The organism is Kribbella sp. NPDC059898, from assembly GCF_042730855.1.
GTDB lineage: Bacteria > Actinomycetota > Actinomycetes > Propionibacteriales > Kribbellaceae > Kribbella.
The window spans coordinates 503,364-558,417 of the sequence record NZ_JBHWKR010000003.1; the positions used below are offsets into that span (position 1 = coordinate 503,364).

General features: G+C 69.0%; 56 protein-coding genes and 1 tRNA gene (1 of these 57 running past the window's edge). 28 read left to right on the top strand and 29 right to left on the bottom strand.

Annotated features, from left to right (window positions below):
- Positions 1–34 precede the first annotated feature (34 nt).
- Both ACFV9C_RS12590 and ACFV9C_RS12595 read left to right on the top strand, forming a co-directional pair.
- On the top strand, positions 35–532 hold the full coding sequence (locus ACFV9C_RS12590; protein ID WP_380193104.1) for a helix-turn-helix domain-containing protein: 498 nt from the start codon (positions 35–37) through the stop codon (positions 530–532).
- Between the two features lie 11 nt (positions 533–543).
- Positions 544–1,395 (top strand): IS3 family transposase, encoded by an 852-nt coding sequence (locus ACFV9C_RS12595; protein WP_380193105.1) that lies wholly within the window; start codon positions 544–546, stop codon positions 1,393–1,395.
- A gap of 141 nt (positions 1,396–1,536) precedes the next feature.
- On the opposite strand, the gene arc is transcribed toward ACFV9C_RS12595, so the two are convergent.
- From arc to ACFV9C_RS12610, 3 genes are all read right to left on the bottom strand, one after another.
- Positions 1,537–3,282, bottom strand: coding sequence for a proteasome ATPase (gene arc, locus ACFV9C_RS12600; RefSeq protein WP_380193108.1), 1,746 nt, complete (start codon positions 3,280–3,282; stop codon positions 1,537–1,539).
- Between the two features lie 99 nt (positions 3,283–3,381).
- Positions 3,382–4,332, bottom strand: a complete 951-nt coding sequence (locus ACFV9C_RS12605) for a tRNA (adenine-N1)-methyltransferase (protein WP_380193110.1) — start codon at positions 4,330–4,332, stop codon at positions 3,382–3,384.
- A 40-nt stretch (positions 4,333–4,372) separates the two neighbouring features.
- Positions 4,373–5,527: a M50 family metallopeptidase gene (locus ACFV9C_RS12610; RefSeq protein WP_380193111.1), complete on the bottom strand. Its 1,155-nt coding sequence runs from the start codon at positions 5,525–5,527 to the stop codon at positions 4,373–4,375.
- A 109-nt stretch (positions 5,528–5,636) separates the two neighbouring features.
- On the opposite strand from ACFV9C_RS12610, the gene ACFV9C_RS12615 reads away from it, so the two are divergent.
- The 5 genes from ACFV9C_RS12615 (at position 5,637) to glpK (ACFV9C_RS12635) (ending at position 12,695) form a co-directional block, all read left to right on the top strand.
- Positions 5,637–6,521, top strand: coding sequence for a RecB family exonuclease (locus tag ACFV9C_RS12615; RefSeq protein ID WP_380193113.1), 885 nt, complete (start codon positions 5,637–5,639; stop codon positions 6,519–6,521).
- A gap of 49 nt (positions 6,522–6,570) precedes the next feature.
- Entirely contained in the window at positions 6,571–7,323 is a 753-nt protein-coding gene (locus ACFV9C_RS12620) for an ABC transporter ATP-binding protein (protein ID WP_380193115.1), read from the top strand.
- Positions 7,323–9,845, top strand: coding sequence for an ABC transporter permease (locus ACFV9C_RS12625; protein WP_380193116.1), 2,523 nt, complete (start codon positions 7,323–7,325; stop codon positions 9,843–9,845). The genes ACFV9C_RS12620 and ACFV9C_RS12625 overlap by 1 nt, the downstream gene beginning before the upstream one ends.
- 51 nt (positions 9,846–9,896) lie before the next feature.
- The gene (locus tag ACFV9C_RS12630; RefSeq protein ID WP_380193118.1) at positions 9,897–10,655 is read left to right on the top strand and encodes an IclR family transcriptional regulator; all 759 of its coding nucleotides are present in this window, start codon (positions 9,897–9,899) and stop codon (positions 10,653–10,655) included.
- A gap of 531 nt (positions 10,656–11,186) precedes the next feature.
- On the top strand, positions 11,187–12,695 hold the full coding sequence (gene glpK / locus ACFV9C_RS12635; protein ID WP_380193120.1) for a glycerol kinase GlpK: 1,509 nt from the start codon (positions 11,187–11,189) through the stop codon (positions 12,693–12,695).
- 40 nt (positions 12,696–12,735) lie between these two features.
- Here the strand turns inward: glpK (ACFV9C_RS12635) and ACFV9C_RS12640 are convergent, their stop codons facing one another.
- The 3 genes from ACFV9C_RS12640 to ACFV9C_RS12650 are packed head-to-tail and all read right to left on the bottom strand — an operon-like array spanning position 12,736 to position 16,851.
- Positions 12,736–14,448: a glycerol-3-phosphate dehydrogenase/oxidase gene (locus ACFV9C_RS12640; RefSeq protein WP_380193121.1), complete on the bottom strand. Its 1,713-nt coding sequence runs from the start codon at positions 14,446–14,448 to the stop codon at positions 12,736–12,738.
- A gap of 15 nt (positions 14,449–14,463) precedes the next feature.
- Positions 14,464–15,981 (bottom strand): glycerol kinase GlpK, encoded by a 1,518-nt coding sequence (gene glpK, locus ACFV9C_RS12645; RefSeq protein WP_380193122.1) that lies wholly within the window; start codon positions 15,979–15,981, stop codon positions 14,464–14,466.
- Positions 15,982–16,017: 36 nt separating this feature from the next.
- The gene (locus ACFV9C_RS12650) at positions 16,018–16,851 is read right to left on the bottom strand and encodes an MIP/aquaporin family protein (RefSeq protein ID WP_380193123.1); all 834 of its coding nucleotides are present in this window, start codon (positions 16,849–16,851) and stop codon (positions 16,018–16,020) included.
- 254 nt (positions 16,852–17,105) lie between these two features.
- Between ACFV9C_RS12650 and ACFV9C_RS12655 the strand changes: the two genes are divergently transcribed.
- Genes ACFV9C_RS12655 through ACFV9C_RS12670 form a run of 4 tightly spaced genes read left to right on the top strand, consistent with a single transcriptional unit; the run spans position 17,106 to position 20,903 of the window.
- The gene (locus ACFV9C_RS12655; protein WP_380193124.1) at positions 17,106–18,440 is read left to right on the top strand and encodes an alpha/beta hydrolase; all 1,335 of its coding nucleotides are present in this window, start codon (positions 17,106–17,108) and stop codon (positions 18,438–18,440) included.
- Positions 18,437–19,240 (top strand): SGNH/GDSL hydrolase family protein, encoded by an 804-nt coding sequence (locus tag ACFV9C_RS12660; protein WP_380193126.1) that lies wholly within the window; start codon positions 18,437–18,439, stop codon positions 19,238–19,240. Before ACFV9C_RS12655 ends, ACFV9C_RS12660 begins: the two co-directional genes overlap by 4 nt.
- Positions 19,241–19,260: 20 nt before the next feature.
- The gene (locus ACFV9C_RS12665) at positions 19,261–19,767 is read left to right on the top strand and encodes a SigE family RNA polymerase sigma factor (protein ID WP_380193127.1); all 507 of its coding nucleotides are present in this window, start codon (positions 19,261–19,263) and stop codon (positions 19,765–19,767) included.
- Positions 19,764–20,903 carry a hypothetical protein gene (locus ACFV9C_RS12670; RefSeq protein ID WP_380193129.1) on the top strand — a complete coding sequence of 380 codons (1,140 nt, stop codon included), beginning with the start codon at positions 19,764–19,766 and terminating at the stop codon, positions 20,901–20,903. The genes ACFV9C_RS12665 and ACFV9C_RS12670 overlap by 4 nt, the downstream gene beginning before the upstream one ends.
- On the opposite strand, the gene ACFV9C_RS12675 is transcribed toward ACFV9C_RS12670, so the two are convergent.
- The 7 genes from ACFV9C_RS12675 to ACFV9C_RS12705 form a co-directional block, all read right to left on the bottom strand.
- Positions 20,897–21,946 (bottom strand): ABC transporter ATP-binding protein, encoded by a 1,050-nt coding sequence (locus tag ACFV9C_RS12675; protein WP_380193131.1) that lies wholly within the window; start codon positions 21,944–21,946, stop codon positions 20,897–20,899. The genes ACFV9C_RS12670 and ACFV9C_RS12675 overlap by 7 nt on opposite strands.
- Positions 21,947–21,957: 11 nt before the next feature.
- Positions 21,958–23,031: an ABC transporter ATP-binding protein gene (locus tag ACFV9C_RS12680; RefSeq protein WP_380193132.1), complete on the bottom strand. Its 1,074-nt coding sequence runs from the start codon at positions 23,029–23,031 to the stop codon at positions 21,958–21,960.
- Positions 23,028–24,041 carry an ABC transporter permease gene (locus tag ACFV9C_RS12685; protein ID WP_380193133.1) on the bottom strand — a complete coding sequence of 338 codons (1,014 nt, stop codon included), beginning with the start codon at positions 24,039–24,041 and terminating at the stop codon, positions 23,028–23,030. Before ACFV9C_RS12685 ends, ACFV9C_RS12680 begins: the two co-directional genes overlap by 4 nt.
- Before the next feature lie 94 nt (positions 24,042–24,135).
- Positions 24,136–25,914: an ABC transporter substrate-binding protein gene (locus ACFV9C_RS12690; RefSeq protein ID WP_380193135.1), complete on the bottom strand. Its 1,779-nt coding sequence runs from the start codon at positions 25,912–25,914 to the stop codon at positions 24,136–24,138.
- 56 nt (positions 25,915–25,970) lie between these two features.
- Complete coding sequence (locus ACFV9C_RS12695; protein WP_380193136.1) at positions 25,971–26,963, bottom strand: ABC transporter permease; 993 nt, start codon at positions 26,961–26,963, stop codon at positions 25,971–25,973.
- A 230-nt stretch (positions 26,964–27,193) separates the two neighbouring features.
- Positions 27,194–28,762, bottom strand: coding sequence for an ABC transporter substrate-binding protein (locus ACFV9C_RS12700; RefSeq protein WP_380193137.1), 1,569 nt, complete (start codon positions 28,760–28,762; stop codon positions 27,194–27,196).
- A gap of 67 nt (positions 28,763–28,829) precedes the next feature.
- Entirely contained in the window at positions 28,830–29,483 is a 654-nt protein-coding gene (locus ACFV9C_RS12705; RefSeq protein WP_380193138.1) for an HAD family hydrolase, read from the bottom strand.
- A gap of 177 nt (positions 29,484–29,660) precedes the next feature.
- Here ACFV9C_RS12705 and ACFV9C_RS12710 point away from each other — a divergent pair, with 177 nt between their 5' ends.
- The 3 genes from ACFV9C_RS12710 to ACFV9C_RS12720 all read left to right on the top strand — a co-directional run bounded on the left by ACFV9C_RS12710 (position 29,661) and on the right by ACFV9C_RS12720 (position 32,629).
- Entirely contained in the window at positions 29,661–30,509 is an 849-nt protein-coding gene (locus tag ACFV9C_RS12710) for a PAC2 family protein (protein ID WP_380193139.1), read from the top strand.
- Positions 30,510–30,942: 433 nt separating this feature from the next.
- Entirely contained in the window at positions 30,943–31,716 is a 774-nt protein-coding gene (locus ACFV9C_RS12715) for a L,D-transpeptidase (protein WP_380193140.1), read from the top strand.
- Positions 31,717–31,726: 10 nt separating this feature from the next.
- Positions 31,727–32,629, top strand: coding sequence for a hypothetical protein (locus ACFV9C_RS12720; RefSeq protein WP_380193141.1), 903 nt, complete (start codon positions 31,727–31,729; stop codon positions 32,627–32,629).
- Between the two features lie 119 nt (positions 32,630–32,748).
- Here ACFV9C_RS12720 and mshC read toward each other — a convergent pair whose 3' ends face one another.
- Positions 32,749–33,969 carry a cysteine--1-D-myo-inosityl 2-amino-2-deoxy-alpha-D-glucopyranoside ligase gene (gene mshC, locus ACFV9C_RS12725; RefSeq protein WP_380193142.1) on the bottom strand — a complete coding sequence of 407 codons (1,221 nt, stop codon included), beginning with the start codon at positions 33,967–33,969 and terminating at the stop codon, positions 32,749–32,751.
- A 102-nt stretch (positions 33,970–34,071) separates the two neighbouring features.
- Between mshC and ACFV9C_RS12730 the strand changes: the two genes are divergently transcribed.
- Complete coding sequence (locus ACFV9C_RS12730) at positions 34,072–34,764, top strand: DUF6882 domain-containing protein (protein WP_380193144.1); 693 nt, start codon at positions 34,072–34,074, stop codon at positions 34,762–34,764.
- Here ACFV9C_RS12730 and ACFV9C_RS12735 read toward each other — a convergent pair.
- From ACFV9C_RS12735 to ACFV9C_RS12745, 3 genes are read right to left on the bottom strand one after another with little or no spacing between them, the layout of a single operon-like run.
- Positions 34,761–35,555 carry an SCO1664 family protein gene (locus tag ACFV9C_RS12735; RefSeq protein ID WP_380193145.1) on the bottom strand — a complete coding sequence of 265 codons (795 nt, stop codon included), beginning with the start codon at positions 35,553–35,555 and terminating at the stop codon, positions 34,761–34,763. The genes ACFV9C_RS12730 and ACFV9C_RS12735 overlap by 4 nt on opposite strands.
- The gene (locus ACFV9C_RS12740; protein WP_380193147.1) at positions 35,552–36,133 is read right to left on the bottom strand and encodes a DUF3090 domain-containing protein; all 582 of its coding nucleotides are present in this window, start codon (positions 36,131–36,133) and stop codon (positions 35,552–35,554) included. The genes ACFV9C_RS12735 and ACFV9C_RS12740 overlap by 4 nt, the downstream gene beginning before the upstream one ends.
- 13 nt (positions 36,134–36,146) lie before the next feature.
- Positions 36,147–36,842 carry a histidine phosphatase family protein gene (locus ACFV9C_RS12745; protein WP_380193149.1) on the bottom strand — a complete coding sequence of 232 codons (696 nt, stop codon included), beginning with the start codon at positions 36,840–36,842 and terminating at the stop codon, positions 36,147–36,149.
- A gap of 48 nt (positions 36,843–36,890) precedes the next feature.
- Here ACFV9C_RS12745 and corA point away from each other — a divergent pair, with 48 nt between their 5' ends.
- Positions 36,891–37,862, top strand: a complete 972-nt coding sequence (gene corA / locus ACFV9C_RS12750) for a magnesium/cobalt transporter CorA (RefSeq protein WP_380193150.1) — start codon at positions 36,891–36,893, stop codon at positions 37,860–37,862.
- On the opposite strand, the gene ACFV9C_RS12755 is transcribed toward corA, so the two are convergent.
- Together ACFV9C_RS12755 and ACFV9C_RS12760 are read right to left on the bottom strand one after the other, a co-directional pair.
- Complete coding sequence (locus tag ACFV9C_RS12755; protein ID WP_380193152.1) at positions 37,859–38,686, bottom strand: undecaprenyl-diphosphate phosphatase; 828 nt, start codon at positions 38,684–38,686, stop codon at positions 37,859–37,861. The genes corA and ACFV9C_RS12755 overlap by 4 nt on opposite strands.
- Positions 38,686–39,738, bottom strand: a complete 1,053-nt coding sequence (locus tag ACFV9C_RS12760) for an LLM class F420-dependent oxidoreductase (protein WP_380193153.1) — start codon at positions 39,736–39,738, stop codon at positions 38,686–38,688. The genes ACFV9C_RS12755 and ACFV9C_RS12760 overlap by 1 nt, the downstream gene beginning before the upstream one ends.
- 51 nt (positions 39,739–39,789) lie before the next feature.
- Here ACFV9C_RS12760 and ACFV9C_RS12765 point away from each other — a divergent pair, with 51 nt between their 5' ends.
- The 5 genes from ACFV9C_RS12765 to ACFV9C_RS12785 all read left to right on the top strand — a co-directional run bounded on the left by ACFV9C_RS12765 (position 39,790) and on the right by ACFV9C_RS12785 (position 43,043).
- Positions 39,790–40,731, top strand: coding sequence for an aldo/keto reductase (locus ACFV9C_RS12765; protein ID WP_380193155.1), 942 nt, complete (start codon positions 39,790–39,792; stop codon positions 40,729–40,731).
- 21 nt (positions 40,732–40,752) lie between these two features.
- Positions 40,753–40,938, top strand: a complete 186-nt coding sequence (locus ACFV9C_RS12770) for a DUF5703 family protein (RefSeq protein WP_130385444.1) — start codon at positions 40,753–40,755, stop codon at positions 40,936–40,938.
- A 71-nt stretch (positions 40,939–41,009) separates the two neighbouring features.
- Positions 41,010–41,468 (top strand): MarR family winged helix-turn-helix transcriptional regulator, encoded by a 459-nt coding sequence (locus ACFV9C_RS12775; RefSeq protein ID WP_380193157.1) that lies wholly within the window; start codon positions 41,010–41,012, stop codon positions 41,466–41,468.
- Positions 41,465–42,274 carry an ABC transporter ATP-binding protein gene (locus ACFV9C_RS12780; protein ID WP_380193159.1) on the top strand — a complete coding sequence of 270 codons (810 nt, stop codon included), beginning with the start codon at positions 41,465–41,467 and terminating at the stop codon, positions 42,272–42,274. The genes ACFV9C_RS12775 and ACFV9C_RS12780 overlap by 4 nt, the downstream gene beginning before the upstream one ends.
- The gene (locus ACFV9C_RS12785; RefSeq protein ID WP_380193160.1) at positions 42,234–43,043 is read left to right on the top strand and encodes an ABC transporter permease; all 810 of its coding nucleotides are present in this window, start codon (positions 42,234–42,236) and stop codon (positions 43,041–43,043) included. Before ACFV9C_RS12780 ends, ACFV9C_RS12785 begins: the two co-directional genes overlap by 41 nt.
- Here ACFV9C_RS12785 and ACFV9C_RS12790 read toward each other — a convergent pair.
- Positions 43,040–44,224: an MFS transporter gene (locus tag ACFV9C_RS12790; protein ID WP_380193162.1), complete on the bottom strand. Its 1,185-nt coding sequence runs from the start codon at positions 44,222–44,224 to the stop codon at positions 43,040–43,042. The two genes, ACFV9C_RS12785 and ACFV9C_RS12790, sit on opposite strands and share 4 nt — an antisense overlap.
- A gap of 73 nt (positions 44,225–44,297) precedes the next feature.
- Between ACFV9C_RS12790 and ACFV9C_RS12795 the strand changes: the two genes are divergently transcribed.
- Positions 44,298–45,158, top strand: coding sequence for a LysR family transcriptional regulator (locus ACFV9C_RS12795; RefSeq protein WP_380193164.1), 861 nt, complete (start codon positions 44,298–44,300; stop codon positions 45,156–45,158).
- 19 nt (positions 45,159–45,177) lie between these two features.
- Here the strand turns inward: ACFV9C_RS12795 and ACFV9C_RS12800 are convergent, their stop codons facing one another.
- A complete protein-coding gene (locus ACFV9C_RS12800; RefSeq protein WP_380193166.1) occupies positions 45,178–45,582 on the bottom strand; it encodes a type II toxin-antitoxin system VapC family toxin in 405 nt (134 codons plus the stop codon).
- A 3-nt stretch (positions 45,583–45,585) separates the two neighbouring features.
- Entirely contained in the window at positions 45,586–45,783 is a 198-nt protein-coding gene (locus ACFV9C_RS12805) for a hypothetical protein (RefSeq protein ID WP_380193168.1), read from the bottom strand.
- Positions 45,784–45,938: 155 nt separating this feature from the next.
- Here ACFV9C_RS12805 and ACFV9C_RS12810 point away from each other — a divergent pair, with 155 nt between their 5' ends.
- Positions 45,939–46,547 carry a lysoplasmalogenase family protein gene (locus ACFV9C_RS12810; RefSeq protein ID WP_380193170.1) on the top strand — a complete coding sequence of 203 codons (609 nt, stop codon included), beginning with the start codon at positions 45,939–45,941 and terminating at the stop codon, positions 46,545–46,547.
- On the opposite strand, the gene ACFV9C_RS12815 is transcribed toward ACFV9C_RS12810, so the two are convergent.
- Positions 46,548–46,985 carry a hypothetical protein gene (locus ACFV9C_RS12815; RefSeq protein ID WP_380193171.1) on the bottom strand — a complete coding sequence of 146 codons (438 nt, stop codon included), beginning with the start codon at positions 46,983–46,985 and terminating at the stop codon, positions 46,548–46,550.
- Between the two features lie 105 nt (positions 46,986–47,090).
- Between ACFV9C_RS12815 and ACFV9C_RS12820 the strand changes: the two genes are divergently transcribed.
- Positions 47,091–49,586, top strand: a complete 2,496-nt coding sequence (locus tag ACFV9C_RS12820) for a glycosyl hydrolase (RefSeq protein ID WP_380193173.1) — start codon at positions 47,091–47,093, stop codon at positions 49,584–49,586.
- Here the strand turns inward: ACFV9C_RS12820 and ACFV9C_RS12825 are convergent.
- The gene (locus ACFV9C_RS12825) at positions 49,577–50,902 is read right to left on the bottom strand and encodes a M20/M25/M40 family metallo-hydrolase (protein WP_380193175.1); all 1,326 of its coding nucleotides are present in this window, start codon (positions 50,900–50,902) and stop codon (positions 49,577–49,579) included. The two genes, ACFV9C_RS12820 and ACFV9C_RS12825, sit on opposite strands and share 10 nt — an antisense overlap.
- The gene (locus ACFV9C_RS12830; RefSeq protein WP_380193177.1) at positions 50,899–51,432 is read right to left on the bottom strand and encodes an AAA family ATPase; all 534 of its coding nucleotides are present in this window, start codon (positions 51,430–51,432) and stop codon (positions 50,899–50,901) included. Before ACFV9C_RS12830 ends, ACFV9C_RS12825 begins: the two co-directional genes overlap by 4 nt.
- A gap of 138 nt (positions 51,433–51,570) precedes the next feature.
- Between ACFV9C_RS12830 and ACFV9C_RS12835 the strand changes: the two genes are divergently transcribed.
- Positions 51,571–51,975 carry a DUF1003 domain-containing protein gene (locus tag ACFV9C_RS12835; protein ID WP_380193179.1) on the top strand — a complete coding sequence of 135 codons (405 nt, stop codon included), beginning with the start codon at positions 51,571–51,573 and terminating at the stop codon, positions 51,973–51,975.
- A gap of 2 nt (positions 51,976–51,977) precedes the next feature.
- Here ACFV9C_RS12835 and ACFV9C_RS12840 read toward each other — a convergent pair whose 3' ends face one another.
- On the bottom strand, positions 51,978–52,466 hold the full coding sequence (locus tag ACFV9C_RS12840) for a VOC family protein (protein WP_380193181.1): 489 nt from the start codon (positions 52,464–52,466) through the stop codon (positions 51,978–51,980).
- 115 nt (positions 52,467–52,581) lie between these two features.
- On the opposite strand from ACFV9C_RS12840, the gene ACFV9C_RS12845 reads away from it, so the two are divergent.
- A tRNA-Leu gene (locus ACFV9C_RS12845) sits at positions 52,582–52,670 on the top strand.
- Positions 52,671–52,993: 323 nt separating this feature from the next.
- Positions 52,994–53,254 (top strand): hypothetical protein, encoded by a 261-nt coding sequence (locus ACFV9C_RS12850; RefSeq protein WP_380193182.1) that lies wholly within the window; start codon positions 52,994–52,996, stop codon positions 53,252–53,254.
- Positions 53,255–53,296: 42 nt separating this feature from the next.
- Here ACFV9C_RS12850 and ACFV9C_RS12855 read toward each other — a convergent pair whose 3' ends face one another.
- Genes ACFV9C_RS12855 through ACFV9C_RS12865 form a run of 3 tightly spaced genes read right to left on the bottom strand, consistent with a single transcriptional unit; the run spans position 53,297 to position 54,754 of the window.
- Complete coding sequence (locus tag ACFV9C_RS12855) at positions 53,297–53,506, bottom strand: hypothetical protein (protein WP_380193183.1); 210 nt, start codon at positions 53,504–53,506, stop codon at positions 53,297–53,299.
- Between the two features lie 28 nt (positions 53,507–53,534).
- Complete coding sequence (locus ACFV9C_RS12860; RefSeq protein ID WP_380193184.1) at positions 53,535–54,155, bottom strand: hypothetical protein; 621 nt, start codon at positions 54,153–54,155, stop codon at positions 53,535–53,537.
- Positions 54,155–54,754: an O-methyltransferase gene (locus ACFV9C_RS12865; protein WP_380193186.1), complete on the bottom strand. Its 600-nt coding sequence runs from the start codon at positions 54,752–54,754 to the stop codon at positions 54,155–54,157. Before ACFV9C_RS12865 ends, ACFV9C_RS12860 begins: the two co-directional genes overlap by 1 nt.
- Positions 54,755–54,923: 169 nt before the next feature.
- On the opposite strand from ACFV9C_RS12865, the gene ACFV9C_RS12870 reads away from it, so the two are divergent.
- A protein-coding gene (locus ACFV9C_RS12870; protein ID WP_380193188.1) for a hypothetical protein crosses the window boundary here: on the top strand, positions 54,924–55,054 show its 5' portion. 25 nt of this gene lie beyond the right edge of the window; only the first 131 of its 156 coding nucleotides appear in the window; it begins with the start codon at positions 54,924–54,926; its stop codon lies beyond the right edge, outside the window.

A 55,054-nucleotide genomic window follows, 5' to 3' on the forward strand; every position in this document is an offset into this window, starting at 1 on the left:
GAAATTCAGTTTCGACTTCTGGGGAGTGTTTTGTATGGATGGACGTAGTTCGTTGAGCGAGGCGCAGCGGGTGCTGGCGGTAGGTTTGTTCGAGCGGGGGCTGGGTCCGGGGGCTGCTGCGCGGCGGTTGGTGGTGGCTCGTGACCCGGTGAAGATGCTGTATCAGCGGTGGCGGATCTGGGGCAGAGGAGCGTTGGTGACCAGGCCGACGAAGCGGTCGTACTCGTTCGAGTTCAAGCTGGCTGTGGTGGAGCGGTTCCTGGCGGGAGAGCCGGTGACCGTGCTGGCGGCCGAGTACGAGTTGTCGTCGCCGCAGCTGGTGAAGGCGTGGGTGCGGGTGTATCGGCGCGACGGCGCGGATGGTTTGCGGCCGAAGCCGAAGGGCCGGCCGCGTAAAGACCCGGACGGTCCGGACGTGGCGGCAGAACCGGAGTCTGAACTGGTGCGGCTGCGCCGGGAGAACGAGCGTCTGCGGGCGGAGAACGCCTACCTGGGAAAATTGCGGGCCTTGAGGCAACAGCAACGGCGGTGAAGGCTGCCGCTGTGATCGCTCTCAAGGCCGACCACCGTCTCGACGTTCTGCTGGCGGTCGCGGGTCTTGCCCGGTCGACGTTCTTCTACCACCAGAACCGCCTGGCTCAACCGGATCCGTGGGCGGAGCTGAAGACCGCGATCCGGGACGTTTTCGAGACCAGCCACCGCCGGTACGGGCACCGGCGCGTCCACGCCGTACTGGTCGCGCGGGGCTGGCGGGTGGCGAAGAAGACAGTCCTGAAGCTGATGCGCCGCCTCGGACTCCACTGCCTGGTACGGCGCAAGAAGCGCTACAACTCCTACCTCGGCGAGCCCGGCCGGACCGCGCCGAACCTGCTGAACCGGGACTTCACCGCGACCGCCCCGAATCAGAAATGGGTCACCGACGTCACCGAGTTCCGCGTCGGGGACCGCAAGCTCTACCTGTCACCGGTCATGGACCTGTTCGACCACCAGATCATCGCCTACACGATCGGCAACTCCCCGAACCTGGACCTCACCAACGGCTCGCTGCGCGACGCCCTGGCCACCCTCGACCCCGGCCGCGAACCCGGCCAGGCGCCGCTGGTGCACTCCGACCAAGGATTCCAGTACCAGCACCCCACCTGGCAGCGGCTGCTCGCCGCCGCCGGAGCGACCCAGTCGATGTCCCGCAAAGCCAACTGCTACGACAACGCCGTGATCGAGAACTGGTTCGGGCACCTCAAAGAAGAACTCTTCAACCACACCCGATACGTGTCCGTCGACGCCCTCACTGAAGCGCTGCACGAGTACGTCGGCTGGTACAACAACCACCGCATCTCCACACAACTCGAGGGCCTGAGCCCGGTGAACTACCGGACCCAGACCCTCGCAGCCTAGAACCCTCTATAACCTCTTACTTAACCAGTCCAACATTCCGGGACCAGTTCAATCGTACCGGGGGTTATCTCCACCCCCACCGACTCACGGAACGTCAACCGCCCCCGCGACCAGACGGTCGCGGGGGCGGTTGTGTGGTCCTTACAGGTACTGCCCGGTGTTGGTCGCGGTGTCGATCGACCGACCCGGCTCGGTGCCCTGCTTGCCGGAGATGAGCGTACGGATGTAGACGATCCGCTCGCCCTTCTTGCCGGAGATCCGGGCCCAGTCGTCCGGGTTCGTGGTGTTCGGCAGGTCCTCGTTCTCCTTGAACTCGTCCACGCAGGCCTGCAGCAGGTGCTGCACCCGCAGGCCCTTCTGGTTCTCGTCCAGGAACGCCTTGATCGCCATCTTCTTCGCCCGGTCGACGATGTTCTGGATCATCGCGCCCGAGTTGAAGTCCTTGAAGTACAGGACCTCCTTGTCACCGTTCGCGTACGTCACCTCGAGGAACCGGTTCTCGTCGGCCTCGGTGTACATCCGCTCGACGGTGCGCTGGATCATCCCGTCCACGCAGGCCTGCCGGTCGCCGCCGAACTCGCTCAGGTCGTCGGTGTGCAGCGGCAGTCCGGCGGTCAGGTACTTCGAGAAGATGTCCCGGGCCGCCTCGGCGTCCGGGCGCTCGATCTTGATCTTCACGTCCAGCCGGCCGGGCCGCAGGATCGCCGGGTCGATCATGTCCTCACGGTTCGAGGCACCGATCACGAGGACGTTCTCCAGGCCCTCGACGCCGTCGATCTCGCTGAGCAACTGCGGGACGATGGTGTTCTCGACGTCGGAGGAGACGCCGGAGCCGCGGGTGCGGAACAGCGAGTCCATCTCGTCGAAGAACACGATCACCGGCATCCCCTCGGACGCCTTCTCGCGGGCCCGCTGGAAGACCAGGCGGATGTGCCGCTCGGTCTCACCGACGTACTTGTTCAGCAGCTCGGGGCCCTTGATGTTCAGGAAGAACGACTTCTGCTCGGCGATCCCGGTGCGCTCGGCGACCTTCTTGGCCAGCGAGTTCGCCACCGCCTTCGCGATCAGCGTCTTGCCACAGCCGGGCGGGCCGTACAGCAGCACGCCCTTCGGCGGCTTGAGCTCGTGCTCCAGGAACAGGTCCTTGTGCAGGTACGGCAGCTCGACCGCGTCCCGGATCTGCTCGATCTGGCCGGTCAGGCCGCCGATCTGGGTGTAGTCGATGTCCGGGACCTCTTCGAGCACCAGCTCCTCGACCTCGGACTTCGGGATCTTCTCGTAGACATACCCGGAGCGGGGCTCCAGCAGCAGCGAGTCGCCCGACCGCAGCGGTACGTCGAGCAGCGGCGACGCGAGCCGCACCACCCGTTCCTCGTCCGCCTGCGCGATCACCAGCGCCCGCTCGCCGTCGGCGAGCAGCTCCTTGAGCATCACCACGTCGCCGACGACCTCGTACGCACAGGCCTCGACCACGTTGAGGGCTTCGTTCAGCATCAGTTCCTGGCCGAGCCGGAGCTCGTCCAGGTCCACCGACGGGCTCGCCGCGACCCGGAGTTTCCGGCCGCCGGTGAACACGTCGAGCGTGTCGTCTTCGTTCCGTCCGAGGAAGGTGCCGAACCCGGAGGGCGGTTGCGCCAGCCGGTCGACTTCCTCCTTCAGGGCGATGATCTTCTCTCGCGCCTCCCGCAGCGTGTCGGCCAGCCGCTCGTTCTGAGCGGTGACACTCGCCAAGGAGGCCTGGGTTTCGGACAGCCTGCTCTCGAGCGACCGGCTGTCTGCCGGGTGCTCGAGCAGCCGACGTCGCAACGCCGCGACCTCGGCCTCCAGGTACCGGACCTGGTTACGCAGTTCTGCCGCGGTAGGACTCTCGTCTCCAGCCACGATCATCACCTCACCATGTGGGGCTCGACCCTATGGACCTTACCCAGAAAACCTCGCCGGGCAAGCTGAATCCCATCACGTGTCGGTTGCGGATGAGCAGGTTGCCTACGGCATGTCGCCGGAAGTTTCGGACGATGCCGCGTTGCCCGGCTCCGCGCGTCGCGGGCCGGCGTAGTCGTCGCCGTACGCGCCCGGTGCCGGACGGCGCTTCTTCCGCGGCGCCTGGACGCCGCGCGCCATCCTCCGGGCGGTCACGAGGAACGCCGTGTGCCCCTGCATCCGGTGGCCTGGACGGACGGCGAGACCCTCTACATGCCAGTCTCGCACGAGCGACTCCCACGCGCGCGGCTCGGTGAACTCGCCGTGCGCCCGGAGCGTCTCCACGACCCGGCTCAGCTGCGTCGTGGTGGCGACGTACGCGCAGAACACGCCGCCGGGCGAGAGTGCCTCGGCGACGACGTCCACGCACTCCCACGGGGCGAGCATGTCCAGTACGACGCGGTCCACGTCCTGCTCGTTCAGCTTCTCGACCAGGTCGCCGACCTCGAGCCGCCAGGCCGGGTGCTCACCGCCGAAGAAGCCGGTGACGTTCTTCCGCGCGACCTCGGCGAAGTCCTCGCGGCGCTCGAACGAGATCACCTGCCCGTGGATCCCGACCGCGCGCAGCAGCGCCGTGGTCAGCGCGCCGGAGCCGGCGCCCGCCTCGACCACCTTCGCGCCCGGGAAGATGTCGGCCATCGTGACGATCTGCGCGGTGTCCTTCGGATAGATCACCGCGGCGCCGCGCGGCATCGACACCGAGTAGTCGGCCATCAGCGGGCGCAGCGCCAGGTACTCGACGTTGCCCTTGGAGCGGATCGTGACCGCGTCCGGGCCGTCGATCAGGTCGTCGTGCTCGATCCCGCCCTTGGTGGTGTGGAAGACCTTGCCGCGCTCCAGCTTCACCGAGTGCCGGCGGCCCTTCGAGTCCTGCAGGGTGATCCACTCGCCCTCCTGCAGCGGTCCGTGATGGACGCCGGAGAACGCCTGGTCGGGAAAGTCGCGCAAGTCAGCCATAAGGCGCTCACCTTAACTTTCGGTCACCGGAACCCTGTAATCAGCGGCCCCGGAACGCCCTCTCCACGTCGGACGTCGCGAGTACGCCGTACACGCCGCCGGCCGCATCGAGGACCAGGTACTCCGACGCCGGGTGCTCACGCAGTGTGGCGAGGATCTCCTCACCGGTGTCGTTCACGCCGATGATGTGGCCCGCGCCGATCCGGGTGGAAACCTCGCTGACCGTGGTCCACGGGCGCTGGTTCGGGGCGACCGCCGAGACCGCCGACTCCGACACCAGTGCGTGCGGCTTGCCGTCGCCGTCGATCACCACGACCGCCCCGGCCTGGGCCTCCCCGGCCATCCGGACGGCCTCGGAGATCGGCGTACCGGAATGTACGGCGACGGCGCGCCGGGCCAGGGTCCGCACCTGCAAGGCGGGCAGCTTGCGCCGGAGCCGCGCCTGCATCAGCGAGGCGGTCGAGCCCGACCAGAGGAAGAACCCGATCAGCAGTGCGATCACGAAGTCGATGATCGAGGGCTGCCAGCCCCAGATCTGCTCGGCGATCACCGGCCCGGCCAGCACCAGGATCGCGAGCGCCCGGCCCGCCCAGGCCGCCGCCACGGTGCCGGTGTGCATGTTGCCGGTGAGCTTCCAGACGATGGCCCGCAGCACCCAGCCGCCGTCGAGCGGCAGGCCGGGCAGCAGGTTCGTGGCGCCGACGATCAGGTTCGCGATGCCGAGCTCCCAGAGCGCGACGTACCCGACACCCTCGTCGAACGCGCGCGACGCGAAGTACGCCAGCCCGCCGACGATCAGGGACGCGACCGGGCCGACGACCGAGACCGCGAACTCCGCGAGCGGCGACTTCCGCTCGCCCTCGATGTGCGTGCCGGCCGCGAAGAAGCCGAGGTTGATCTCGGTGACCCCGATCCCGAACCGCATCGCCATCAGCGCGTGCGCCAACTCGTGCACCAGGATCGAGAACGTGAACGCCACCACGAACGCGAACGCGGCGACGTACCGCCAGCCGCCGAGCGACGGGAACTGCTGGCCGATGATGGTCGCGAAGCCGAGCGCCAGCAGCATCGCCACCGGCAGCCAGGTGAACCGCATCGTGAGCCGGATCCCGCGGACACGACCGAGCACCCACGTTCCGGGCGGCGGTGCGCCGGCCGGCGGGGCGGGGTTGTCGGGGTCGCGCGAGTCAGCCATCAGGGCAACGCTACTTGGCGTCCGGTAACTGCGTGCGACAGCCCTGGTTTTCCACAGGCGGGGGTGGGGTGCGCGCGAAGTGTCGGTGGTTGTGCCTAGGGTTTGAGGCATGAGCGTTGCAGCAGCTGAAGCAGATCCGCATCCGCGCGGTGCCCTGTCGCCGTCCCGGGCCGCGGACTTCATGAGTTGCCCGCTCAAGTACCGGTTCCGGGTGGTCGACCGGTTGCCGGAGAAGCCGTCACCGGCGGCGGTCCGCGGGACCGTCGTGCACGCCGTGCTGGAGCGGTTGTTCGACCTGCCGCGCGGCCAACGGACGCTGGAGCAGGCCGCGACGATGCTCGAGCCGCAATGGCAGCGGCTGCTCGACGAGGAGCCCGAGGTCGGCGAGCTGTTCGCGGAGGACGCGAGCGGCGAGGAGCTGGCCAAGTGGCTCGCCGAGGCGCACCAACTGCTCGGCAAGTACTTCACCCTCGAGGACCCGAACGCCCTGGAGCCCGCCGAGCGGGAGCTGTACGTCGAGACCGCGCTGGACTCCGGCCTGGTGCTCCGCGGGTACGTCGACCGGCTGGACGTCGCGCCGACGGGTGAGATCCGTGTCGTCGACTACAAGACCGGCCGTTCGCCGTCGGAGTTCTTCGAGGCGAAGGCGCTCTTCCAGATGAAGTTCTATGCGCTGGTGCTGTGGAAGCTCCGCGGTGTGGTCCCCGCGATGCTGCAACTGGTGTATCTGGGCAACGGCGAGATCGTCCGCTACGTCCCCGACGAGGCCGACCTGCGCGCCTGCGAGCGGAAGGTCTCCGCGCTCTGGGTCGCGATCACCCGCGCGCTCGACTCCGGCGACTGGCGCCCGAGCCCCGGCCCGCTCTGCGACTGGTGCGACCACAAGGCCATCTGCCCCGCCTGGGGCGGCACCCCACCGCCGCTCCCGACCCGCTCTGTCGAGGAGGTCGCGGCCGAGTCCGCCGGCATCGATCTGATCACCGTCGACGGCTAGCACCGGGCTCGGGCCGGGTGCGGAACCCCGGGTGGATACGGTTCGTCGCATGACTGTGGACGATCTGGCAGTCCAGGCGATCGAGGTCTGGAAGCGGTACGGCGGCGGTTCGACGCAGGTGGACGCACTGGCCGGTGTCAGCGCGGAGTTCGGCAAAGGCCGGTTCACCGCGATCATGGGCCCGTCCGGCTCCGGTAAGTCCACGCTGCTGCACTGCCTCGCCGGCCTCGACAAACCGTCCGACGGCAAGGTCCTGCTCGGCGACGTCGACCTGACCACGCTCCCCGAGAAGCAGCTGACGCACTTGCGCCGGGACCGGATCGGGTTCGTGTTCCAGGCGTTCAACCTGGTCCCGACCCTGTCCGCGCTGGAGAACATCACGCTCCCGCTCGACCTGGCCGGCCGGAAACCCGACCAGGACTGGCTGGCCACGGTCGTCGACACGATCGGCCTCGGCGACCGCCTCAGCCACCGCCCGTCGGAGCTCTCCGGCGGCCAGCAGCAACGCGTCGCCTGCGCCCGCGCGCTGGTCTCCCGCCCCGACGTCGTGTTCGCCGACGAACCGACCGGCAACCTCGACTCCCGCTCCTCCGGCGACGTCCTCGCCTTCCTGCACCGCTCCGTCCGCGACTTCCACCAGACCGTCGTGATGGTCACCCACGACCCGACCGCCGCGTCGTACGCCGACCGCGTCCTGTTCCTCGCCGACGGCGCTCTGCAGTCCGAGCTCCTCGACCCGACCGCCGAATCCGTCCTGGACCGCATGAAACAACTCGACCCAGCCACGGAACCGGCCAGCTGATGTTCAAACTAGGCCTCCGCTCCGTCCTCGCCCACCGCCTCCGCTTCACCCTCTGCACCATCGCCGTAACCCTCGGGGTCGCGTTCGCCGGCGGCGCGATGGTCTTCACCGACACCCTCTCGACCGCGCTGAAGAAGAACTTCGCGGTCAGCACCGCGGACATCACCGTGACGCCGTCCTCGCCGATCACGAGCACGTCCGGCACGCCGCCGACGTTCCAGATCGATGTGGCGAACCAGATCAGTGCCGTGCCGGGTGTCGCGGCCGCCATCCCGCAGCTCCTGGTCGGTGACCTCCAGGTCCTCGACCCCAACGGCAAACAACTCGACGACTACGGACTGACCACGTTCGGCGCCGCGTGGCCGCGCACCAGTCAGGCCGCACCGTTCCTGGCCGTCACCGGTACGGCGCCGCTGGGCGACCGCCAGCTCGCCCTGGACCAGGGCACCGCCACTCTGGCCGGCTATTCGATCGGCGACCAGGTGCGGGTCGTCACGCCGACCCAAGCCGTCACAGCGACCTTGACCGCGATCACCTCCTCCCCCGCGTCCGGTGTCGCGGCGGGAGCGCCACTGGTCACTTTCGACGGCGCGACCGCGCAGCGGCTGCTGCTCGGCAAGGCCGGCTGGACATCCATGGCGGTCGTCGTCACGCCAGGCTCCGACCCGTCGGTCGTCAGCAAGGCGATCAGCTCGGCCCTCGGCGACGCGGTGAAGGTCCGGACCGCCAAGGAAGTCGCCGCGGACGGCAAGCACGACCTCGACACCACCTTCGGCGGCTTCAGCATCGTGATGGCGCTCTTCGCCGGCCTGGCGTTGTTCGTCGGTACGTTCCTGATCGTCAACACGTTCTCGATGGTCGTGGCCCAGCGCTCGAAGGAACTCGCGATGCTCCGGGCGATCGGCGCGTCCCGCGCGCAGGTCACCCGGACGATCCTGACCGAGAGTGTGATCATCGGCTTCCTCGGCGCATCCCTCGGACTCCTGATCGGTATTCTCTCCGCGGTCGGTATCCGGTTCGGCTATCAGACGCTGCACCTTCGCATCCCGACCGCGAGCCTCCAGGTCTCTCCGGCCACGATCATCGTCTGCTACCTCCTCGGCATCGGCGTCACGGTCGGCGCCGCCGCGCCGGCGGCGATCCGGGCGAGCAAGCTCCCGCCGATCGCCGCGATGCGCGACGACGTCCAGATCCCGGAGCGCCCGGCCCTGAAGCGCGCGGCGACCGGTGGCTTCATGCTGCTGATGAGCCTGATCCTGGCCGGCATCGGCCTGTCCAGCGCGGGCCTCGTCGGCGCCGTCCTGCTGGCGCTCGCCGCCGGGATCGCCACGCTGGCCGTTGTCATGGTCGGTCCCCTGATCAGCAGGTACGTCGTGCGCGGGCTGATGTACCCGTTCGGCCGGCGGACACCCGTGACGCTCGGCCGCCGCAACGCGGAACGGAACCCGCGCCGTACGTCGGCGACCGCGTCCGCGCTGATGATCTCGGTGTCGCTCATCTGCGGACTGCTGGTGATCTCCGCGACCGCGAAGGCCTCCATCCACCGGACCGTCCTGGACGCGCTCGGCACGTCGGGCATCCTGATCACGAACGACGGCAGCCAGAACTTCAGCAGCCAGGTCGCCGACCGGACCGCCAAGGTCGACGGAGTCACCGGCGTGCACCGGATCCGGCAGCAGGCCGGGCAGATCGGCGCGAACAGCATCCCGGTCATGGGTGTCGGCGACGGCACCCTCGCCGGCCCGATCGTGACCAAGTTCGACTCCGGTTCCGCGGCCGGACTCGCGGCAGGCAACGCGGTACTGCCGCGGAACCTCGCCAAGACGCTCGGGCTCACGGTCGGCAAGAGCCTCGAGCTGAAGACGACAGCCGGCACCACCCGGCTGACCGTCGGCGGGATCCTCGCACCGAACCGGCAGCTCAACGGGGTCGTCCTGTCGCTCGCGACGTACGAGCGGATCGGCGGGCCGTCGAGCGACAGCCTGCTGTACGTCGATGTTGCCCAGGGCAAGCAGGTCGCCGAGGTCCGGGCCGGGATCCTCGGCGAGCTGGCGAAGGACTACCCGTCGCTCGAGGTCCGCGACCAGCAGGCGTACGCCGCGAGCGCGCTAACGCCGGTGAACGGGATCCTGGCGGTCGTCGGGTTCCTGCTCGCGATGGCGATCCTGATCGCGCTGCTCGGGATCGTGAACACGCTGGCGCTCGGCGTGATCGAGCGTACCCGCGAGATCGGGCTGCTGCGGTCGATCGGGATGGACCGCCGGCAACTGCGCCGGATGCTGCAGGTCGAGTCGATCGCGATCACACTGCTGGGCGCACTGCTCGGGATGCTGATCGGGGTGGGGTTCGCGGTGGCGATCCAGGCCGCGATGGCGGACGACGGGCTCCCGGTGCGCGACGTACCGGTGCTGCAGTTGGTCGTTGCGGTGCTGGTTGCGGTGGGGTTCGGGGTGTTGGCGGCGGTGTGGCCGGCGAGACGGGCGGCTCGGTTGGATGTTCTGCGGGCGATCGCGTCCGAGTGAGACTGCCGCTGAGGTGGAGCCAGACCAGTGATTCACAGGTAGCCTGCCGGTGTGCCGGGCACCGTGCAGTCGATCGAGCGGGCCGCGGCGGTGCTGCGACTGCTCGCCGCCGCGCCTGAGGGGCTGGGGGTGGCCGATCTCGCGAACGCGCTCGGGCTGGCGAAGCCGACCGTGCACGGGATCCTGCGGACGCTGCATCAGGTCGGGTTCGTCGACCAGGACCGGAGCGGGGCGCACTACCACCTGAGTGACGCGTTCGGGCGGCTCGGCGAGAGTTACCTGGATCCGAACGAGCTGCGCAGCCGGGCGATCAACTGGGCGGACTCGCTGGCGTCGCGCAGCGGCGAGGTGGTTCGGGTCGGCCGGCTCGTCGAGGGGAAGGTGGTGGTCGTGCACCACGTCTTCCGGCCGGACGACAGCGACCAGGACCTGGACGTCGGTACGACGTTGCCGCCGCATGCGACCGCGCTGGGCAAGGCGGTGCTCGCGTACGACACGAGTGGGGCGGCGCGGCCGCGGGCGCTGGAGGCGTACACCACGCGGACGATCACCGATCCGGCCCGGCTGGGTGAGGAGCTGGCGGGTGTGCGGGCGCGCGGGTGGGCAACCGAGTTCGAGGAGCACACCGTCGAGCTGGCGAGTATCGCGGCCCCGATCCGCGGCCTCGGCGGGCTGGTCGTCGGCGCCGTCGGCCTCACCGGCCGGATCGAACGCATCTGCGACAGCCGCCTCCGCCACCGCGAAGACCTCGTCACCATGGTCCGAGCCACCGCCGAAGCCATCGCCCGCGACCTCCGAGACGACACATGACGCCCCGCCCGCCACACACCCCCACCACCACCCGACCACCCGACCACCACACCCCACCCCACGAAGCGCAGACCGCCCTACCTCCGCACCTCCCCGGAGTGCGGACCGCCTCGCCACCACGTCCCACCTCACCACCGCACCTCACCTCCCCGGGGTGCCTCGCTGGAGCGCGGAGCGCCTCACGACCGCAGGTCGCTGGACTGCGGACCGCCCCACCACCGGACCTCACCGGAGCGCGGAGCGTGGCGCGCCTCAAGATCACACGTCGGTGGGGTGCGGACCGCCTCACCACCGCACCTCGACGGAGTGCGGAGCTGATCACCGCCGCACCTCACCACCAACCACCGCACCTCACCATCGCACCTCACCGGAGTGCCGACCGGCTTACCACCGCACCTCACCGGGGCGCCGTCGGTGGAGGTCGGTGGAGGGTCGGGTCGTCGCGACGTGTTGGGGCGGCGGACGACGCGTGGGTGGGGTTCGTGGTTGGGTGGGGTGTGGTGGCCTGGGGGTCCGGGGTGAGGGGGACTGATGGCTGAGCAGTATGTGGCGGCGGTGGATCAGGGGACGAACTCGAGTCGGTGCATCCTGTTCGACCGGCGCGGGCGGCTGGTGTCGGTGGCGCAGCGGGAGCATCGGCAGTTGTTTCCGCGGCCGGGGTGGGTGGAGCACGACGCCGAGGAGATCTGGCGGAACGTGAGCCGGGTGGTGCCGGCGGCGATCCGGCAGATCGCGGCCGACCCGTCGCAGGTCGTTGCCATCGGCATCACCAATCAGCGGGAGACCAGCCTGCTCTGGGACCGTGTCACCGGTCGGCCGATCGGGCATGCGGTGGTGTGGCAGGACACCCGGACCGACCGGCTGGTCACCGAGCTCGCGGGCGACGCCGGGCCGGACCGGTTCGCGGACCGCTGCGGGCTGCCGCTGACGACGTACTTCTCGGCGCCGCGGATCCGCTGGATGCTCGACCACACGCCCGGTCTGCGGCAGCGGGCCGAGCGCGGCGAGGTCCTGTTCGGCACGATGGAGACCTGGCTGATCTGGAACTTCACCGGCGGCCGGACGCACGCCACCGACGTCACCAACGCCAGCCGGACGATGCTGATGAACATCGAGACGCTTGATTGGGACGACGAGCTGCTGGCGGCGTTCGACGTACCGCGGGCGATCCTGCCGGAGATCCGTCCGTCGTCGGGGGTGTTCGCGACCGCGACCGAGGTGCTCCCGGGGGTCCGGATCGGCGCCGCGCTCGGGGATCAGCAGGCGGCGCTGTTCGGGCAGACGTGTTTCAGCGCGGGTGAGGCGAAGTGCACGTACGGCACCGGGTCGTTCCTGTTGATGAACACCGGGCAGGAGATCGTCCGGTCCAAGCACGGGATGCTGACCACGGTCGCGTACCAGATCGGCGACCACGCCGCGTCGTACGCGCTCGAAGGGTCGATGGCGGTGACCGGGTCGCTGGTGCAGTGGTTCCGCGACGGGCTCGGGATGATCCACACCGCGGCCGAGATCGAGACGCTGGCGCGGACGGTCGACGACAACGGCGGCGCCTACATCGTGCCGGCGTTCTCCGGGTTGTTCGCGCCGCACTGGCGCAGCGAGGCCCGCGGGGTGATCGCCGGGCTGACCGGGTACATCACCAAGGGGCACCTGGCCCGGGCGGTCCTGGAGGCGACCGGGTTCCAGACGCTCGAGGTGGTGGACGCGATGAACGCGGACTCCGGCATCGCGCTGACCGCACTGAAGGTCGACGGCGGGATGACCGCCAACAACCTGCTGATGCAGTTCCTCGCGGACCTGCTCGACGTCCGCGTCGTACGGCCGATGGTGACCGAGACCGTGTCGCTGGGTGCCGCGTACGCCGCCGGTCTCGCGGTCGGGTATTGGCCGGACCTCGAAGGCCTTCGCAGCAACTGGCACCGGGCCGGCCAGTGGATGCCGCACATGGACCCGGCCCGCCGCGCCACCGAGTACGCGAACTGGCAGGCCGCCGTCCAGCGCACCTTCAACTGGATCCGTCCCGAGGACCGGGAGATCTAGGGGGAGGGCCGTGCCGCGCGGCCCTCCCCACCCCTCCGGGTCAGGCGGGCGAGACGATGTCCGGCGCCTCGAGGCGGACCTTGTCGGCGGACTCGTCATCGGGCTGGTCCTGGGAGTCACGTTCGGACTGGACGCGCTTCAGGTAGAACGCGACCTCGCGTTCGATGGTCTGCTCGTCCCAGCCGAGGACCGGGGCGATCAGCCGGGCGGCGGCCTCGGCCGCTGCGACACCGCGGTCCCAGGCCTCGATCGAGATCCGGGTACGGCGGGCCAGCACGTCGTCGAGGTGCCGGGCGCCTTCGGCCTTGGCGCCGTACACGATCTCGGCCTTCAGGTAGTCCTGCGTCCCGGGCAGCTGCTCGCCCAGCGACGGGTCCTCGGCGACCAGTTCGAGTACTTCGTCGACGAGTGCGCCGTACCGGTTGAGCAGGTGCTCGATCCGCGCCACGTGCAGCCCCGAGCGCTGCGCGATCAGCTGGCGCTGGTTCCAGAGCGCCTGGTACCCGTCGGCGCCGACCAGCGGGATGTTCTTCGTGACGCTCCGCGGCACCCGCCCGTCGAGCGCGTCCGCGACCGCGTCGATGGCGTCCTTCGCCATCACCCGGTACGTCGTGTACTTGCCACCGGCAACCACCACGAGACCGGGCGCGCTGTGGGCGACGACGTGCTCGCGGGACAGCTTCGACGTACTCTCGGACTCCCCCGCCAGCAGCGGACGCAGCCCGGCGTACACGCCCTCGACGTCCTCCCGGGTGAGCGGCGTCGTCAGTACGGCGTTCACGTGGTCGAGCAGGTACTCGATGTCCTTGCTCGTCGCCGCCGGATGCGCCTTGTCCAGCCGCCAGTCGGTGTCCGTCGTACCGATCAGCCAGTGCCGGCCCCACGGGATGATGAACAGCACGGACTTCTCGGTCCGCAGGATCATCCCGGTGCTGGACTGGATCCGGTCCTTCGGTACGACGAGGTGGATGCCCTTGGACGCGCGCACGTGGTACTGCCCGCGCTCCCCCACCATCGCCTGGGTGTCGTCGGTCCACACACCGGTCGCGTTCACGACCTGCTTCGCGCGGACCTCGAACTCGCGTCCGCTCTCCAGGTCCTTCGCCTGGACCCCAGTGACCCGCTCGCCCTGCCGGAGGAACCCGGTGACCTTCACCCGGTTCGCGACCAGCGCGCCGTACGACGCCGCCGTCCGGGCAAGCTCCATCGTGTGCCGCGCGTCGTCGACCTGCGCGTCGTAGTACTGCAGCGCGCCGATCAGCGCGGACTTCTTCAGCGACGGGACCAGCCGCATCGCCCCGCGCCGGGTCAGGTGCCGGTGGATCGGCAGCCCGGCGCCGAGGCCCGAGCTGACCGCCATCCCGTCGTACAGCGCGACGCCGGCGCCGGCGTAGAACCGCTCCCACCAGCGGTGCTGGAGCGGGTACAGGAACGGCACCGGCTTCACCAGGTGCGGTGCGATCCGCTGCAGGAGCAGGCCGCGCTCCTGCAGCGCCTCGTGCACGAGCCGGAAGTCGAGCATCTCCAGGTAGCGCAGGCCGCCGTGGATCAGCTTGCTGGACCTGCTGGAGGTGCCGCTCGCGAAGTCGCGGGCCTCCAGCAGTCCGGTGGTCAGCCCGCGGGTGGCGGCATCGAGCGCCGATCCGGTGCCGACCACCCCGCCACCGATCACCAGGACGTCCAGTTCGCGTCCGTCCGCCAGCGCGTCGATCGCGTCGGCCCTTGCTTGCGGTGACAGAGCCACTACAGCCACAGTTGTTCCTCCTGATCAGTCGACGTCGACCCAGTCAAGCGTGCGCTGGACGGCCTTCTGCCATCCGGCGTACCCCTGGGCGCGCTGCTCGTCGTTCCACTGCGGCTCCCACCGCTTGTCCTCGTTCCAGTTCTGGACCAGCTCTTCCTTGTTCTTCCAGAAGCCCACGGCGAGCCCGGCCGCGTACGCCGCCCCGAGCGCGGTGGTCTCCGCGACGACCGGCTTGCTCACCGGTACGCCGAGGATGTCGGCCTGCATCTGCATGGCCAGCTCGTTCGCCGTCACGCCGCCGTCCACCTTCAGCACGTCGAGCTGTACGCCGGAGTCCTTCTCCATCGCGTCCGACACGTCCTTGCTCTGGTAGCAGATCGCTTCCAGTGTCGCGCGCGCCAGGTGGGCGTTGGTGTTGAACCGGGACAGTCCGACGATCGCGCCGCGGGCGTCGGACCGCCAGTACGGCGCGAACAGGCCGGAGAACGCGGGGACGAAGTACACGCCGCCGTTGTCCGCGACCTGCTTGGCCAGCGTCTCGATCTCGGCGGCACCGGAGATGATGCCGAGCTGGTCGCGCAGCCACTGCACCGCGGAACCGGTGACCGCGATGGAGCCCTCCAGCGCGTACACCGGGGCCTCGTCGCCGAACTTGTAGCACATCGTGCTGAGCAGGCCGGCCTTCGACCGGACCAGCTCGGTACCGGTGTTCAGCAGCATGAAGTTGCCCGTGCCGTAGGTGTTCTTCGCTTCACCAGGGTTGAAGCACACCTGCCCGACGGTCGCCGCCTGCTGGTCGCCGAGGTCGCCGGTCAGCGGTACGACGCCGCCGAGCGGGCCGTTCGCCAGCGTCTCGCCGTACTTGTTCGGGTCCGACGACGGCCGGATCTCGGGCAGCATCGAGCGCGGGATGTTGAAGAAGCTGATCAGCTCGTCGTCCCAGTCGAGCGTCTCGAGGTTCATCAGCATGGTCCGGCTGGCGTTGGTGACGTCGGTGATGTGTGCGCCGCCCTCGGTACCGCCGGTCAGGTTCCACAGCAGCCACGTGTCGGTGTTGCCGAAGACCGCGTCCCCCGCCTCGGCGGCCTCCCGGACGCCGTCGACGTTCTCGAGGATCCACTGCACCTTGCCGGCCGAGAAGTACGTCGCCGGCGGCAGGCCGGCCTTCTGCCGGATCACATCACCCTTGCCCTCGCGCTCCAGCGCGGAGGCGATCCGGTCGGTCCGGGTGTCCTGCCAGACGATCGCGTTGTAGTACGGCCGGCCGGTCTTGCGGTTCCACACCACCGCGGTCTCGCGCTGGTTGGTGATGCCGAGCGCGGCGAGGTCGCTGGCGTGCAGGTTGTTCGCGTTCAGCGCGGTCTGGATGACCGAGCTGGTCCGCTCCCAGATCTCGGTCGGGTTGTGCTCCACCCAGCCGGCCTGCGGCAGGATCTGCTCGTGCTCGAGCTGGTGCTTGCCCACCTCGTTGCCGGAGTGGTCGAAGATCATGAAGCGGGTGCTCGTGGTGCCCTGGTCGACGGCACCGACGAAGTCAGCCATGGAAAGTCCTCTCCTCACACAAACACAGGGGATTCATCATGCGGTCGTGTCCTCCTCCGGAATGCGCCCCGGTTCCTCGTCCTCGTCCGCGATCGGCAGGAACCGGCCGACCAGCTGGTCGTAGATCAGCGCGCCGAGCAGCGCGCCGAGGATCGGCGCCACGATCGGTACCCAGAAATACACTTCGCCGAACTGGTCCTTGAACGCCCCGCCGTACCCGGTGATGAACGACGCCAGCCGCGGGCCGAAGTCACGGGCCGGGTTGATCGCGTAGCCGGCGTTCGTACCCCACGCCATGCCGATACCGACCACGACCAGACCGACGATGAACGGCGTCAGGTTCGCGGCCGGGGCCGTGTTGCGCAGGTCGGTGATGGCGAGGATCAGCAGCATCAGGATCGCCGTACCGATGATCTGGTCGCGGAAGCCGCCCCAGAGGTGCACGCCGATGTCCGCGCCGTTGCCGGGCAGCGTCGAGAACACGATCTGGCTCTTCCGGGTCAGGCCGGGGTCGAACTTGTTCAGAGCCTCGGTGTAGTTCCAGCGGACCACCAGCGCCGCCGCGAACGCCCCGAGGAACTGCGCCAGCGCGTACGGCGCCACCTTCCGCCAACTGAATCCGCGGAACGCCGCCAGCGCGATGGTCACCGCCGGGTTGAGGTGCGCGCCGGTCATCCGGCCCGCCACGTAGATGCCCAGGGTGACGCCCAGACCCCAGGCCCATGCGATCGAGTCGTGGTTCCCGATCCCGCCGGCCACCACCTGTGCCACCACACCGACCCCGAACAGGATCAGGATGAACGTGCCCAGGAACTCGGCGGAACACTCCCCCAGAAGGGTCTTCGCCTTGACCGTCTCGGTCGTAGCCATACCGAACCTCCCTTCCTCGCCGTGACGACCACGGCTGGCTGGAATGTAAGAGCGAAGTCCGCGCGGAACAACGCCCTCCGTTCGACATTGTCGAACGCCGACCACCACGGCACGGGTTGCGACACTCGGTGACTGACCGATCACTCAGTATCACGAAACTGAGGGGACGCTGAGTGGGCCCGGGAACGTCATGCCAACCATCTAGCGTTGTGTGACGTCAAGGGGTTGGGTCTACTCGGCTTCGGAGGGAATGGATGAACGTATCGCTGCTGGGGGGATGGTTTCCGGCGATGCTCGACGTGCTCGCTGCCGGTGCGCTGATCGCGGCCATCGGCTGGCGGGACTACAAGTGGCACTGGCGGATGGTCCCGCTGATCGCGGGCGTCACCGTGCTGCTCACGTTTCTGGCGGCGTACCCGGGAGCCACGGCGGTCGGGGTGACCGATCCGCTGCCGTTCTCGGTGTGGTTGTGGCTGGGTCTCGCCATCGCTGCCCTGCTCGTGCTGGCCGCCGGCTGGCGGACCGCGCGGTGGTGGCGACGGGGTATGGCGGTCGTGGCCGCGGCGCTCGCCGCGCTGGTCTGTGCGAACGGCGTGAACCAGTTCGTCGGGTACTACCCGACCATCGACTCCGCCGTCAGCGACTGGACCAACACCCCGCTGGCGGGGCAGGTGTCGATCGCGCGGCTCCGGCACGAGGCGAACGCCACCAAGCCTCCGGGCGTCGGAAAGCTCGTCCAGGTGGTCATTCCCGCGACGTACAGCCACTTCAAGCACCGGCCGGAACTGGTCTACCTGCCGCCGATCTGGTTCGTCCGCACCGCGCACCGGCACCCGCTCCCGGTCGTCGAGCTGATCGGCGGTGAGCGCGGCGGCCCCGGCGACTGGGTGCGGCTCGGCAACGCCGTCCAGGTGTCCGACGCGTACGCGCGTCTGCACCACGGCTACGCGCCCATCCTGGTGTTCGCCGACGCGACCGCGCGGTTCACGAACGACACGGAGTGCGTGAACGGCCCGCGCGGGAACTCGGCCGACCACCTCGACCAGGACATCCCGAAGTACATCGAGAAGACCTTCGGCGCCGCCACCAACCCGGCGCAGTGGGCGGTCGCCGGGTTCTCGATGGGCGGGACCTGCTCGCTGGACCTGGTCGTCGAACACCCGGACGTGTTCACGCACTTCATCGACATCTCCGGCGACCTCGCGCCGTACACGAGCACGCCGGCCGCCAGCCTGCACGACCTGTACGGCGGCGACGTGGCGCTCGAGCACCAGAACGAGGCGCTCCTGGTGATGAAGGCGCACGGCAGGTACCAGGGCGTGGACGGACTGTTCCTGACCAGCACCAAGGAGCGACGTCACCAGCACGAGGCGGAGGAGCTGTCCAAGGCCGCCGCCGCGGTCGGGATCTGGTCCCGGGTCCAGATCTCCCCCGGCACCCATGTGTGGCAGTTCGCAGCACCGGCCTTCGCGGCGGCCTATCCTTGGCTCGCGAACCAACTGGCCATTCCGGGGCTCACCCACCACGCTGGGACGAGTCAGCTCGCCCTTCCCGGACGTATCGAGACGAGGCACAAGAAACCCGCGTGATCCAGACAACTCGACGGCTCGCCGTCGGCCTCATCGTCCTCATCGTCGTCACCGTGATCAGCGGCGCCGACACGGTGAGTGGGGTCTTCAAGCCACTTCCGGCCGGTCAGATCCACGTCGTGGCCCTCGGCGACTCGGTCACCTCCGGCTCCAACTGCAACTGCTCGGCATTCCCGCAGATGTACGGCGACCAGCTCCAGGACCGCGACGTGGCCACTGTCGCGGTCACCAACCTGGGCGTCGGCGGACTGGACTCGTCCGGTCTGCTGCAGACGCTGAACCAGCCCGACTCCGCCACCCAGGTCGACACCGCCGCCGCGAACGTCGTCCTGCTGACGATCGGGGCGAACGACTTCGGCGATCACCACGACGACGTCACCAGCGGTCAGTGCACCGCCGACTGCGTGTCCGACGAGTTCGAGCAGCTGACCGTGAACCTGGGCAAGATCCTCGGCCGGATCCACGCGCTCCGGAACAACCAGCCGACGACGATCCTGGTGACCGGCTACTGGAACGTGTTCGAGGACGGCGACGTCGCCGCCCGCCAGTACCCCGCCAGCGGCCTGCAGGCCAGCGACCAGCTCACGCTCCGCACGAACGGCGCGATCGCCGCCGCCGCGGCCGCCGACGACGCGACGTACGTCGACATCTACACGCCGTTCAAGGACAGCTCGAACATCACCTCGCTGCTCGCCGCCGACGGCGACCACCCGAACGCCGCCGGGCACGCCCTGATCGCCAGCGTACTGCTGGCCGCAACACCCAACCCTTTGCCGACGTCCCCGCATCAGGGAGGGTAGACAGACCCGAGGGGGACGAGATGGCCGACTCGACGGCGTTCGCCGAGTTCGCGACCGGCCGGCACGCGGCGCTGTTCCGGTACGCGTACCTGCTGGCCGGCGAGCGCGGTCTGGCCGAGGACCTCGTCCAGGAGGGACTGGTGAAGACGTACGTCAGCTGGCACCGCCTCCGCGACCCGCGGAACGCCGAGGCGTACACGCGGCGGGCGATCACCAACACCGCGATCGCCTGGTGGCGCCGGAAGTCGTGGCACGCCGAGCGGCCCCATGACGACGTACCGGACCGTGCCGTGCACGCCGACGACTCGACCGCGCGGATCTGGTTGTGGCACGAGCTGCAGCAGCTGCCACCACGACAACGGGCGGCGCTGGTCCTGCGGTACTACGAGGACCTCACCGAGGTACAGACCGCCGACGTACTCGGCTGCAGCGTCGGGACCGTGAAGAGCCAGGTCTCGGACGCGCTGAAGAAACTCCGCGCCCGGCTGGGCGCCGACGTCGTACAGAAGGCGGGGCTGACCGAATGAACGACCTGCTCAAGGACACCCTCACCGAACGCGCCGCCGGCGTCGAACCCCCACCGCTCGACCTCGACGGAATCATTGCGGCCGGCAACCACCGGCTCTCCCGCCGCCGTGTCCTCACAATCTTCGGCGGCACCGCCGTGACCCTGGCCGGCGGAACCCTGGCCGTCGCCGCCGCCCGCAAGCGCCACGTGCCGCCACTCTTCAGCCAGCGCCGGGTGACGTACGCGGTGGGCTCCGAGCTCCACTACGGCGACGAAACCATTTCGGTCGCCCCGCACCGCGTGGTCACCTTCGTCCAGACCGACGCGGGTTTCGTCTTCCTCAACTCCGAGAACGCGATCCACGTCGTGGACCACGACGGCGTACGCTCCCTGAGCAAGTCCGCATGGCGCCTGACCGGCGGCGACAGCGGCAACCTGGTGGCCTGGGTGGAAGGCTTCAACGACCGCTACGAGTCGGTCGTGTACGACGTCGCCGCCCGCCGCGAGCTGGTCCGCACCGGGATCGGCAACAGGGTCTCACCCAACCTGAGCCTGGTCGCCGACCCTCGAGTCGTAGCCCTCGACGGCGACCACGCGTACTTCGGCACTCTCCAAGGGCTGTACCGCTGGGACCTGACCACCGACCGAGGCGAGTTGATCGCGAAGGTCGGACCCGAGATTGTCCGCACCGTCGGAGCCGGTCAGCTCGTCTTCCAGCAGCCGTTCGACAAGTACGCGGTCGTGAACCTCGCGATCGGCCCCACCATCAGCGCGACCGCCCCCGTGAAGTTCACCGGCCAGCAGGCGTTCCTGTCCCCCACGGCCGCGTACCTCGTCACCGAACCCGACGACGCCCGCCCGGTCATCCAGCCGGTCTGGTCGAACCTCCAGCTCTTCGACGCGACCACCGGCACGCACGTCGCACTGCCGTCGACGTACCTCAGCATGTTCTTCGGCCAGTGGCTCGACGACGTCACCTGCACGATCGCCGCCGAACGTCAGTCCGGCGAGCTCGACCTGCTGGTCGTCAACGCCCGGACCAGCAGCACCAAGATCGCGGTGCCCGCGTTCACCAAGCTCACCTTCAACAAGGTTCCGGCCCGGACCGCGTCCTTCGCGCTGCCGACCGGTACGCCGATCACCGACCTCTACTGATCGGTCTTCGCGGCCGGGGTCTCCAGGTTCTCCGGGAAATGGCAGGCGGTCTGGTGGCCTGGGGCCAGTTCGATCAGGGGTGGTTCCTGGGTCTTGCAGATCTCCTGCGCCTTCCAGCAGCGGGTGTGGAAGCGGCAGGCCGGCGGCGGGTTGATCGGCGACGGGACGTCACCCTGGAGGCGGATGCGTTCCTGCTTGGCCTTGCGCTTGGTGTCGGGGACCGGAACGGCGGACAGCAGGGCGACCGTGTACGGGTGCATCGGGCGCTCGTACAGGCTGACGCGGTCCGCGAGCTCGACGATCTTGCCGAGGTACATGACCGCGACCCGGTCGGACACGTGCCGTACGACGGACAGGTCGTGGGCGATCATCACGTACGTCAGGTCGAACTCGTCCTGCAGGTCCTCGAGCAGGTTCACGACCTGGGCCTGGATCGACACGTCCAGCGCCGACACCGGCTCGTCCGCGACGATCAGCTTCGGGCGGAGGGCGAGCGTACGGGCGATGCCGATGCGCTGCCGCTGGCCGCCGGAGAACTCGTGCGGGTAGCGGTTGTAGTGCTCCGGCGAGAGGCCGACCAGCTCGAGCAACTCCTGCACGGCCTTCTTCACGCCGTGCTCGGTCTTCACGTGCTGCAGGCGGTACGGCGCGCCGACGATCTTGCCGACCGTGTGCCGCGGGTTCAGCGAACCGTACGGATCCTGGAAGATCATCTGTACGTCGCGACGCAGCGGGCGCATCCGCCCCTCGCTGAGGTTGCTGATGTCGCGGCCCTCGAACACGATCTTGCCCGCGGTCGGCGTCTCCAGCCGGGTGAGCAGCCGGCCGGTCGTGGTCTTGCCACAACCGGACTCCCCCACCAGGGACAGCGTCTCGCCCTGCCGCACGCTGAACGTCAGGCCGTCGACAGCCTGAACGGCGCCGACCTGGCGCTGCAGCAGGCCCTTGCGGATCGGGAAGTGCTTGACGAGTCCGTCGACCGACAGGATCTCCTCGCCCAGCTTCGGTGCGGGAGGAGTGGATTCGGCGTCAGTAGTGGTCACAGTCGTCCCGTTCAGAGCTTCGGCTTGATGTCGGTCTCCCACGCCTCGCGGCGGTTCTGCGGGGAGAGGTGGCAGGCCACCATGTGGCCGTCGCCGGTGTCCAGGAGCTCCGGCCGCTCGGTCTCGCTGAGGCCGTTGTTCAGGTGCGCGTAGTTGCAGCGCGGGTTGAACGCGCAGCCCTTCGGCACGTTGATCAGGCTCGGCGGCGTGCCCTTGATCGGGATCAGCCGCTCGCTGCGCTCACGGTCGATCCGCGGCATCGAGCCGAGCAGCCCCCAGGTGTACGGGTGCTGCGGCCGGTCGAAGATGTCCTCGGCGGTGCTGTACTCGATCGCGCGGCCGGCGTACATCACCTGGATGTCGTCGGCCAGCTCGGCGACCACGCCGAGGTCGTGGGTGATGATGATGACCGCGGAGTTGAACTCGCGCTGCAGGTCCCGGATCAGGTCCAGGATCTGCGCCTGCACGGTGACGTCCAGCGCCGTGGTCGGCTCGTCCGCGATCAGCAGGTCGGGGTCGCAGGACAGCGCCATCGCGATCATCGCGCGCTGCCGCATGCCGCCGGAGAACTGGTGCGGGTACGCGTCCACCCGGCGGTCGGGCTGCGGGATGCCGACCCGGTCGAGCATCTCGATCGCGTGCTTGCGGGCGACCTGTTTGCTGACCTCGTTGTGCACCCGGTAGGCCTCGATGATCTGATGGCCGACCGTGTAGAACGGGTGCATCGCGGACAGCGGATCCTGGAAGATCATCGCCATCCGCTTGCCGCGGAGCAGCCGGACCTCTTCGCGCGTCGACGACACCAGGTCCTGGCCGTCGAGGTAGATCTCGCCGCTGATGTTCGCGACGCCGGGCTTGTGCAGGCCCATGATCGACAGGCTGGTGACACTCTTCCCGGAGCCGGACTCGCCGACGATGCCGAGCGTCTTGCCGCGCTCCAGCTTGAAGGAGATCCCATCGACGGACTTCACCAGACCGTCGTCGGTCGGGAAGTGGACCTTGAGGTCGCGGACGTCGAGGAACGCCTCGCCGCGCTCCACGCGCTGCGGCTTGGTGTCCTGCACTTCTTCGATCGGCTCGCTCACGAGATCCGCACCCTCGGGTCGACAACGGCGTACAGGAGATCAACGACCAGGTTCGCGAACACGATGAAGAACGCGGCCACCAGCGTCACGCCGAGCACCTTCGGCAGGTCGTTGGCCTGCAGTGCGATGACGGCGTACTGGCCGATGCCCGGCAGCGAGAACGTGGTCTCGGTGAGGATCGCGCCGCCCATCAGCAGGCCCAGGTCCAGGCCGAAGATCGTCAGGATCGGCGTCAGCGCGGATCTCAGTCCGTGCTTGATGACGACGTCCCGTTCGGTCAGGCCCTTGGCCCGCGCGGTTCGGACGAAGTCCTCGTTCATGGTCTCGAGCATCCCGGCCCGGGTGAGTCGCGCGTACGCCGCGGCGTACAGGAACGCGAGCGTCACCCACGGGAGGATCAGGTCGTACGCCCACCACAACGGGTTCGTCTCGTCGAGTGGGTTGGTACCGCCCTGCACCGTCCAGCCGAGTCCGTAACTGAAGATCGACAGCGACAGCAGGCCGGTGAAGAAGATCGGCAGCGAGACACCGGCCAGCGCCACCGACATGAGTGATCGGTCCAGCACCGACCCACGTCTCAGTGCGGAGATGATGCCGGTACCGACACCGGTGAGCAGCCAGATGAAGGCCGCACCACCCGCCAGCGAGGCAGTGACCGGTATTCGTGCGACCAGGTCCGGCCAGACCGGGGTCTGGGTCAGGTACGAGTACCCGAAGCAGGGCGCCGGGCAGTGCTCGGTGCCCGGGCCGTAGTTGTACTCCGTACCGGCGACCAGCCCTTTGACGAAGCGGCCGTACTGGACGTAGAGCGGGTCGGTGAAGCCGAGCTTGACCGCGGTCTCGTGGATCTGCTCCTTGCCGACGCTCCGGCCGACGTACCGCGAGGCCAGGTCGTCCGCCGTGGCACCGCCGAGCCGCGGGACCAGGAAGAAGATCGAGAACGTGACTGCCGTGACGATGAAGAGCAGGATCACTGCCCCGATCACCCGGCGGATCAGATATGCGAGCACCGTGCGCGGCGTGGTGGCCGGGGATCATCGCTGATCACCGGCCACCTCAGCCTTCACCTACCTCTGCTGGCGAAATGATGGTTGGTCAGGGCAACTACTTCTGGGCGACACCGATCGCCGCGTAGTCGTACATGTTCTGACCGTCGTTGGTGAAGACGTTCGACAGCGAGTCCGGACGGTACAGCAGGCCCTTGGCCCAGATGCCCGGCAGTGCCCCCGCCTGCTCCATGACCTTCTTGTCGATGTCCACCCAGATCTTGTTCCGGGCGGTCTCGTCGGTCGTCTTCAGCGCCTGGTCGATCATCGTGTCGACCTCGGGGATCCGGATACCGAGGTTGGTGTTACCGCCGGCGTCCCGGATCACCCGGCTGTCGACGATCTGGCTCAGGAAGCCGAAGCCGTCGTTCCAGTCCGCGCCCCAGCTGTAGACGATCAGGCCGAGACGGTTCGCCTTCGCGAAGTCCGGCTTGCCGGCGTACAGCTTGGTGTAGTCACCGGTCGGGTACGGCTTGGTGGTCAGGTTGATGCCGACCCGCTTCAGCGACTGCTGCAGCGTCTCGGCGACCGCCTTCTCCTTGGCCCGGTCGGTGCGGTAGGTGATGTTGATCGCGAAGCCGTTCGGCTGGCCGCACTGCTGCAGCTCCTGCTTGGCCTTGTCGACGTTGCCGTTCTTGTCGGTCTTGAAGCCGTAGTCGTCGAACTGCTCGGACCCGGTCACGCCCGGCGGCATCAGGTTGGTCGCGATGTCACCACCGATCGGACCACCGTACGCGCGCTGGTAGCCCTCGTGGTCGGCCGCGTACAGCACGGCCTTGCGGCAGTGGATGTTGTCCAGCGGCGGGACCTGGCTGTTCAGCACGGTCCAGTTCAGGCGCGGGGCCGGCACGTTGTCGGCGTGCGCCTTCAGCTTCGGGTCGGCCAGGATCTTCGCCTGGGTCTCCGGCTGCACACCGGTACCGGCGAGGTCGACGTCCAGGTCACCGGCGAGCAGCCGGTTGTCGATGTCGGTGCCCTCGACGTTGTAGGCGATGGTGATCTTGTCCGGCAGCGCCTTCCGGCCCGAGTCCGGGTCGGTCGCCGGGTCGTACTGGTCGTTGCGGACCAGGTCGAAGCCGCTGTTCGGGTTGTAGGTACCGAACTTGTACGGGCCCGTCGCGATCGGGTGCTCCTTGTACTTCGCACCCGTGTCCTTGGCCTGCGGCACCGGCGCCGTCGACGGCAGCTGGGCGAAGTAGTCGAAGCTGGCGAACGGCTTGTTCAGGTGGAAGACGATCGTGTTGTCGTCCGGCGTCTCGATCGCCTTCGCCACCCCGGCCAGCGTCTTGTCCTTGTAGACGCTGTAGCCCTTCGGGATGTCGAGCAGGAAGTCGTTGAAGTACGTCGGGCCGTTCGGCAGCGTGACCTTGTCCAGCGACCGCGCGACGGCGTACTTGACATCCTTGGAGGTGACTGGCGAACCGTCCTCGAACTTGATGCCCTTGCGGATCTTGTAGGTCCAGGTCGTCGCGTTGTCACTCGGCACACCAGGGGCCTCGGCGAGGTCCGGCACCGGCTTCGCACCCTCGGCACCCGGCTTCGCGGCGAACGTCATCAGCGGCCGGACGTAGTTGCGGACCAGGTTCCAGGACAGGCCGTAGTAGGTGTCACCCGGGTCAGTGGAGTCCCACTGCTGGGTGATCGCCATCCGCAGCGTGCCACCCTTCTTGTCGCTCGGGTTGAAGTCCTTGCCGACGGCCGCGTTGAACTCCGGCGTCGCCCCGCCTCCGGAGGAGGAGGAGCCGCCCGGCGTGGCCTTGGGTCCCCCACAAGCCACCAGGCTCAGGGCGACGGCCGCACTGACGGCGGTGGCCGTCGTGATGCGATTCCATCTCATCTCTTCTTGCACCCCTTTATTCGTGAGAGCCCAGGCTCCCTGGTTGGAGAGAAGTCCTACCGCGAACGCGGGTCGAGCGCGTCCCGCAGCCCGTCGCCGAACAGGTTGAACGCCAGCACGGTGATGAAGATCGAAAGACCGGGCCAGATCATGTACCACGGGTCGACCGAGTACCACTTCGCCGCGATCGACAGCATGTCGCCCCAGCTGGCGGTCGGGGGGCGGACACCGACACCCAGGTACGACAGACCGGCCTCGAACAGCACGTTGGTCGGGATCAGCAGGGTCGCGTAGACCAGGATCGGCGCGATCAGGTTCGGCAGCAGCTCGGTGAACAGGATGTACGGACGCCGCGCGCCGAGGCTCCGGGCGGCGTCGACGAACTCGCGTTCGCGCAGTGACAGCGTCTGGCCGCGGATGATCCGGCCGATGTACGGCCAGCTGAAGAAGCCGATGATGAACACGATCAGCGCGACCCGCAGCGGGTCACCGGTCAGGCCGAGGATCGAATCCGGGATCGCGCCGACCAGCGCGAGCGCGAACAGCACCAGCGGGAACGCCAGGAAGATGTCCATCAGCCGGCTGATCAGGGTGTCGACCCAGCCACCGAAGTAGCCGGCCACGATCCCCATCACGACACCGATGACCACCGACAGCAAGGTTGCCAGGAACGCGATCAGCAGCGAGATCCGGGCGCCGTACACGATCCGGGCGAAGATGTCGCGGCCGTTCACCGGTTCGACACCGAACGGGTGCGCCCCGCTGATCCCGCCGTACTTGCCGATCGGAGTCTGCAGCGACGCGTCCACAAGGTCCTGGTGGAAGTCGTTCGGCGTGACGCCGACGAGCTTGCACAGCAGCGGCGCGAAGATCCCGACCAGCATCAGGAAGACCACGAAGATGCCCCCGGCGATCGCGACCTTGTCGCGCTTCAGCCGCATCCACGAGATCTGCCACAGCGACCGGCCCTCGATCTTGCCGGCGCCTTCCAGCAGCGCCTCAGGCTGCGCTGACGCTGATCCGGGATCGACCTCGAGTGGCGCGCTCACGCGATCTGTACCCCTGCCTCGTTCGTCGAATGAACCGGAACCGAATCCGGTATGGCTGCCGCCTTAACCTGCCGCCATTACAGCCCGGAGTCAAACGCGGAAAGTGCTGCGTTGCCCGATCGTGATCGTCAGGAAATCGTCCCGTATCGTGGACATTCCGCAGTAAACCACGGTGTCGCACCGACGGTCGCCGGGACCTTGCGAACCGTTACTGCCATGGCATTTTTGTGTCAGTGCCGTAATGCGGACAGGTAGAGGAAATCCAGCGGGTCGAGCGCCGTTTTCACGTTCTCCAGCTCTTTGCCGGCCACTACGACGACCCGCGCCTGCCAGGTCGGGATCACCGGCACGTCCGTCGCGATCACTCCCTGTAGCTGACCGATCAGATCGTCGCGCTGCAGACCGTTCTGCTCACCGCGTTGCTGCTGCAGCAGCTTCGTGGCCGCCGCGGACCGGTACCCGTTCGACGCGAAAGCACCGTCGGTCGCGACGAACGGCCGCAGGTAGTCGTCGGCGTCCGGGTAGTCCGGCGTCCAGCCGGTCATGAACAGGTCGTACGCCCCGGCCGCCGTCGCCACCTGGTACTGCGGCCACTCCACGCTCCGCAGCGTCACCCGGAACAGTCCGGACGCCTCCAGTTGCCGCTTCAGCTCCAGCACTTCGGCCTTCGCGCCCACGCCGTACTGCGACGGCGTCCAGCCGACCGTCAACGGCACCGGTGCGGCGATGTTCGCGTTCTTCAGGATCGCCGCGGCCGCCGTCTTGTTCGGCTGCTTGTACTCGGTCCGGAACGCGTCCACCTGGCCGCCGAACCCCGGCGGTACGACGGAGTACAGCGGCGACACGTGGTCGGCGTACGCCGTCTTCGCGATCGCGGACCGGTCGACGACCTGGGCGACGGCGCGCCGGATCGCCGGGTTGCGGGACAGCAGCGACTTCATCTGGAACGCGTACAGCCGGATCTCCGCGCTGCCGGTGTCGACGACCTGCACGCCGTTCGCGGTGCGGAGCTTGTCGAGCAGCACCGGTCCGAGCCCGTGGAACGCGAGGTCGGCCTTCCCGGTCGAGATCTGCTGGTAGAGGTCCTGCGCGTTCGGCACCGTCGTGATCGTGACGCCGTCGTTCTGCGCCGCGCGCGGACCGTGGTAGTTCGCGAACTTCGTCAGCGTCACCTCGCCCGGCGTGAACCCGGCCAGCTGGTACGGCCCGCTGCCGACGGCCTTGTCCTTGAGCAGCGCGTCCGCCGGGTACGACTGCTCGTCGACGATCGACGCCGCGGTCGTGGTCAGCAGGTACGGCAGCCGCGCGTCCGGGCTCGTCAGGTTGAACACGGCCGTCAACGGGTCCGGCGTACTCACCGACTTCACCGACGCGAACAGCGGCGCCAGTCCCCCGGGCGTCTTCAGCCGCACCAGCCGGTCGAAGCTGAACTTCACGTCCGACGAGGTCAACTGGTGCCCGTTCGGGAAGGTCAGCTTCTCCTTCAGGCTGCAGGTGTACGTCGTCGGCGAGTCGAACTGGCAGTCCGCCGCGTCCGGCACCGGCGTCGGCTTGTCCGGGAGGATCGTCAGCAGCGTCTGGTACAGGTTCGCCTGGACGGTCCGCGAGGCCACGTCGTACGGGCCGGCCGGATCCAGGGAGGTCACGGTGTCGGTGGTCGCGAGCCGGAGCAGCATCTGCTTCGGCGTCTGCTCCCCCGGGTGCGGGGCGTTGTCGTCCGGTTCGCCGCAGGCAGCCAGGCAGATCCCCAGCGCACCGACTGCCACGGCCGCCGACACCCGGCGCACCCACTCACTCACCGTCTCACCTTTCCCCAGCCCGTTACCCCACACAACGCCCCCGAGGGCACCAAGTGACGGTAGCTCGTCAACGGAGCAGCGCGCGCAAGGAGTCCGGCGTCAACGGCTCCAGCGACTTCACCACGAGCCGCCGCGGGGCGTCCGGGATGCTGATCCACTGCGGTGCGGCGACGACGTACATGCCGGCCGCCGTACCGGCCTGGGTACCGGTCATCGAGTCCTCGATCACCACGCAGTACGCCGGGTCCACGCCGAGCCGCTCGGCCGCCGTCAGGTACGGCTCCGGGTTCGGCTTGCCGAGCGTCACCTCGTCGCCGGCCACGACCACGTCGAACGGATCCGGCGGCAGGTGCCCCAGCACCGCGTCGATCATCGTCCGGTACGACGCGGACACCAGCCCGCACGGGATCTCTTCCTTGCGCAGCGCCCGCAGCAGTTCCAGCGCACCGGGCTGGAACGTGACCTCGCGGCGGAGCGCCTCGACCACCTCGGAGAACATCCGCTCCGCGAGCTCGTCACCGGTGATCACGCCCTCGGGGATCCGCGCCATCCAGACCTGGACGGCGTCGCGCAGGTCGCTGCCGATCAGCGTCATGCAGTCCTCGAGCGTCCAGGTCGCGCCGAGCTCCGCGAGCAGCTCGAGCTGCACCTCCGCCCAGACCTTCTCGGAGTCGACCAACGTCCCGTCCATGTCCCACAGCACCGCTTGCAGGGCCGGCAACTACCGCTCCTCTACGTCGTCTCCCGAGCTCACCTTCACCCCATTCTCCCTGGTCCGTCGCGACACGTTCCGCCCGGGGTGAAACCGGCCACATGACCCGGTCGCAGCACGTAGGCTTGCAGTCCGGATTCCGGCAACCCGCCGGTGTTGGCTTGAGAGACGACAGGGGGCCTGCGAGTGGTTGACCTCGCGAACCTGAGGGACCCGGTCGTGATCGCCGCGTTCGAGGGCTGGAACGACGCGGCCGAGGCGGCCACCGGAGCGGTCGACCACCTGATCGACGAGTGGGACGCGGAGCTCGTCACGGCCATCGACCCCGAGGACTACTACGACTACCAGGTGAACCGGCCGCGGGTGTCGATCGACGACGACGGCGTCCGGCAGCTGACCTGGCCGACCACCCGGATCTACCTGGCCCGCCCGGGCGACACCGGCCGGGACGTGCTGCTGATCCGCGGCGTCGAGCCGAACATGCGCTGGCGGGCGTTCTCCCGGGAGCTGCTCGAGCTGGTCGACGAGTCGAACGCGCAGATCGTCGTCGTGCTCGGGGCGCTCCTCGCGGACGCGCCGCACACCCGGCCGATCCCGGTCTCCGCGACCTCGTCGGACGAGGAGCTGACCGCGGCCTGGAGCCTGGAGCCCTCGACGTACGAGGGTCCAACCGGGATCACCGGTGTCTTCGCCGACCTGTGCACGACGCTCGGCGTGCCGTCGGTGTCGATCTGGTCCGCGATCCCGCACTACATCGCCGGTACGCCGTGCCCGAAGGCGTCGCTGGCGCTGCTCGGCAAGGTCGAGGAGCTGCTCGACCTGACCATCCCCGAGGGCGAGCTGCCCGAGCTGGCCCGGGCCTGGCAGCGCGGCGCGGACGAGCTGAGCGAGGAGGACCCGGAGGTCGCGGAGTACGTGCAGTCGCTCGAGGAACAGCGTGACACCGCCGACCTGCCCGAGGCCACCGGCGAGGCGATCGCCGCCGAGTTCGAGCGCTACCTCAAACGCCGAAACAAGAACCACCCCGGCGAGTAACCGCACCCCACACACCACCCCACACCACCCCGCACACCCACACCACCCCGCACCACCCGCACCGCCCGCCAGCCACCCGCACCTCGCCACCGGGGCCGCCGCGCCGCCATCTCCGGGGTTGGCCCCTGAGATGGTGGGTTCGTGGAGATGTATGCCGGGCGCCAACCCGCCATCTCGCGGGTTGGCCCCTGAGATAGCGAGTTCGTGGAGATGTACGCCGGGCGCCAACCCGCCATCTCGGGGGTTGGCCCCTGAGATAGCGGGTTCGTGGACGTGTATGCCGGGGGCCAACCCGCCATCTCAGGGGTCAACCCCCGAGATGGGTGACCGTAACCAGGTCGGGGTCTGGTGCGTTGTTACCAGTGGGTTTATATTCGAGCGGACTACTGGGGGGTGACGGCGTGCCGTCACCGGGACCACGGGGAGCAACGGGATGCGCAACGAGCGGGGCGGTAGCTCGGTTCCTGCTCTGGCCGTGCTCGTGCTGCTCGGGGTGGTTGCCGCGATCGGGATCTTCGGCCACAAGGCGAGCAGTGCGAAGACGGTCGACCTCAGCACGCTGACCGCGTCGACGACCGCGACAACGATCCCCACCGCGCCGCTCGACACCTCGCCGTACTCCGGGACCGGCGGCGTCGTCGTGCACCCGCGCCACGAGGCCGCGCTGTTCACGTCGCCCGACGCGGACGCGTTCGGGAAAATCGCGCCGACCCAGTTCGGGCCGACCTGGCTGCCGGTGGTCGACCAGACCGACGGCTGGGTCCGGGTGCTGCTGCCGTCCAAGCCGAACCGGTCCACCGGCTGGCTCCAGGACACGGACCTCGACCGGGCCAGTTCGTCGTACCTGATCCGCGTGCACACCAGCTCGCGGACGCTGGAGCTGTTCCTGGACAACAAGAGCCTCGGGACCTGGAAGGCCGGGGTCGGCGCGAAGAAGACGCCGACGCCGCCCGGGCGGACGTTCCTGCTCGGCTCGATCATCGACCACAAACGCTCGGCGTCGCCGATCGTGCTCCCGTTGGGTGCGCACAGTCCCACCTTGGACACGTTCGGTGGCGGACCTGGTACCGTCGCGATCCACGGCTGGCCGAATCCGCACGTGTTCGGTGCGGCGATCAGCGCGGGCTGCGTCCGGGTGCCGAAGGCCGCGCTCGCCGATCTGCAGAAGGTTCCGCTCGGGACGCTCGTCCTGATCGACAGCAAATAAGGAGAATCCGATGCGACGACAGTTGACTCCGACGGTGCTCACGGCCGCGGCCGTGGCGGGCGTCGTGACGTTCAGCCTGGTCGCGAGTGCGCCCGCCGGCAACGCGGCGGCCCGCCCGTCCTCGGCGTACGCCGTGAGCGCCGAAGGGCAGGTGCCGGTCGCGAAGACGCCGTACGCCGAGTCGCTGGACGGCAAGCGGCAGACGACGTCCGCGCTCGAACTGCCGTCGAACCCGCTCATCTCGGTGCGGGCCGGCACGGCGACTGCGGGCAACGACTCGGCCTCGGTGGAGCTGTTCGACATCGTGATCGGGCCGGACATCCTGAGCCAGGTGAAGATCCCGCCGGAGCTGAAGCAGCAGTGCGCGAACCTGCCGAAGACCGGCGCCTCCGACCTGCCGCTGCCCGACATCGCGCTGCCCGACCTCGGTCTGCCCGGGCTGCCCGGTCTGCCGAAGCTGAGCACCGCGGACCTGCCGGTGAAGAACCTCCCGGACCTGTGCAACCTGCTGCTCAACCCGCCGAAGTCGCTGCTCGCGATCGACTCACTGAACGTGTGGTGCTCAGGTGACACCGGCGGCATCGATATCGGTTCGCTGACGCTGCTCGGCCAGACGATCAAGCTGCCGACCACCAAGCAGGGCGCGAGCCTGCCGTCGAACCCGCTGGCCTCGATCACGGTCAACAGCCAGGCGAAGCACTCGGACGGCGCGTTCACGGTCACCGGCCTGACCATCAACCTGGGCGGCGCCGAAACCATCAACCTGGCCTCGGCCACCTGCGCGACGCCGCCCGCGAAGGCCAAGCCCACCCCCAAGCTCCCGGTGGACCACCCGGCCCCGCCCCAGGTGAACACCCCACCCGCGGCCCCGGTGCCCACCCCGGTCAAGACCCACCAAGCCGTCACCGGCTGACCAGCCCCAACAGACACCCCTCGACCAAGCGGTCGAGGGGTGTCGTGCTGTCGCCACCGGCGCGAGCGCGGGCTCTGGCGTGTGAGCGCGTGCGAGCGCGTGCGAGGGTGGGCGATGGGTTAGAGCTTGATGCCTAGCAATGCATCACAGGCCTGGGTGATCAGGGTGGGAGCTTCGGCGTCGTTGCCTTCGGTCTCTGACCAGACGTCGACGGCTGCCAGCGCGGAGGCGGCATCGAGGTCGTTGGTGAGGGCCGCGCGTACGGCGTCCACGACAGCCGCACCGTCGGGACCTGAGGGACGGCTGACGGCCGCGCGCCACCGGGCGAGACGGGCTTCCGCCTCTGGCAGGTCGGACGGCATCCAGAACCAGTCAGTGCGGTAGTGGTGTGTGAGCAACGCGAGCCGGATCGCCATCGGGTCCGCGCCGGACTGCCGCTCCTTCGAGACGAGAACCAGGTTGCCCTTGGACTTGGACATCTTCTCGCCGTCGAGCCCGACCATCGCCTGGTGCACGTACGCCCGCGCGAACGGGTGCTCCCCCGTCGCGACCTGCGCACCGCTCGCGGACATCTCGTGGTGCGGGAAGATCAGGTCGGACCCGCCACCCTGCACGTCGAACGTCATCCCGAGGTACTTCAGCGCGATCGCCGAACACTCCACATGCCACCCCGGCCGGCCACGCCCGAGCGCCGAGTCCCACGCCGGCTCCCCCGGCCGCTCGTGCCGCCACAGCAGGCTGTCCAGCGGATCCTGCTTCCCCTCGCGCTCCGGGTCACCACCACGCTCGGCGAACAGCTCGGTCATCGTCGTCCGGTCGTACCCCGACACCCCACCGAAGGCAGGATCCGTCTTCACCGCGAAGTACAGGTCGCCGTCGACGGAGTACACCGCACCCGCCCGCCGCAGGTCGTCGACCGCGTCCGCGACCAGGCCGATCGACTCGACCACGCCGATGTAGTGCTGCGGCGGGATCACCCGCAGCGCGGTCATGTCGTCGCGGAACAGCTGGATCTCCTGCGCCGCGAGGTCGGTCCACTCGACGCCGGTCGCGGTCGCCCGCTCCAGCAGCGGGTCGTCGACGTCGGTGATGTTCTGCGTGTACACCACGTCGTACCCGGAGTCCCGCCACAACCGGTTGATCAGGTCGAACGTGACGTACGTCGCCGCGTGCCCCATGTGCGTCGCGTCGTACGGCGTGATGCCGCACACGTACATCCGGGCGGTCTTCCCATCGCCCGCCTGTACCTCGACCAGCCCGCCCGAGGCGGTGTCGTAGAGGCGTAGCCGCCGGGCCGGCCCGGGTACGACCGGGATGTCTGGTTTCGTCCACGCCTGCATGTGTCGGAGCTTATGCCAGTCCGATTTTCAATGACGCGACACGGTTCCATTCCGTGGTCCGGGTCGCGGTGTGCACCCCGGCGGCGGATACCCTCACCGGCGATGACTGCCGACTTCAGTGCCGAGTTCCGGGCGTACGGCGGCTGGACCGCCGCCGCCGCGATCCAGCAGCAGGACCTGTTCAACGACGTCGTCGGGCCGGACTCGCTGCAGGCCGACCTGAACGAGCGGACCCTGAGCAGCGACCGCGGTGTGCTGAGTGGGATCACGCTGCTCGGCAGCTTCTCCGAGCTCGACCGGACCTGGCTGTGGGGCTGGGCGAACCCGGGCTTCGGCCCGGACGCGCCCGCGGTCGCGCCGACGAGCGTGATCCGGGAGTTCGGCGAACGGCACGCGATCGCCGAGTTCACCGCGGAGAACCTGGAGCTCGGCGGGTTCGACCAGCCGGCGCAGGCCGCGATCATGCTCGCGATCACGGCCGGTACGGTCCTCGGCGGCCGCGGCGTCTGGTCCACCGCGATCAACGAGGGCCGCGGGCACGTGTACCTGCACGTCGCGGACGAGCAGCTGCCGGTGGCCGGCTTCGACGCGATCGCCACACCGCGACTGTTGATGACCGCCGTCAGCGTGTTCCCCGGCGACCACCGCCAGGTCGTCCGCGGCTACTTCCAGCATTACGGCCTGACGTCCGACGAAGGCCCGAACGTCCTCCGGGGTACGTCGCCCACCGGCAGCACGATCACCGTCGACTTCGACGACCACGGCCGGATCGGGAACGTCTCCGTACAGCCCTAGAACGCGGGCCAGGGAATCGCGGGCCACTCGTCGCTGGGGTACGGGAAGGACGCGGTCTTCAGCAGTGCCGCGCAGCGCTCGCGGGTCGCGGTGAGCTCGACTGCGGTGATCAGCTCGGACAGTTGCTGCCCGAGCGCACCGGCCAGCTCGCCCGCCAGCCGCCGTACGTCGTCCAGCAGGTCCTCCGGGATCGGGTCGCCCGCCCAGCCCCACAGCACCGTACGGAGCTTGTCGTCGGCGTTGAACGTGACGCCGTGATCCACGCCGTACACGCGCCCGTCGCCCGGGTTCAGCACGTGACCGCCCTTGCGGTCCGCATTGTTGACCACGGCATCGAACACGGCCATCCGCCGCAACGCGTCGTTGTCCGCGTGCACGAGCGTCACCGGGTTGTGCCGCCCGTCGAGCGCGTCCAGTACGCCCACCCACCCGGCCGGCACGCGGCCCTGCGGGACGATGTCGACCAGCTCGGTCTCCCCCGGCCCCAGCTCCGCCTCGTCGATCCACAGCTGCACCATGCCGACACCGAGCGGCCCGTCCCGCAGCAGCGTCGGCGGCACGACGTGCCACCCGAGCGCCTCGGAGACGACGTACGCCGCGAACTCACGCTGCGCGAGCGTGCCGTCCGGGAAGTCCCACAGCGGGCGCTCGCCCTCGACCGGCTTGTAGACGACCGTCGCCGACGTGCCCGCCAGGCTCACCGAGCCCTGGTACGTACCGTTCGAGGCGGCGACCAGCCTCCCGTGCAACGAGAGCTCGCCGAGAGCGAGCAGCTCCGGGTCGATCGTCATTCCGGCAAATGCCTGCGGTAGCCGTTGGCGCGTGGGCAGATGTGGCCGTCCGCATCGATCGGCCGGCCGCAGAACGGGCAGCTCGGGCGCCCGGACGCGACCAGCGCGACCGCACGGCGGGCGAACGCCCGGGCCTGCTCCTCGGTGATCCGGACCACGAACACCTCGGCGTCGTCGGACTCCATCGCCGCGGTGACCGGGTCGGGCTCCTCGTCCTCGAGCTCGGCCGGGTCGACGGCGACCACCGCGAACACCTCGATCACCACCCGCTCGGCGTCGGCCTCCCAGGCCAGCGTCATGGTGCCGGCCCGGAACTCCTCCTCGATCGGCTGCTCCAGCGGCGCGTTGTCGTCCGCGCCGGTCGGCGTCACCGGGTCCCGGTCGAAGCGCCGCGCGACCTCGTCCAGCATCACATCGAGCCGCTCCGCGAGCGCCATCACCTGTTCCTTCTCACAGGCGACCGACGTCAGCCGGTGCCCGGCCCTGGCCTGCAGGAAGAAGGTCCTCGCACCGGGTTCCCCCACGGTGCCGGCGACGAACCGCTCCGGGTCGTCGTAGGAGTGCACAACTCGCGCCATGGGTCCGACCCTATTACCGTCCGCCGACAACCGCGTCCGAGGACTGCCGCTTCGGCCGCGCTTTCGCTGACGGCTTAGGGACCAGCGAGGCGAGTTCGCTGCCGGAGTCGTTCAGCCGGACCAGGAACGGGCGGGTCGCGGTGTAGGTGATGATCGTCGTCGACGCGGTGTCCACGACGATCCGCTGGAACGTGTCCAGGTGCTGACCGAGCGCGTCCGCGACGATCGCCTTGATCACGTCGCCGTGCGAGACCGCGACCCAGATCGCGTTGTCGCCCTGGGTTTTCGCCAGCTCGGCGTCGTGCGCGCGGACCGCGTCGACGGCTCGTTGCTGCATCCCCCGCATCGACTCCCCGCCGGGGAACGTGACGGCCGACGGGTGCTGCTGGACCACGGCCCACAACGGGTCCTTGGCCAGGGCCGAGATCTTCTTCCCGGTCCAGTCGCCGTACCCGCACTCGGTGAGCCGCCGATCCGTTGCCGGACGCAACCCGTCGTGGTGCTTCGCGATCGCGGCCGCGGTCTGCCGGCAGCGCTCGAGCGGCGACGTGACGATCGCGGCGAGCGGCAGCTCGGCCAGCCGCTCAGCCACCGCGGCAGCCTGCTGGACACCGGTGTCGTCGAGCTTCACGCCGGGCGTGCGACCGGCCAGTGTCCCGGAAGTGTTCGCGGAACTACGGCCGTGGCGGACCAGAATCACCGTGGGCATGCACTGCACGTTAGCGGGTCCCCTCAAGCGGTGAGGCATGATGGTCGGGTGATCGTGGACTGCGGGGTGTACGCCGCCGGTGAGCGTCAGCAGCTGCCCAAGGACCCCGAGACCGTTGCCCAGGCCCTCGACGACGACGTCGAGAGCTTCGGCTGGATCGGCCTGCACGACCCGTCGGACGCCGAGATGCAGCGCGTCCAGCGGCTGTTCGACCTGCACGACCTGGCGGTCGAGGACGCGCTGCAGATCCACCAGCGCCCGAAGGTGGAGCGGTTCGGCGACACGATCCTCGTCGTACTGCGGACCCTCTGGTACGTCGACGAGGGCGACGCGGTCGAGACCGGGCAGGTGACCGCGTTCATCGGCCCGCGGTACGTCGTGACCGTGCGGCACGGCGAGGGCGGCGAGCTCGCCACCACCCGGCACCAACTGGAGGCTCGCGCCTCGATGCTCGGGCACGGCCCGGCCGCGGTGCTGTGGGCGATCTGCGACGCGATCGTGGACGACTACGAGTCCGTCGCGGAACAGGTCGAGCTCGACGTCGACGAGATCGAGTCGTCGGTGTTCTCGCCGGAGCGGACCAGTGACGCGGAGCGGATCTACCGGCTGAAGCGCGAGGTGCTGGAGATGCGCCGGGCGATCGACCCGCTCCGGGAGCCGATGGAGCAGTTCGCGCACGGTGTCGCCGGGCTCGGCCCGAAGGCGAGCCCGTTCTTCCGCGACGTGGCCGACCACCTCAGCCGGGTCTCCGACCAGGCCGAGGCGATCGACACACTGCTCACGTCCGCGCTGAACGCACACCTCGCGCGGGTCTCGGTCCAGCAGAACGACGACATGCGGAAGATCTCCGCCTGGGTCGCGATCGCCGCCGTACCGACCATGCTGGCCGGCATCTACGGGATGAACTTCGACAACATGCCCGAGCTCCGCTGGCACTTCGGGTACTACGCCATCCTGCTCGTGATGGCGCTCGTCTGCGTGACGATGTACCGGTTCTTCCGGAAGGTTGGCTGGCTCTAGGTCGCGCTGATCGTGCTCGTCGACAGCAGCATCAGCAGCACGACCCCGAGCAGCACCCGGTAGAACGCGAACAGCGAGATCGAGTGCTTGACGACGAACCGCAGCAGCCACGCGATCGACGCGTACGCGACCAAGAAGCTCACGACCGTACCGACCAGCAGCGGCACTGCCCCGACGGTGCCGTGCAGGGCGTCCTTGAGCTCGTAGACACCGGCGCCGGCCAGCGCCGGGATACCGAGCAGGAACGAGACCCGGGTCGCCGCGACCCGATCGAGGCCGCGGAACAGACCGGCCGAGATCGATGCGCCGGAGCGAGACACACCGGGAATCAGGGCCAGGCACTGGACCAGGCCCATCACGAGCGCGTCCAGGAAGGTGATCCGGGTCAGCGGCCGCGACTTGCTGCCGAACCGCTCGGCGGCAACCATCACGAACGACCAGACGATCAGCGCTCCCGCCACCCACCACAGGCTGCGCAGCGGGCCGGAGATCAGGTCCTTGGCGAGGAAGCCGACGATGCCGATCGGCAGCGAGCCGACGATCACGTACCAGCCCATCCGGTAGTCGAACTCCTCGCGCCGCTCGGAGTTCGCCAGGCCGCCCACCCAGGCGCGGACGATCCGGACGATGTCCTTCCAGAAGTACAGGACGACGGCCAGGATCGCGCCGACCTGGATCACCGCGGTGAAGCCGGTGATCGACGGGTCGTTGATCTTCAGCCCGAGCATCTTCGACACGATGGTCAGGTGCCCGGTGCTGGAGACCGGCAGGAATTCGGTCAGGCCCTCGACGATGCCGAGGATGATGGAGTCCCAGATCGTCATCAGTGGCCGACCCCGGAGAGCTCGAGCGCCTCGGCGGCGACCCGCAGGTCGGCGATCCGCTGCTCGACGGTCGACGCGAACGGCGTCAGCGCGACGGTGGTCGCCCCGGCCTCGGCGTACGCGGTGAGCTTCTCGGCCATCCGCTCCTTGCCGCCGAGCAGCGAGATCCCGTCGAGGAGCCCGAACGGTACGGCGGCCATCGCCTCGCGGTGCTTCTTGTCGAGGTACAGGTCCTGGATCTCCTTCGCCTCGTCGGCGTAACCCATCCGGACCGCGAGGTCGTTGTAGAAGTTCTTCTCCCGGCTGCCCATGCCGCCGATGTACAGCGCGGCGTACCCACGGACCGGGTCCGCCGCGGCGTGAACGTCGTCCCCCGTCATCAATGGCGTCGTGACGACGACGTCGAAGCCGTCGAGGTCCTGCTGACGGACAGCGCGGCCCGTCGTGATGTGCGTCAACTGCTCTCCAAGGAAGCCTGGGTCGTTGAGGATCCCGAGCCATCCGTCGGCGATCTCGCCGGCCAGCTCGAGGTTCTTCGGGCCGACCGCCGCCAAGTACACCGGCACGTGGTCGCGGATCGGCCGCACGGTCAGTTTCAGCGCCTTGCCCGGTCCGTCGGGCAGCGGCAGCGTGAAGTACTTGCCCTGGTACGCGACGGTTTCCCGGCGCAGGGCGGCGTTCACGATGTCAACGTACTCACGGGTCCTGAGGAGTGGCTGAGAGAACCGGACGCCGTGCCAGCCCTCCGACACCTGCGGACCGGACACGCCGAGACCGAGCCGGAACCGGCCGTTCGAGAGCCTGTCCAGGGTGGCGGCGGTCATCGCGGTCATGGCCGGCGTCCGGGCCGGGATCTGGAAGACGGCCGCGCCGACGTCGATGGTCGTGGTCTGGGCCGCGATCCAGCTGAGCAGCGTGGCGGCGTCCGAACCGTACGCCTCCGCCGCCCAGGTGACCGAGAAACCGAGTGCCTCGGCCTCCTTCACCAGCCTCAGATGGTCCAGATGGTCGTCGCCGCCGAAGACGAAGCCGATGTTGAGTCCGAGTCGCATGACTGGCGAGCCTAGCGAGAGGTTGTCGGTGGGCCGCAATAGGCTCGGCCCATGCAGCAGCGCTATCTCGGTCACAGTGGACTCGCGGTGAGCAGGCTCGGCCTGGGCACCATGTCGTGGGGCCGCGACACCGACGAGCACGAGGCGCGCGAGCAACTGGCCGCGTTCGTGTCCGCGGGCGGCACGCTGATCGACACCGCGGCGGCGTACGGCGACGGCGACAGCGAGCAGCTGATCGGGTCGCTGCTCGGCGACGTGGTGGAGCGCGACGACGTGGTGATCGCGACCAAGGCCGGGTTCAGCGTGCGGCGCGGCGAGCGGATCACCGACACCTCGCGCGGCGCGCTGCTCCGCGACCTGGACGGCTCGCTGCGGCGGCTGAACACCGACTACCTCGACCTGTGGCAGCTGCACACCTGGTCCGACGACGTGCCGCTGGAGGAGACGCTGTCGGCCCTCGACCACGCGGTCAGCTCCGGCAAGGTGCGGTACGTCGGCGTCTCGAACTACGCCGGCTGGAAGTCCGCCCGGGCGGTCACCTGGCAGCAGGCGTGGCCGGGCCGCGCGGTCCCGGTCGCCAACCAGGTGGAGTACTCACTGCTCGCCCGGGACGCCGAGGTGGACGCGATCCGGGCGGCCGCCGGGCTCGGGATCGGGATCCTCGCCTGGTCGCCGCTGGGCCGCGGGGTGCTGACCGGGAAGTACCGGACCGGCATCCCGGCGGACTCCCGCGCGGCGTCTCAGCATCTGTCCAGATTCGTCGACCCCTACCTCGACGCCCGGTCATCGGGCATCGTGGAAGCGGTCGCGCGCGCCGCCGACGGGCTCGGCTGGACCCCGCTCGAGGTGGCACTCACCTGGGTGCGGGACCGGCTCGGCGTGTCGGCGGCGATCGTCGGGGCCAGGACGGCGCTGCAACTGAAGTCCGTGCTGGGTGTGGAGGAGCTCACATTGCCGCCCGCCATCGTCGCGGCACTGGAGGATGTTTCCTGAAGTCTGCAGGTGGAGGTGTGGATGGCCGAGTACGAACTGCAGCAGTTCGAGGTGTCCAGGACGGAGTCCCGCGGTGCGGTGCGCAAACTGCTCACCGAGCACGCGGAGTACGGCGGGTGGGAGCTGGCCCGGCTGCGTCGCTATCCCGACGGCTCCCGCCGCGTCTGGCTGCGGCGCCGGATCATCCGGGTGATGCGGACCCTCTGAAACAACCGGCCCGGAAAGTTCCGGGCCGTTGAGTCGGCACAATATCTCTGCGGCAGAGGTATTCTTCGGACATGAGCGAGGCGCTGACCGAAGACCTGCTGGCCGCGATCGGGCTGGTCCGCCGGCACCTGCGACGATCCGTCGGCCGGCCGTTCCCCGAGGGGGCGCTGACCGACTCGCAGGGCGAGCTGATCCGGACCGTACGGCGCAATCCCGGCATCTCGGTTGCCGAGGCCGCGGCCGAGCTCGGGCTGGTCGCCAACACCGTCTCCACCCTGGTCGGTCAGCTGACCGACCGCGGCCTGCTGCAGCGGACCCCCGACCAGACCGACCGCCGGGTCGCCCGGCTGACCCTCACCGACCCGGCCCGCGAACAGGTCGAGGCCTGGCGCGACCGCCGTACCGCACTGGTCACGCAGGCCCTCGACGATCTCACCCGCACCGACCGCGACGCGTTGCGGGCCGCGCTGCCGGTGCTCGCCGTACTGGCTGAACGCCTGCACCCCGAAGAGCAGAAGGAGCGCATATGAGTGCGGAACCTGCGGTCGACGTCACCGGGTTGAGTCATCGGTTCGGGGATCATCTCGCGGTCGACAGTCTCGATCTGAGCGTCGCCCCCGGTGAGTGTTTCGGGCTCCTCGGGCCGAACGGGGCGGGCAAGACGACGACGTTGCGCGTGCTGAACACGCTCTACCCGCCGCAGACCGGCAGCGTACGGATCTTCGGGCGCGACGTGCACACCGACGCGATGGCGGTACGCCGGATGCTCGGGTACGTGCCGCAGCAGCTGTCGATCGAGGGTGCGCTCTCCGGACGCGAGAACGTGTCGTGGTTCGCGCGGCTCTTCGACGTACCGCGGCGGGAACGGGCCGCGCGGGTGGCCGAGGTACTGGAGATCGTCGACCTGACGGACGCGGCCGACCGGCTCGCGTCGACGTACTCCGGTGGCATGGTGCGGCGGCTGGAGCTGGCGCAGGCGCTGGTGAACCGGCCCGCGTTGCTCGTGCTGGACGAGCCGACGGTCGGGCTGGACCCGGTCGCGCGGGACTCGGTGTGGGCGCGGGTGCAGGAGATGCAGGAGCGGTACGGGATGACCGTGCTGCTGACCACGCACTACATGGAGGAGGCGGACATCCTCTGCGACCGGGTCGCCCTGATGCACCTGGGACAGCTGCGCGCGGTCGGTACGCCGGCCCAGTTGAAGGCCGAGCTGGGACCGGACGCGAGCCTCGAGGACGTGTTCCGGCACCACACGGGCGAGAGCCTCGAAGGCAAGGAGAAGGGAGGTCTGCGCGATGTCCGTGGCACCCGTCGTACGGCCCAGCGTATGGGTTGAGTCGCCCCCGCTCCGCTTGCTGTCGCGGATCGGTACGTTCTGCCTGGTCGAGCTGCAGAAGCTGCGGCACGACCGGACCGAGCTGGTCACCCGGGCGATCCAGCCGGTGCTCTGGCTGGTGATCTTCGGCCAGACGTTCAGCCGGATCCGCGCGATCCCGACCGGCAACGTCCCGTACCTCGACTACCTGGCACCGGGGATCATCGCCCAGTCGGCGCTGTTCGTGTCGATCTTCTACGGCATCCAGATCATCTGGGAACGCGACGCGGGCATCCTCACGAAGCTCCTGGTGACGCCTTCGCCGCGGTCCGCGCTGGTCGCGGGCAAGGCGTTCGCGGCCGGCGTACGGACGATCTCGCAAGCCATCGTCGTACTCATCGTCGCCGCGCTGCTCGGCGTCAGCCTGACCTGGAATCCGCTGAAGCTGCTGGCGGTCCTGGTCGTGGTGGTGCTCGGCGCCGCGTTCTTCTCGTGCCTGTCGATGACGATCGCCGGCCTGGTGCTGCGCCGGGACCGCCTGATGGGCATCGGCCAGGCGATCACGATGCCGCTGTTCTTCGCCTCGAACGCGCTGTACCCCGTGTCGTTGATGCCGGGTTGGCTGCGCGTGGTCTCCCACGTCAATCCGTTGACCTACGAGGTCGGTGCGCTGCGCGGGTTGCTGATCGGTCAGCCGACGACGTACTGGCTCGACTTCACCGTCCTGATCGTCGCGGCCTTGGCAGGCATCTGCGCCGCCTCGGCGTTGCTGGGAAGGCTCGCGCGTTAGACGAGTTCTCGTACCTTCGTGGTCTGGCATCTGATCAGGATCAGTACGGCGACCCCGGACGTGACCAGCCCGGCGCCGACCAAGGACGCGGCCGCGCCGACGGCGGCGATGATCGGGCCGCCCGCCAGCAACCCGGCCGCGCTGCCCGCGTTGACGACGACGCTCTGCCCGGCGAGGAGTGTTCTGCGCTCGGCGCCGGCCGAGGACCTGGTGATGAGGACCGAGATCGCCGCGATCCCGATCACCACCGCCACACCGGACAACGCACCCATCAACGCGACCACGGGCGGTGTGGTCCACAGTCCCATCCCCACCCAGCACAGCCCGGACCAGCCCCACGCGACGACCGCGGTCAGCACCGGGTTGGTACGCCGTACCACGGCCAGCGAGATCGCCGTACCGACGAGCGAGCCCACGCCGTACCCGGTCATCCCGGCGGCGAGGTAGACGCCGGGGCGGCCGCGCTCTTCGCCGAGGACCGACAGCCCGAGGGTGAACGCGAACCACGTGACACAGCCGGTCCCGCGGACGATCCAGCCGTACAGCACCTCGCGCCGCCCTTGCAGACTGCCCCGGATGGACGGTGGTTCGGCTGCGACGCCGACGGTCCGCTCGGGTTGGACCGTGCACGCCAGCAGGCCGGCGGCGAGTACGGCGGCCGCCTCGGTCCAGAGCAGCTCGTTCGTGACGCCGAACCCGACCGCAAGTGCTCCGACGGACGGGCCGACCAGCATCCCGACGCGGCGCAGGCCGTCCTGCCAGGTCAGCAGCATCACCGCCCGGCCGTCGCCCCACCGGTCGCCGGTGTCCGCAAGCAACGCCGCCCGGCCCGGCTGCGCCAAGGCATCGCCGCAGCCGAGCAACAGGCCGCTCACTACGAGGAGCGCCGGCGACAGCACGCCGAGAGCGGCAGCGGTCGGGACGGAGGCCAGCGCGATCGCGGAGACCAGCGCGACCATCGCCAGCCGCGGGCCGGAGTCGATCCATTGCCGCGCCTTGCGGGCCCACCACGGCGACAGCAGCACCGGTACGCCGGCTGCGCCGCCGACCAGTCCCGTCGCCGCGACCGACCCCGTCTCTCGAAGGATCACCAACGGCAACGCGACCTGCGCGAGCCGGAACGCGAAGTCCGCCGTACCGCTCCCCGCCAGCAGTGCCAGCGCCTCGGTCCTTGCCCGCATGCCTTGAATTCTTGGCGTTCCGGCGCCTCGGTGGTAGCCGGCTGGGCTTGCGTGCTTGCCATAGGCTGAACCTATGGCCTCATTACCCTCGGTCGAGGACCTGCGGCTGGTCCAGGCCGTCGCCCGGACCGGCGCGGTCGGCACCGCTGCCCGTGAGCTGCGCATCTCGCAGCCGTCGGCGTCCCAGCGACTGTCCCGCCTCGAACGGCTCTGCGGCACCAAGCTCTTCGAACGCGACACCCGCGGCGCCCGCCCGACACCGGCCGGGGCCGAGCTCAGCCGCCGCGCCGACCACATCCTCGGCCACCTCGAGGAGGTGTACGCCGCCACCCGCGCGGCCGCCGCGGGTCAGCGGCTGGTGATCGGTACGTTCAGCAGCATCGCGCCGATCCTGTTCCCGATCCTGGACGCCGACCTCCCGGACGTCGAGATCCAGCAGCAGGTCGACCACGGCCACTTCCTGGTCGAACGCGTCGCCGAGGGCACGATGGACGCCGCCTTCATCGCGATCGCCGAGCAGATGCCGCTCCCGCACGGCACCGTCGCCCGCCGGGTCGGCCACGACGAGCTCGTGCTGTTCGTCCCGCCCGGCGCCCGCCCACCCGGCCGCGGCCGGCAGCCGCTGAAGGACCGCCCGATGGTGTTCTCGACGTACGACCGCGGCAGCGAGGACGTCCACGACCGCCTCGCCGCGCTCGGCGCCCTCCCCCGGCGCGGCGTCACGCTCAGCACGACCGTCGCGATGGCCCGCCGCCGCGCCCACCTCGCCCTCGTCCCCCGGACCGCCCTGGCCACCGAACTCCGCCCCGGCGAACACCTGATGCCGGCCCCGTTCCGCTACCGCCTCACCCTCTCCGTCGTCACGACACCCACACCACCCAAGCCGCTGATCGCCCACCTCCCCCAGCTCCGCGCGACGTTGAACTTGTCGTGAGGTCGGGACAACCGACGGATCAGTCCGTTCCGAGGATCCGCAGGCCGTGGAAGGAGCGAAAGTCCTCGAAGTCCTTGAGATTCAGGGTTGCCAGCGGAAGGTCGTACGTCAGGCAGCACGAAGCGATCCACATGTCGTTCGTCGGTCGAGGCCGGCCACGGCTGACGGCCGCAGCCGAGAGCCGTCCCCAGGTCGCAGCCACCCCTTCATCACCAGGCAGCACGGGGACTCCCGACACCCAGTCGGCCAGTGCCTGCCGACTGCGGGTACCCCAGTGCCGGATCTCCGCCCATTTCGCGAGTTCTCCGAGGGTCACGAACGTGATCACAGGCTGCCGCCCGATGAGGCGCGTTGTCAGCGGTCCGCTGAGCTTGCGTTTGTGGATCAGAGAAGCGACGTCGGTGTCCAGGACGACAGGCTGCATGGCTCAGGCGATCTCGCGGTGGCGTTCGGCGTAGGTGTACGCCAAGAAGTCGTCAAGCTCTTCGTCTGAGTCGAACGTGTCCGCGACAAGTTCATCCAGTGATTTGATCGGTTGGGTCCGCTTCGACGCCAGCAACTCCGTCACCGACTGCGACGGCCGCACGAACGGCGTCCCTGACTGATCGACGTTGCCTGCATCCATGAGCCCTCCTACCTGCCGACCTCCTACCACGACCATCATAGAGCCCTGGGTGCCGGTCAGACCCATCTTGTTGTGCCACCAGCCAGCTCCGCGCGACGTTGAACTTGTCGTGAACTGCGGTGTGTCGCGGCTCCCGGTGCTGCAGACTCGATGGCATGAACCTGGGGCGGTTGGCGCGCGGGCGGCGGGTTTTGGCGGGGTTCTGGGGTGCGACCGTGGTGCAGGTGGCCGCGGTGGCGTTCGACGTGAAGATCCTGAAGCAGGCGAGCAAGGTGACGTTGATGCCGTTGCTGTGGCAGTGGTCGCGGACGCAGGACGCGCCGCCGCTGCTGCAGGCGGCGTTGCTGGCGTCGGCGGCCGGTGATCTGCTGCTCGAGACCGATCTCCAGCTCGCCGGGATGGCGGCGTTCGCCGCGGCGCACGCGTGCTATCTCGCCGTATTCCTGGCGGATCCGGCGCAGCGGTCGTGGCGTGTGCTCGCGGCGTACTCGGCGCTCTGGGCGGCGCTGATCGCCGTACTCTCGCCTTCCCTCGGCAGCCAGCGAGTCCCGGTCGCGGTGTACGCGTTGTTGCTGACGGCAACCGCGATCGCGTCGCGCTGGCACAACCCCCGCAGCGGTCTCGGCGGCGCGTTGTTCCTGGTCTCGGACGCGCTGATCGCGCTCCGGATGGCCGGGCGGGACTTCCGCGGGCGGGACGCGCTGGTCATGTCGACGTACGCCGTCGGACAGTACCTGCTGGTCTCCGGTGCGACCGCGGCGTGATCAGCTCGAGGTGTCGGCTACTGGATCACGTGGTCGGCGGTGTCCGTCGACGGCGGCTACCACGATGGACACCAACGCCGCAGCGACGCCGATTGCGAACAGCACATCGTCGTACGTCGCGTGGAACGAACCCGATCGGCGGATCTGGCTGTGCAGCAGAACCGCTCCGCCTAGCGCGGCGACCAACGTACCCAGGAGCGGAACGGCGATGAAGCCGATCCGGGCCCGCAGATACCCGATGGTCAGGATGCCGATCAGGAACGCTGCCGGGACGGCCGGAACCATCGCCAGGCGATCGTCGTAGCCGATGAGGTGCGATCCCAGCCACCCGGCGGCGGCGATCGCGCCCGCCGCGGCCGCCAGAACGACGACGGTGCGCCACGCGGTGCCGACGAGGGTGCGGCCTGGTCGGGTCCTGCGATCACCCTGCATTGTCATACGCGCAGTATCGCTGTCGGCGGGGGCGACTGGAGCGGGCTCGAGGGTGACCGGTAGTGGTCATCCTCGTTGACGCTCGCCGCCCGCCGCTGTGGGGTGGACGGTATGGCGACCGTCGACGACGTCCGGCGACAGTTCCGGAACCCACCGCCCGAGGGGCGGCCGATGATGCGCTGGTGGTGGTTCGGACCGTCCGTCGAGCGAGACGAGATCGACCGCGAACTGAACGCGATGGCCGCGGCCGGACTCGGCGGGGCAGAGGTCGCGTTCGTGTATCCGATGGGGCCGGTGACGGCACCGTTCGGATCGCCGGAGTTCTTCGACCTGGTCGGGCACGCGGCGCGGACGGCTCGGTCGCTCGGGCTCCGGTTCGACGTGACGCTCGGGAGCGGGTGGTCGTACGGCGGTCCGCACATCGGGCCGGAGCTGGCCGCGCGCCGGCTGCACTGGGACCGGCGGGAGATCGGGGCGGCGGCGTACGACGTACCGATTGTCGCGGCCTGGCCCGGGGACGAGTTCGTGGCTGCGTACGTCGGCGACGGGAACGTGCCTTCGTCGTACGTCGAGGTGCCGGTCACTGACGGGGCGGTCCACGTACCGGCCGGTGGACAGCCTCGGGAGGTGTTGATCGCTACGTCGCGGGTGACCGGGCAGCAGGTGAAGCGCACCGCCGTCGGAGCAGAGGGGCACACGCTCGACCACTACTCGGAGGCGGCGGCGCTGGAGCACATCCGATGCGTCGCCGAGCCGCTGCTCAAGGCGGCCATGCCCGTCGGGTCCGTGTTCTGCGACAGCCTCGAGGTGTACGGCGGGAACTGGACGCCGTCGATCTTCGCGGAGTTCCTCGACCGCCGCGGCTACGACCTGAGACCCCGGTTGTACGAGTTGCTGGTCGAGACCGACGGCGCGCGGGAGCTGCGGATCGACTTCGGGCGGACGTTGTCGGAGCTGTACGAGGACAACTTCCTGAAGGTGTTCCGGTCGTGGGCGGCCAGGTATGGCGTACCGTTCCGGATCCAGAGCTACGGCGAACCGCCGGCGACGATGAGCAGCTACCGGCACGCGGACATCTTCGAAGGCGAGGGCTGGGCCTGGAAGGGCATCCCCGAAACGCGCTGGGCGTCGTCCGCGGCGAGCATCTACGGCCGGTCGGTGGTGTCGGCCGAGGTGTGGACGTGGGTGCACTCGCCGTCGTTCCGGGCGACGCCGCTGGATCTGCAAGGTGAGGCGCACGAGCACTTCCTGTCCGGCGTCAACCACCTGATCGGGCACGGCTGGCCGTACTCCCCCACCAACGGCCCCGGCCTCGGCTGGGTCTTCTACGCCTCCGGAGCCCTGGACGACCGCAACCCTTGGTGGCCGACGGCAACAGCTCTGTTCCGGTCCCTGCATCGTCTGTCGTGGACGCTGCAGCAAGGTACGCCGGTCCGCCCGGTCAAGGTGTACATCCCGACCTCGGACGCGTACGTTGCCGGCGGCCCCGAACCTCTCAACCTGTACCGGGTCGCCCGCCGGCTGATTCCCGCGGCGATCCCGAGCACGATCCGCGACGCGGGCCTCGACTTCGACCTGATCGACGACGACGCGATCAAGATCCTCGACCCCGCCGACGTCGCGCTCGTAGTGGTCCCCGAAGGCGCTAGCACGCCCCCGGCCACCGCTCAGTGGCTGGAGTCCGTCGGAACGGTGGTAGCCGACCCCACCAACCACCTACCCGCGCCGCCGTTCGCGCCGGTCCCCGACGTCGGCGTCGTCCACCACCGACTGGACGACGGCGACCTCTACTTCGTAGCAAACACCTCCCCCGAGCCCCGCACCCTCACCTTCCCTACGCCGATGGAACGCTGGGACCCCCGCACCGGCGAAATCACCACCACCCGAACCACAATCCTCCACCCCTACGAGTCAGCGATCCTCGCCCCACCCCCCACTCCCCAACCCCACGAACCAGCCGTCCCGTCCCCCCAACCCCACGAACCAGCCGTCCCGTCCCCCCAACCCCACGAACCAGCCGTCCCGTCCCCCCAACCCCACGAACCAGCCGTCCCGTCGTCGAACCATCTCGTCGGGACGGTCCTGGGCCCTTGGACTGTTGCCTTTGACAATGACATTCGTCCGGTCGAGCTCCCACACCGCTGGGAGGACGACCCCGCGCGTACGACGTACTCAGGCTCAGCCACCTACCGCACCGAGTTCAACCTCGAAGCCACCGCCATCCTGATCCTCGACCTCGGCCCAGGAGAACCTGTCGCACCGGGCAGCGAGCCCTACCTACCGGGCAACTCGTACCGCGCCCTCATCACCCCACCAGTAGGCGTCGCCGCCGACGTCTACCTCAACGACACCCACTGCGGCTCGCTCTGGGCGCCGCCGTACCAGCTCGACCTCACCGCGGCCGCCCGCCCAGGCACCAATGAGCTGCGCATCGTCGTCCACAACACCGCCGCCAACGCGCTCTCCGCCGACCAGCATCTGCTCAACGCGGCAGCCGAATCCACCGCCACGTACGGCCGCCGCTTCGACCTGCAGCACATCGAGCAGGCGGCCGACTACCTGAACTCCGGGCTGCTCGCCGTACCGCGGATACTCCGTCAGGCCTGAGTCAGGAACCGGTCCAGCACCCGCGAGCCGAACTCCAGCGCCGACGTCGGCACCCGCTCGTCGATGCCGTGGAACATCCCCATGAAGTCCAGATCAGGCGGCAGCTGCAACGGCACGAACCCGAAGCACCGGACGCCCAGCCGGCTCCACGATTTGGCGTCCGTACCGCCCGACATCAGCAGCGGCGCGAACCGCGCCTGCGCGTCCTCGGCCTGGACGCACGCCTTCATCGCGTCCACGAGACCGCCGCTGAACTCCGTCTCGAGCGCGATGTCGGTGACCACTGTCTCGCGCTGCACCTTGTCGCCGAGCAGCTCGTCGATGGTCGCGTAGAACTCGTCCTCGTACCCGGGCAGGAAGCGCCCGTCGATGTGCGCCTCGGCGTCGCCGGGGATCACGTTCACCTTGTAGCCGGCGTTCAGCATCGTCGGGTTCGCGGTGTTCCGGATCGTGGCGCCGAACATCCGGCTGAAGCTGCCGAGCTTGGCCAGCGTGGTGCTCATGTCGTCCGGGTCGAGCTCGGTGCCGAGCAGGTCCTCGAGCGTCGTGAGGAACTCGCGGACCGTCGGCGTGACCCGCAGCGGCCACTCGTGCGACCCGATCCGGGTGACCGCCTCGACCAGGTTGGTGACGGCGTTGTCGGTGTTCACCATCGACCCGTGACCCGCCGTACCGCGGGCCTTCAGGCGCATCCAGTTCATGCCCTTCTCGGCGGTCTCGATCAGGTACAGCCGCAGGTCGTCCTTCACCGTCACCGAGAACCCGCCGACCTCGCCGATCCCCTCGGTGCAGTCGGCGATCGTGTCGGGGTGGTTGTCGATCAGCCACTGCGCGCCGTACACCCCGCCGGCCTCCTCGTCGGCGGTGAACACCAGCCGCACCGGCCGCCGCGGCTTCACCCCGGCCCGCTGCCGCGCCCGGACGACGGACAGCACCATCGCGTCGAAGTCCTTCATGTCGACCGCTCCACGGCCCCACACGCACCCGTCGAAGATCTCCCCCGCGAACGGGTCGACCTTCCAGTCCTTCGGGTCCGCGGGGACGACGTCCAGGTGCCCGTGCACGAGAAGGGGGTCCGCACTCTGGTCCTCACCGTCCCAGTGGGCGACCAGCGTCGCGCGTCCCGGCTCCGACTCGTAGATCGTCGACTCGATCCCGACCTCGTCCAGCTTCGCCGCGACGTACTCCGCCGCCACCCGCTCGCCGTTGCTCTTGCCGTTGCCGTAGTTCGTGGTGTCGATGCGGATCAGCTCACTGCAGAGCTCCACCACCTCGGCGTCGGCGGCGTACGACGTACTGTCGGTCGAGGTCGTCATGCGCCCATCCTAGGTGTGCGCGCCGCCCACTCGACGATCTGGTCCGCGGTTTCCCCGGCGGTCAGGTCGGCCGTGTCGAGCCACCACCCGGTGTCGCCGAACTCCCGTCGCATGTCCGCCTCGAGCCGCTCGTACCCGTCGAAGTCGAACCGCTCCGCGGGGTCGCGGATCGTGTTCCGGTACCGGCAGACCTCGATCCCGGCGCCAGTACGACGAACAGCATCCTCGGCCGGAGCAAGTTCCTGGAAGAACTCGAGCTTGGCCCGCGACGGGATCATCGCGTCGATCAGCGGGGTGAACCCGGCGTCGGCGAAGTTGTTCGCGAGCGCACACAGGTTCCGGTGCAGCAGCTCGACCTGCCGCGCCGCCTCGTCCGCGGGCTCACCGAGCGCCCAGACGAACCCGTTCACGATCATCGCGTTCACCTCGTCGCCACCCAGCCGCGCCGACCGCGGCAGCCGCTCGGCCACCAACCGCGTCACGGTCGACTTGCCGGCGCCTGGCATACCGGTCACGAGGATGCAGTCCATGCCCCGATCCTGTTGTCGATCGTTGGGCGGGGCAACGCGATTTCTCAGCAAGTTGACCGACGTACGGCGCTACTGTCGGGTCCAGCGGGGATCTCTGGTCGTCGGGGCCGGGGCCCGCCTGACCGGTCGGGAGATCCAGTGCCATCGAAACCCACGAACACGCGCCAGCATCACCCAGCCGTCCTCGCGATCGAGGCGCAGCGTGCGGCGAACCTGCAGCTGCGGATCGCCGACTGGATCACGGCCTTCGCCGGCTCGATGCGGTTCGTCTACGTGCACGTCGTACTGTTCGCGGTCTGGATGCTGTTCATCGAGAAGAACCCGTGGCCGACCCTCACCCTGGTCGTGTCGCTCGAGGCGATCTTCCTGTCGACGTTCGTGATGATCGGCCAGAACCGTCAGTCCGCGTTCCAGCAGGCGAAGGCCGACCACGACTTCAACGAGTCCGAACTGGAACTGAAGACCAACACCCAGCTGACCCGCGAGATCCACGCGCTCACCACCGAACTGCACCGCCGCGTGGTCCAAGAAGGCACGGCGTAGCGTCAGAGCACCTTGAGCCCGTACATCTCCCCCAGCGGATCGGCGATCAGCTCGATCCGGGCGCCGTCCGGGTCGCGGAAGTAGATCGACGTACCGCTCTCCTCCTGGAACTCGACCCCGTGCCCGGCCAGGCTCGCCTTCAGCTCGTCCCACCGCGCCGGCTCCACCGAGATCGCCAGGTGGTGCAGCCCGCCGAGCACCTCGGCGTACGGCCCGAGATCGAGCCCCGGGAAGTCGAAGAACGCCAGCAGGTTCCCGTTCCCGATGTCGAAGAAGAAGTGCGTCGACCCCTCGTAGTCCCGGTTCCCCACCATCTCGGTCAACGGAAACCCGAGCACCTCCTGGTAGAACCGCACCGTCCGCTCGACATCCGCACACAGTAACGCTGTGTGATGAAGCCCACGCGCCGACGACGGCGAGCCTGCTTTCAGGTACGCCGCCCGGAGCCGTTCCCGCTCCGCCTCCACCGCACCGAGATCGATCTCCGCCATCTCCACCCACCCTTCCCTCACCCCCATCAGACACCCCGCTCCGCCCGATGTGAATTCCACCCCTGGAGTTTGCTACTGTTCTCCGGTCGGCACCGCACAGGCGGTCAGACCACTCGTCCGGGTGGCGGAATAGGCAGACGCGCTAGCTTGAGGTGCTAGTGCCCGTTTTAGGGCGTGGGGGTTCAAGTCCCCCCTCGGACACCAACGAAGGTCAGCTCCGTGAAGCGCTCTCGCGCAGCACGGAGCTTTTTCACGTTCCGGCATCCGCAACAAAACAATCGGCAACCGCCGGTTGAACCGCGCTTCCCCTGCCAGCGCTAGCGATCCGACGCACCTCCGCAGCCGTCTACGGCCTCTCAACCGTCGACCACTGGAACTCACGCCGCCTCGACGAACCAACCCCCACCGAAATCCTGCACCTCGCTGAACTCATCAACACCCGACGAGCCATCCCCGACGACCAACTGGTCCGCCCGGACACCCTGAAAGGCACCGCTGTCCAAGGAACCGTCTGTTTCACAGGCAGGTTGAGCGACGCCTGGACGATCCCGGAGTTCTACCCGATCGGCTACCTTCCGAACGGCGTCCGCCTGACGGCCCACGGCGGCGAATCCAGCGACCTCCCCGCCTACTCCTTCCAACGCTACGTCGACCTGGTCGCCGACGGCAGCCTCCCGATCCGGATCGACCGCGTCTTCCCCTCGACGAGATCGCCGCGTCATGGAAGCAGTCGGCAAACTCGTCGTGCGCATCGACCGCTGATGCACTGCGGCACTGTCTCACCGTGACCGCTCGCCGGGGTCGAAGCACGCTTCCTCCACCTGCCGATGTCAGGACTCGTGCACGGCCGCGACCAAGCGGTGATCGACGATGCTCCGATCGGCGGCGACGCCGAGTTGCGGGTCATTCTGGGTCCGAACGTTGAGGTAGAGATGACGCGGCCCCACCTCGCCGGAGTCCAGCCGGAAGGGCCGGGCCAGCGTGGCCGGTGCCGACGGTGGGTCGTCCCTGATCACGGCCGGTCCGATCGCGAGCCACATCACGCCACGGCCCCGGGTCGACGGCCACCTACCGCTCCGGCCGGTGCGTCCACGGCGGCGCGAGCAGGGCCTCCCGCAACAGCTGGGTGACCTGGCCTACGCGTTGACCGGCATCCTGTGCGACGGCTTGTTCCGCCGCGCCGGACGCAGCCAGTTGACCGACGACCTGGCGAGCCAGCGCGAGCTGCCCTCGACCGGGGTCGAGGCCGAGGACCGACGAGGTGAAGGTGTGGCTGCTGAAGCAGGCGACGAGTTGGGCGGTCAGTGCCTGCAGCCGCTGCTCGGGCGTCGTCGACCACGGGTGGTCGAAATCGTACGGCCCCTGGTCGAGGCAGTGCGCTGCTTCGTGAACGATCACGGCGGCCGCGGGGTGCGCTGCGTTCAGCGTACTCAGGTCCAGCCGGACATGGGCGAGCCGGCGGGAGAACATCCCCGATGACGCACCCTGCGGACTGAGCACTTGTTGCTCACCGACCCCGAACCCGATGGCCGCCAGGATCGACCGGGCCGCCTTCTCGGCCACCGCAGCATCCATTGCCTCTGGCAACCGTTCGAAGTCCTGCAGGGCCGGCACCAGCTCGGCGGCGTCGTCGTCGAACCAGCGCAGGAGTTGCGCGACCACGGCGTCACGCACGTCGAGGTCAGGCATCACGCGGGCCTGCGAGTGGCCACGATGGTCGACAGGTCAGCGGCCAGCCGAACCTCGGCGGCAAGCAGAGCAGGGTGTTCCAGCCAATGCAGCCGAGAGGTGTCCGGCCGCCCGTCGTGCAGCGGCGGCCATTGCGCCAGCGGAGTGAAGTCGTCGATGACCAGCGTGCCGCCAGGTCGCAGGACAAGCTCAGGCTCGGCGGCGCCACCCTTCTTGCCGTTGCCACCGCCGTCGACCACCAGCAGGTCGAACGGTCCTCGTTCGTTGATCAGGGTCCAGTCGCCGGTGACGATCTCGAGATCGGGGACGCCGGCGAACAACTCGGCAGCACGCTCGGCGCGCTCCGCATCGCGTTCGACGCTGACGACCCGCACGCCGGGGCGCCGACCGGTCACCAGCCAGGCGAGCCCGACGCCGCATCCGGTGCCGGTCTCACCGATGTCGCTGGTGGCTCCAGCCGCCAGTGCCATCAGCAACCGGCCCTGCTCGATCCGGCACGACGAGGGGAAGGCCAGTTCGTCGGCGAGTGCGACAGCGGCGGCGACCAGGGGTGGAAGCGGCCCGGTACCGGCATAGCTCTGGGTTCCCGAGATGGACAATCCGATCCTCCGTCGTCCCCCGCGGTACCAGCGCGGAAGGTCCGCCTGGTCGCTGGCAGAACGCCGATTCTAGGGTGATCGCCGGTCACGGTCGACCGTCGCACGGGCCTTTGCAACTAGCTGCAATCTCGTGGTCCGACCGGTCGCCGAGGCAGTTACCGCACTTAGCATGACAAGGCGCCGGGACCGGCATCTCGGCCGGCGATCCGAAGCCTTCGAGACCGAGTACGACAAACTGAATCAGAAGTACCTCTCGGATCAGCTCCAGACGCTCGGCACTGAGCTCACCACGGAGGTGAG

Excerpts from the sequence above, each read along its gene's own strand:
- ACFV9C_RS12590 (WP_380193104.1), top strand. The coding sequence starts at position 35 with ATGGATGGACGTAGTTCGTTGAGCGAGGCGCAGCGGGTGCTGGCGGTA.
- arc (WP_380193108.1), bottom strand. The coding sequence starts at position 3,282 with ATGATCGTGGCTGGAGACGAGAGTCCTACCGCGGCAGAACTGCGTAAC.
- ACFV9C_RS12605 (WP_380193110.1), bottom strand. The coding sequence starts at position 4,332 with ATGGCTGACTTGCGCGACTTTCCCGACCAGGCGTTCTCCGGCGTCCAT.
- ACFV9C_RS12610 (WP_380193111.1), bottom strand. The coding sequence starts at position 5,527 with ATGGCTGACTCGCGCGACCCCGACAACCCCGCCCCGCCGGCCGGCGCA.
- ACFV9C_RS12615 (WP_380193113.1), top strand. The coding sequence starts at position 5,637 with ATGAGCGTTGCAGCAGCTGAAGCAGATCCGCATCCGCGCGGTGCCCTG.
- ACFV9C_RS12620 (WP_380193115.1), top strand. The coding sequence starts at position 6,571 with ATGACTGTGGACGATCTGGCAGTCCAGGCGATCGAGGTCTGGAAGCGG.
- ACFV9C_RS12625 (WP_380193116.1), top strand. The coding sequence starts at position 7,323 with ATGTTCAAACTAGGCCTCCGCTCCGTCCTCGCCCACCGCCTCCGCTTC.
- glpK (WP_380193120.1), top strand. The coding sequence starts at position 11,187 with ATGGCTGAGCAGTATGTGGCGGCGGTGGATCAGGGGACGAACTCGAGT.
- glpK (WP_380193122.1), bottom strand. The coding sequence starts at position 15,981 with ATGGCTGACTTCGTCGGTGCCGTCGACCAGGGCACCACGAGCACCCGC.
- ACFV9C_RS12650 (WP_380193123.1), bottom strand. The coding sequence starts at position 16,851 with ATGGCTACGACCGAGACGGTCAAGGCGAAGACCCTTCTGGGGGAGTGT.
- ACFV9C_RS12655 (WP_380193124.1), top strand. The coding sequence starts at position 17,106 with ATGAACGTATCGCTGCTGGGGGGATGGTTTCCGGCGATGCTCGACGTG.
- ACFV9C_RS12665 (WP_380193127.1), top strand. The coding sequence starts at position 19,261 with ATGGCCGACTCGACGGCGTTCGCCGAGTTCGCGACCGGCCGGCACGCG.
- ACFV9C_RS12670 (WP_380193129.1), top strand. The coding sequence starts at position 19,764 with ATGAACGACCTGCTCAAGGACACCCTCACCGAACGCGCCGCCGGCGTC.
- ACFV9C_RS12690 (WP_380193135.1), bottom strand. The coding sequence starts at position 25,914 with ATGAGATGGAATCGCATCACGACGGCCACCGCCGTCAGTGCGGCCGTC.
- ACFV9C_RS12715 (WP_380193140.1), top strand. The coding sequence starts at position 30,943 with ATGCGCAACGAGCGGGGCGGTAGCTCGGTTCCTGCTCTGGCCGTGCTC.
- ACFV9C_RS12720 (WP_380193141.1), top strand. The coding sequence starts at position 31,727 with ATGCGACGACAGTTGACTCCGACGGTGCTCACGGCCGCGGCCGTGGCG.
- mshC (WP_380193142.1), bottom strand. The coding sequence starts at position 33,969 with ATGCAGGCGTGGACGAAACCAGACATCCCGGTCGTACCCGGGCCGGCC.
- ACFV9C_RS12730 (WP_380193144.1), top strand. The coding sequence starts at position 34,072 with ATGACTGCCGACTTCAGTGCCGAGTTCCGGGCGTACGGCGGCTGGACC.
- ACFV9C_RS12735 (WP_380193145.1), bottom strand. The coding sequence starts at position 35,555 with ATGACGATCGACCCGGAGCTGCTCGCTCTCGGCGAGCTCTCGTTGCAC.
- ACFV9C_RS12740 (WP_380193147.1), bottom strand. The coding sequence starts at position 36,133 with ATGGCGCGAGTTGTGCACTCCTACGACGACCCGGAGCGGTTCGTCGCC.
- ACFV9C_RS12745 (WP_380193149.1), bottom strand. The coding sequence starts at position 36,842 with ATGCCCACGGTGATTCTGGTCCGCCACGGCCGTAGTTCCGCGAACACT.
- ACFV9C_RS12755 (WP_380193152.1), bottom strand. The coding sequence starts at position 38,686 with ATGACGATCTGGGACTCCATCATCCTCGGCATCGTCGAGGGCCTGACC.
- ACFV9C_RS12760 (WP_380193153.1), bottom strand. The coding sequence starts at position 39,738 with ATGCGACTCGGACTCAACATCGGCTTCGTCTTCGGCGGCGACGACCAT.
- ACFV9C_RS12765 (WP_380193155.1), top strand. The coding sequence starts at position 39,790 with ATGCAGCAGCGCTATCTCGGTCACAGTGGACTCGCGGTGAGCAGGCTC.
- ACFV9C_RS12770 (WP_130385444.1), top strand. The coding sequence starts at position 40,753 with ATGGCCGAGTACGAACTGCAGCAGTTCGAGGTGTCCAGGACGGAGTCC.
- ACFV9C_RS12775 (WP_380193157.1), top strand. The coding sequence starts at position 41,010 with ATGAGCGAGGCGCTGACCGAAGACCTGCTGGCCGCGATCGGGCTGGTC.
- ACFV9C_RS12780 (WP_380193159.1), top strand. The coding sequence starts at position 41,465 with ATGAGTGCGGAACCTGCGGTCGACGTCACCGGGTTGAGTCATCGGTTC.
- ACFV9C_RS12785 (WP_380193160.1), top strand. The coding sequence starts at position 42,234 with ATGTCCGTGGCACCCGTCGTACGGCCCAGCGTATGGGTTGAGTCGCCC.
- ACFV9C_RS12790 (WP_380193162.1), bottom strand. The coding sequence starts at position 44,224 with ATGCGGGCAAGGACCGAGGCGCTGGCACTGCTGGCGGGGAGCGGTACG.
- ACFV9C_RS12795 (WP_380193164.1), top strand. The coding sequence starts at position 44,298 with ATGGCCTCATTACCCTCGGTCGAGGACCTGCGGCTGGTCCAGGCCGTC.
- ACFV9C_RS12800 (WP_380193166.1), bottom strand. The coding sequence starts at position 45,582 with ATGCAGCCTGTCGTCCTGGACACCGACGTCGCTTCTCTGATCCACAAA.
- ACFV9C_RS12805 (WP_380193168.1), bottom strand. The coding sequence starts at position 45,783 with ATGGATGCAGGCAACGTCGATCAGTCAGGGACGCCGTTCGTGCGGCCG.
- ACFV9C_RS12810 (WP_380193170.1), top strand. The coding sequence starts at position 45,939 with ATGAACCTGGGGCGGTTGGCGCGCGGGCGGCGGGTTTTGGCGGGGTTC.
- ACFV9C_RS12815 (WP_380193171.1), bottom strand. The coding sequence starts at position 46,985 with ATGACAATGCAGGGTGATCGCAGGACCCGACCAGGCCGCACCCTCGTC.
- ACFV9C_RS12820 (WP_380193173.1), top strand. The coding sequence starts at position 47,091 with ATGGCGACCGTCGACGACGTCCGGCGACAGTTCCGGAACCCACCGCCC.
- ACFV9C_RS12825 (WP_380193175.1), bottom strand. The coding sequence starts at position 50,902 with ATGACGACCTCGACCGACAGTACGTCGTACGCCGCCGACGCCGAGGTG.
- ACFV9C_RS12830 (WP_380193177.1), bottom strand. The coding sequence starts at position 51,432 with ATGGACTGCATCCTCGTGACCGGTATGCCAGGCGCCGGCAAGTCGACC.
- ACFV9C_RS12840 (WP_380193181.1), bottom strand. The coding sequence starts at position 52,466 with ATGGCGGAGATCGATCTCGGTGCGGTGGAGGCGGAGCGGGAACGGCTC.
- ACFV9C_RS12855 (WP_380193183.1), bottom strand. The coding sequence starts at position 53,506 with ATGTGGCTCGCGATCGGACCGGCCGTGATCAGGGACGACCCACCGTCG.
- ACFV9C_RS12860 (WP_380193184.1), bottom strand. The coding sequence starts at position 54,155 with ATGCCTGACCTCGACGTGCGTGACGCCGTGGTCGCGCAACTCCTGCGC.